Raw genomic sequence first — 55,930 nt, 5'->3', positions numbered from 1 at the left:
CACGATGACCTCGAGGTAGCACTTCACCTTGGGCTCGGTGCCGCTCGGCCGCACGACGACGCGGGTGCCGTCCTCGGCGAGCAGGCGGAGCCCGTCGGTCGGCGGCAGGGCGTCCGGACCGGGCTCGGGGCGGGCCAGGTCCTCCACGGACACCACGGGCGACCCGGCCAGCGTCGACGGCGGCGCCGAGCGGACCCGGTCCATCGTCGCGCCGATGGCCGCCAGGTCGGCGAACCGCGCGGACAGCTGGTCGGTCAGGTGCAGCCCGTGCCGCACGGCCAGGTCGTCCAGGACGTCGACGAGCGTGCGCCCCTCCGCCTTGACGCGCGCCGCCAGCTGCGCGAGCAGCAGCGCCGCCGAGAGGCCGTCCTTGTCGCGGACGACGTCGGGCGCCACGCAGTAGCCGAGCGCCTCCTCGTAGCCGAACGCGAGACCGTCCACGCGGGCGATCCACTTGAACCCGGTCAGGGTCGAGCGGTACGCGAGCCCGTGGTCGGCCGCGATGCGGGCGAGCAGCCGCGACGACACGATCGAGCTCGCGAGCACGCCCGACGTCGTGCCGGCCGCGGCGAGCCTGTGGGCGACGTCGTCGCCCAGGAGCGCGCCGACCTCGTCGCCGTGCAGCATGCGCCAGCCGGCCGCGCGGGCGCTGTCCGCGCCGTGCGCGGAGGCCGCCCGCGGGTCGCGCACCGCGGCGGCGCACCGGTCGGCGTCGGGGTCGTTGGCGATGACCAGGTCGGCCCCCGTGGCGTCCGCGAGGGCGAGCGCGAGGTCGATGGCGCCCGGCTCCTCCGGGTTGGGGAACGCCACCGTGGGGAACGCTGGGTCGGGCTGAGCCTGCTCGGGAACCACGGTGAGGTCCGTGAACCCGGCCCCGGCGAGGACGCGCGCGACGAGCTCGCCACCCACGCCGTGCAGCGGCGTCGTGACGATGCGCAGGTCCCGTGGCGTCCCGGGCGTCGCGAGCGATCCCACGGCGGCCAGGTACGCGTCCACGACGTCCTCGCCGAGCGTGGTCCAGCCGCTTTGGACGCGCGGCACCGACGTCACCGACGGCACCGCGGCGATGCGCGCGGCGATCTCGGCGTCGTGCGGGGGCACGATCTGCACGCCCTGGCCGGCGTCCGTGACGACGCGCCCGCCCAGGTAGACCTTGTAGCCGTTGTCCTGCGGCGGGTTGTGGCTGGCCGTGACCATGACACCCGCGTCCGCGTGCAGGTGCCGGACCGCGAAGGCGAGGACCGGCGTCGGCAGGAACCGGGGCATCAGCAGCGCCTCGCCGCCCGCCGCCGTGACGACGGCGGCCGTGTCGCGCGCGAACGTGTCGGACAGGTACCGCGCGTCGTACCCGATGACGACGCGCGGGCGCGCGTCGGCGCCCAGCACGTCGCCGAGGTAGCGGACGAGCCCGGCCGCCGTCCGGATGACGACGGCCCGGTTCATCCGGTTGGGGCCGCCGCCGAGGGCTCCGCGCAGGCCGGCCGTGCCGAACTCGAGGAAGCCGGCGAACCGGTCGGCGAGCTCCTGACGCGCGGCGATCCGCATCGTCTCGTCGTCGGTGGACTCGCCCGCGAGGTCGAGCAGGTCGGCGAGGTGACGCGCGGTCTGGGCGTCCGGGTCGTCGTCGATCCAGGCGCGCACGCGCGCGGCGAGGTCAGGGTCGAAGGGCACGGTCTCGGCGCCGGTCGCCATCAGATCCGCCCCACGATCTCGGCGAGCAGGCGGCTGATCCGGGGACCGGCCGCACGCCCGGCCTCGAGGACCTCCTCGTGCGCCAGGGCCTCGGTCCCGACGCCCGCGGCGAGGTTGGTCACGAGCGAGATGCCGAGGATCTCCATGCCGGCGTGCCGCGCGGCGATCGCCTCGAGCGCGGTGGACATCCCCACGAGGTGGGCGCCCATCCGGCCGGCCATCGCGACCTCGGCGGGGGTCTCGTAGTGCGGGCCGGGGAACTGGGCGTAGACGCCCTCGGGCAGGTCGGGGTCGACCTCGTGCGCGATCGCGCGCAGGCGGGAGGAGTACAGGTCGGTCAGGTCGACGAAGGTCGCACCCTCGAGCGGCGAGGTCGCCGTGAGGTTGAGGTGGTCGCTGATGAGCACGGGGGTGCCGGGGCCCCACGAGGGGTCGAGCCCGCCGCAGCCGTTGGTGAGCACGAGGGTCGTCGCGCCGGCCGCGGCGGCCGTGCGCACCCCGTGGACGACGGCGCGCACGCCGCGCCCCTCGTACAGGTGGGTGCGGGCCCCGAGCACGAGGGCGTGCCGCGCGCCGTCGCGCAGGCGGACCGCGCGGAGCATCCCGCCGTGGCCCGCCACGGCGGGGGCGTTGAAGCCGGGCACCTCGTGGGCGGGCACCTCGGCGACGGTCTCGCCGATGAGATCCGCCGCACCGCCCCAGCCGGAGCCGAGCACGAGGGCGACGTCGAAGTGGGAGACGCCGGTGAGCTCGGACAGGGTCGCGGCCGCCGATCGGGCGGTCTCGAACGGGTCCGTGGCGGCGCCTGGGGAAACGTGGGTCGTCATGGATCGAGGCTAGCGCCGAGGGGTTTAACACGGTGCAACGGGGCACAATGGCACGGGTGACCGCGACGACGCCCGGGCTCCCCGAGCCCGCACCCCTGTCCGACGTCCGCACCGGCGCTCGCGTCGTCGTGATCGGCGGCGGCCCCGGCGGGTACGAGGCGGCGCTCGTGGCCGCCCGCGCCGGGGCGCACGTGACGCTGGTCGAGGAGCACGGGCTCGGCGGCGCGGCCGTGCTGACCGACGTGGTGCCGTCCAAGACGCTCATCGCCACCGCCGAGTGGATGACGATCGCCGCCCGTGCGCCCGAGCTGGGCATCCGCAACGTCGGCGACCGCGACGAGGCCGGCCCGTTCGCCGTCGACCTCGGCCGCGTCAACGAGCGGGTGCGCGAGCTCGCCGCGGCGCAGTCGGCCGACATCCGGGCGCGCCTGGAGTCCATCGGGGTCCACGTCGAGGAGGGCCGCGCACGGCTGGACGGGCCGCACCGCGTCGTCGTCGCGCCGGCCGAGGGGTCGCCGCTCGCGCTCGACGCCGACGCCGTCCTCGTCGCCACGGGTGCCACGCCGCGCGTCCTGCCCGACGCCGTGCCGGACGGCGAGCGGATCCTCGACTGGACGCAGGTCTACGGCCTGGCCGACCTCCCCGAGCGGCTCGTCGTCGTCGGCTCCGGCGTGACCGGCGCGGAGTTCGCGGGCGCGTTCGGGGCGCTCGGCTGCGACGTCGTCCTCGTCTCCTCGCGGGACCGCGTGCTGCCCAGCGAGGACGCCGACGCCGCGGACGTGATCGAGGAGGTGTTCCGCGCGCGCGGGATGACGGTGCTGAGCCGCTCCCGCGCGTCCTCGGTGCGCCGCGACGGGAACGAGGTCGTGGTCACCCTGGACGACGGCCGCGTCGTCACCGGCAGCCACTGCCTGCTCGCGGTCGGCTCGGTGCCCTCGACCGGCGGCCTCGGGCTCGCCGAGGCGGGCGTGCGGCTCACGCCCTCCGGGCACGTGGACGTCGACCGGGTCTCGCGCACCACCGCGCCCGGCGTCTACGCCGCGGGGGACTGCACGGGCGTCTGGCCGCTCGCCTCCGTCGCCGCCATGCAGGGCCGGATCGCGATGGCGCACGCGCTCGGCGGCGCGGTCGCTCCGCTCGACCTGCGCACCGTCGCCGCCAACGTGTTCACCGCCCCGGAGATCGCGAGCGTCGGCGCCTCGCAGCGCTCGCTCGAGGAGGCCGGCACCCGGTACGTGACCAGCCGCCTCGAGCTCGCCCGCAACCCACGCGCCAAGATGCTGGGCATGCGCGACGGCTTCGTGAAGCTGTTCGCGCACGCCTCGACGGGCATCGTGCTCGGCGGGATCGTGGTGGCGCCCCGCGCGGGCGAGCTCATCTTCCCGGTCACGCTTGCGGTCGCCCAGCGGCTCACGGCCGACGACGTCGCGCACGCCTTCACGGTGTACCCGTCGCTGTCGGGGTCCATCGCCGAGGTCGCGCGCCTGCTGCCGGTCGTGCCGGCCTAGCCGCGAGGTCCCGGCCGGCGGGTCAGGCGCCCGCGCCCGCCCGCGCAGCCGGCTCGGCCAGCCCTGCGGTGCCCGACGGCGCTGCGGTGCCCGACGGCGCTGCGGTGCCCGACGACGCAGCGGTGGCTGCCGGGGCCGGTGCGCGGTGCCGGACCGCCCGGGCGTACGCCGTGGCGACCACGCCCAGGTAGACCCACCAGACCGCGACCATGGTCCAGCTCGGCGCCGCCGAGTAGCTGACGAGCCCGCGCAGCACCACCCCGAGCGTCCCGTCCGGCGGGACGGCGCCCGACACGTCGTACGCCGTCGCGGTGCCCCAGGGCACGAGGCCGACCTCCTGGAGCTCGTGGACGCCGTAGGCGAGGACGCCGGCGGCGATGACGACGAGCGAGAACCCGGTCCAGGTGAAGAATGCCCGCAGGTCGAGCCGGACGGCCCCGCGGTACACCGCCCAGCCGAGCACCACCGCGGCGGCGATGCCCAGGCCGGCGCCGAGCGCGGGGGAGGTGCCCGCCGTCGCGCCCGCGCCCGCCCACAGGAACAGGGCGGTCTCGACGCCCTCGCGGGCCACTGCGAGGAAGGAGAGGACGGGGACGGCCCAGCCGCCGTTCGCGACGGCGCCGTCCAGCCGCGCCTCGAGGCCGCGCTTGAGGTGCCGTGCCGTGCGCGCCATCCAGAACACCATCCAGGTGACGAGCGCGACGGCGAGCACGGACAGGACGCCCGCCAGGGTCTCCTCGGCGCGCTCTCCCAGGCGGGTGGGGCCGAAGGTGAGGACGGCGCCGACGGCCGCGGACAGCGCGACGGCGGCGCCGACGCCGGTCCACACGTGGCGCAGGTGCGCGGTGCGCCCCGTCCGCACGAGGTAGGCGACCAGGATGCTGACGACGAGCGCCGCCTCCATGCCCTCGCGGAGACCGATGAGGACGTTGGCGAGCATGAGACCCCCGAATAGGTAAGGCTTACCTAACCCGAGGACTGTAGCGCATCCTCCGCCTGCGCCAGGATCCGTCGGCGCAGCTCCGGCCACGCGGCACCGAACGCCACGAGCAGGGGACGGTTCGCGACGTCGTCGACGTCGACCCACACGATCTCGAGGCTCTCGTCGTCGGTCGGCCGCACGTCCTGCGGCCCGGTCACCCAGCCGATCGCCGTCGTGTAGGCCCAGGCGCCGTGGTCCAGCACGTACGTGTCGCGGACCGCGACGTGCGCGGGGTCGACGCCCGCCTCCTCGGCCGCCTCCCGCAAGGCGCCGTGCACCGGTGCCTCGCCCTCGGCCAGGGCCCCGCCCGGCAGCCCCCAGGTGCCGCCCTGGTCGCTCCAGAGCGCGCGGTGCTGCAGCAGCACCTGCACGCCCTGCGCCGTCCGGCGCGCCAGGAGCAGGCCCGCGGCGCCGAAGCGTCCCCAGTGGCGGCGCCCGCAGGCGCACTCCACCCAGGCGTCCCCGGTGCCCCGGGGCGCCGTCACGCCGCGGGCTCGGTGTCGACGATCTCGCAGATCGGGGTCCCGGCGCCGACGCTCGCGCCGACGTCGGCCACCAGGGCGGCGATCCGGCCCGGGCGGTGCGCCACGAGGGGCTGCTCCATCTTCATCGCCTCGAGCACGACGACGAGGTCGCCCTCGGCGACGACGTCGCCCTCCGCGACCGCGACCTTGACGATGGTGCCCTGCATGGGGGAGGTCAGCGCCGTCCCGCTCGCGGCGCCGACGGCGCGGCCCGGCGCCCGGCGGGTCCGCCGCGGCGCGCCCCCGCGGGCGCGCGGTGCGCCGAGCCCGAGCCCGGCCGGCAGCACGACCTCGATCCGCTTCCCGCCGACCTCGACGACGACCCGCTCGGTCGCCGCGGGCGCGTCGGCGTCGTTGCCGGCCGCCGACGGCGCGGCCTGCCCGGGCAGCCCGGGGAGCCGGTGCGCGAACGTCGTCTCGATCCAGCGCGTGTGCACTGCGAACGGGCGGTCCGCCTCGGCGGGGGCGAAGTCGGGGTCCTGCAGCACGGCACGGTGGAAGGGCAGCACCGTCGGGATGCCCGCGACGTCCATCTCCTCGAGGGCGCGCCGCGCCCGCTCGATGGCCTGCTGCCGGGTCGCGCCCGTGACGACGACCTTGGCGATCATCGAGTCGAAGGCGCCGGAGACGGTGTCGCCCTCGACGACGCCGCTGTCCACGCGCACGCCCGGGCCCGCGGGGAAGCGGAGCCGGGTGAGCCGTCCCGGCGCCGGCAGGAAGCCCGCGGCGGGGTCCTCGCCGTTGATCCGGAACTCCAGGCTGTGGCCGCGCGCGGCGACCTCGGTGTAGCCGAGCGGCTCGCCGACGGCGATGCGCAGCTGCTCGCGGACCAGGTCGATGCCCGTGACCTCCTCGGTCACAGGGTGCTCCACCTGGAGGCGCGTGTTCACCTCGAGGAACGACACGGTGCCGTCGGCGCCGACGAGGAACTCGCACGTGCCCGCCCCGACGTACCGGGCCTCGCGCAGGATGGCGATCGAGGCCTCGCGGAGCGTGCGCTCCTGCTCGGCGGTGAGGAACGGCGCAGGCGCCTCCTCGACGAGCTTCTGGTGCCGGCGCTGCAGCGAGCAGTCGCGCGTGGAGACCACGACGACGGTCCCGTGCGCGTCCGCCAGGCACTGGGTCTCCACGTGTCGCGGCGCGTCGAGGTAGCGCTCCACGAAGCACTCCCCGCGGCCGAACGCCGCGGTCGCCTCGCGGACCGCGGACTCGAACTGGGCGTCGACCTCCGCGGCGTCGCGAACCACCTTCAGGCCGCGCCCGCCGCCGCCGAACGCCGCCTTGATGGCGATCGGCAGGCCGTGCTCCGCCACGAAGGCGTGCACCTCGCTGACGTCGGCCACCGGGTCGGGCGTGCCGGGCACGAGCGGCGCCCCGACCGCCTGCGCGATGTGCCGCGCCCGCACCTTGTCGCCGAGCGCCTCGATCGCCTCCGGCGGCGGCCCGATCCACACCAGGCCGGCGTCGATCACGGCGCGGGCGAAGCCGGCGTTCTCGGAGAGGAAGCCGTAGCCGGGGTGGACGGCGTCGGCGCCGCAGCGCAGCGCCACGTCGATGAGCTTGGTCGCGTCGAGGTAGGTGTCGGCGGCGCGCTCGCCGTCCAGGGCGTAGGCCTCGTCGGCCAGCCGGACGTGCAGCGCCTCGCGGTCAGGGTTCGCGTACACGGCGACGGAGGCGATCTGGGCGTCGGCGCACGCGCGCGCCACGCGGACGGCGATCTCACCGCGGTTGGCGATGAGCACCTTGGTGATCGAGGGGGCTGCGGGCACGGCTCACCGTAACGTCAGCGGCTGCCCGGTCCCGCCATCCGGCCCCTGCGGCGACCAAGACTGTCCGGTCCCGCCAACCGTCGGCATCGGCGGTTGTGGCGCGCCGACCACGCCCGGCGGGCGGGCGCGAACGCCTGCCCGCCGTGGTCGGCGCGACTACCGCGCCCAGAGGTCGACGACGCCGAGCCCGAGGTCGCCCAGCAGGTCGCGCAGCAGGGGCAGGCTCACCCCGACGACGGCGTGGTAGTCGCCCTCGATCGCGGTGACGAACGGGCCCCCGAGCCCGTCGACGGTGAACGCCCCGGCCACCGCGAGCGGCTCGCCCGTGGCGACGTACGCCTCGATCTCGCGGTCGCTGAGCTCGGCGAAGTGCACGACGGTCGAGGCCGTCGCGCCGGCGGCCCGGTCGGGCTCGCGCGTGTCGACGAGCCAGTGGCCGGTGTGCAGCACGCCCGAGCGCCCGCGCATCGCGCGCCATCGCTCCACGGCCTCCGCGGCGTCGGCGGGCTTGCCCAGCTGCCGGCCGTCGAGCTCGAGCATGGAGTCGCACCCCAGCACGACGGCGCCGCTCTCGTCGCGCGCGACGGCCTCCGCCTTCGCGCGGGCGAGGACGAGGACGTCGTCGGCGGTCGAGCTGCCCATGACGTGCCGACCGTGGGGAGGTTCCCCACGGTCGGCACGCGCGGCCGCGAGCGCCGCGTCCTCGTCGACGCCCGACACGCGGACCTCCGGCGCGAAGCCGGCGGACGTGAGCGTGGCCAGGCGGGCGGGGGACGCGGACGCGAGGACGAACCTCACCGCAGGGCGTCCCGCAGGACGTCGAGGCCGACGGACCCGAGCGAGAGTGCGCGGGCGTGGAACGCCTTGAGGTCACCGGTCTCGCCGCGGGCGCGGGCGCCGGCGACGTACTCGTCGCGGGCCTGCTCCCACAGGCGCTGCCCGATCTTGTAGGCGGGTGCCTGCCCGGGCCAGCCCAGGTACCGGTTGAGCTCGAACCGCAGGAAGGACTCCGGCATGTTCACGTTCGCCTTGAAGAACTCCCAGGCCTTGTCCGCGTCCCAGGTGCCGCCGCCCCACTGCGCGGGCGCGGGCAGCCCGAGGTGCACGCCGAGGTCGATGACCACGCGCGCCGCGCGCATCCGCTGGCCGTCGAGCATCCCGAGGCGGTCGCCCGGGTCGTCGAGGAACCCGAGGTCGGCCATGAGGCGCTCGGCGTACAGCGCCCAGCCCTCGCCGTGGCCGCTCACCCAGCAGCCCAGCCGGCGCCAGGCGTTGAGGGTCTGGCGCAGGTAGACGGCCTGGCCGATCTGCAGGTGGTGGCCGGGGACGCCCTCGTGGTAGACGGTCGTCTTCTCGCGCCAGGTGTTGAAGGTCGTGACGTCGGCAGGGACGGACCACCACATCCGGCCGGGCCGCGAGAAGTCGTCGGACGGGCCGGTGTAGTAGATGCCGCCGCTCTGCGTGGGCGCGATGCGGCACTCGAGCCGCTGCACGGGCTCCGGGATGTCGAAGTGCACGCCGTTCAGCGCGGCGATCGCGGCGTCGGAGGTCTCCTGCATCCACGCGCGCAGCGCCGCCGTGCCCTCGAGCCGGCGGGCCGGGTCCGCGTCGAGCTTCGCCACGGCGTCGGCGACGCTCGCCCCGGGACCGGCGATCTCGGCGGCGATGGCCTCCTGCTCGGCGACGACGCGCGCGAGCTCGTCCAGACCCCACGCGTAGGTCTCCTCGAGGTCCACGCGCGCGCCGAGGAAGTACTGCGACCACAGCGGGTAGCGGTCACGGCCGGCGGCGTCGTCCTGCGGCGCCTGCGGCGCGAGCTCGTCCCGCAGGAAGTCCGCGAGCTGCCCGTACGCCCGACGCGCGGCCTCGGCACCCTCACCGAGAGCCTTGCGGATCGCCTGGCAGGCGGCGGAGTCGTCGAGTGCCGCGTCCACCTCGGCGCCGGTCACGAACGTGTCGAAGAACGAGCCTGCGGCGGCGATCTCGTCCGCCTGCGTGATGCACTCGGAGACCTGGCGGATCGGGGCCACCCGGCCCCGGGAGGCCGCCAGCCGCAGCGACTCGATGACGCCCGCCGCGGTGTCGGGCAGCGCGGCCATCCGCAGGGCGATGTTCTCCCAGTGCTCCGGCGTCGACGTCGGCATGATGTCGAAGATGTCGCGCATCTCCTGCACCGGGGAGGCGATGTTGTTCAGCTGGCCGGTCCACTCGTCCGCCTCGTGCAGCGCCACCTCCAGGCCGAGGCGCTCCTGCATCGCGGCGATCGTCACGCGGTCCACGTCGTCCGCGGGCTCGCCCGTGGCCAGCTCCGCGAGGGTGTCGCGCGCCGAGGCCGCCATCGCGTCCCAGCCGGCCGGCGAGAGGTCCGTGGCCAGGTGGTCGTAGCCCGGCACGCCCATCGCCGTGGCCGCGAACGGGTTGAGCCGGCAGTAGGCGGTCAGGTACTGGTCGGCGACGGCGTCGACGGCGGTGGCCGGGCGCGTGGGGGAATCCGGGGAGGTCGAGGTCATGCACCGACCTTACGACTCGCGGCGGCACGGACGGCGTCGGCCATCCGTGCGTCCCCGGCGGAGGCGAACCCGGCAGCCACGCCGGCCCGGTCGGCGTCCGATCGGTTCTGGCTGAGCTTCGCCTTCGCCTCCACGCGGGTCACCACGAGCTCGAGGCCGACGACGGCGCGCAGCTGGCCCGCGACGAAGGCCGGCGGGGCGTCGTCGACCGCCCACGGCTCCGGGCGGGCGGCCTCGAAGCGCTCCGTGAGGGCGCGCACGTGCGCGGCGAGCCAGTCCTCGTCGTCGTGCACGACGAGCCGGCCGTACACGTGGGCCGTGACGTAGTTCCACGTCGGCACCACCCGCCCGTGCTCGGCCTTCGTCGCGTACCAGGAGGGGGTCACGTACGCGTCGGGGCCGTGCACGATCGCCATCGCCTCGCCCACCGGCGGCCGGCGCCACTGGTCGTTGGTCCGCGCCACGTGAGCCTGGAGCGCGCCGTGCGCACCGACCTCGGGCGCCCAGACGTAGGGGAGCCGGGTGGCGACCAGGCCCTCGGCGGTGGCGGTCACGAGGTGTGCCGCGCCGGCGCCCGCGAGGAACTCGGCGGTCGTGGCGTCGTCGACGGCGAAGTGCCGGGGCACGTACATCCGGACCTCCTTGCGTGAGCGGTCGGGGGGTCAGCTGTAGGCGGCGGCCTGCAGACCGTACAGCTCGGCGTACAGCCCGTCCGCCGTGACGAGGTCCTCGTGCGTTCCCGCCTCGACGATCCGGCCGTCGGCGACCACGAGGATCAGGTCGGCCATCCGGACGGTGGAGAAGCGGTGCGAGACGAGCACCGTGATCGCGCCCGTCCGGGCGCCCACCTCGCGGGCGGTGTGCGCGTACCGCTCGAAGAGCTGGTGCTCGGCCTGTGCGTCGAGGGCGGAGGTCGGCTCGTCGAGCAGGAGCAGCAGCGGCGAGGTGCGCATCATCGCCCGCCCGAGGGCCAGCTTCTGCCACTGCCCGCCGGACAGCTCCGTGCCATCGGCGGACAGCCCGAGCTGGGTGTCCAGACCGTCCTCGAGGCGGTCGAGCAGGGCGCCGGCGTCCGCCCGGTCGAGCGCATCGAGCACCGCCGCCTCCGAGTCGATCCTCGGCAGGTCGCCGACGCCGACCGTCTCGCGCGCGAGGAACTCCAGGCGCGCGAAGTCCTGGAAGCCGGCCGCGATCCGCTCGCGCCAGCCGCGTACGGGGATGCGCCGCAGGTCGACGCCGTCCACGGTGATCGCGCCGGTCGTCGGCTCGTAGAACCGGGCCAGCAGCTTGACGAGCGTGCTCTTGCCGGCCCCGTTCTCCCCGACGACGGCCACCGTGGTGCCGGCCGGCAGGTCGAGGTCGACGCCGGCGAGCACCGGCCGGTCCGTGCCGGGGTAGGTGAACGCGACGCCCGTCAGGCGGATCCCTCCGGTGAGCCGGGCGGGGACGGGGGCGTCCTCGGGCAGGCCGTGGGCCGGTGGCGCCGTCACGAGGTCCTCGACCCAGCCCAGGCCGACCATCGCCGTGGCGGTCCGCTGCAGGGTCTGCAGCACGCTCACCGCCGCAACCACCTGCCCGTTGACCTGTGCGGCCAGCGTGAGCACGAGGATCACGTCGCCGGCGGTACCCCGCCCGGCCACGGCGTTGCGGACGACGAGGAGGGTCGCGCCGACGTACGCGGCGGCGAACACGACCTGCCCGAGCAGCCGGGGCCACAGCGCGCGGGCCTCGGCGCGGACCAGGGTCCGGCTCGCCCCGTCCCAGGCGGCGGCGAACCGGCTGCGGACGACGCCGGCCAGGCCGGCCACCCGCAGCTCCTTCGCCGGGCCGGCGCCGGTGCCGAGCTCGAGCAGGTGCCGCGCCCGGCGGCCGTCCTGCGCGGCGTCGTCCCGGGACCGGCCCAGGATCGACTCCGCGCGACGCCCCAGGAGCAGCGGCGGCACGGCCGCGAGCGGCAGCAGGAGCAGCCACGGGTCCAGCCGCCCGAGCAGCACACCGGTGATCGCGATCGCCAGGCCCAGCCCGACGGCGGCCAGCACGGCCTGGAGCGCCTGGAAGCCCGCGCGGTTGATCTCCGTGCGCAGCACCTGGATCCGGTCGGCGTACTCGGGCCGCTCCATGTGCTCGATGCTCGTCGAGCCGTTCGCCAGCTCGATCAGGCGGCGGTCGAGGTTGCCCGTCGCCGTCTCGGCGAGCTCGAAGTAGAAGATGTGCGCGAAGTGCCCGGCCGTCAGCGAGGCGATGACGGTGACCGCCACCGCGACGGCGGCCCACGTGGCCCCGTCGGCGTCGTGCGCGACGGCGGCGTCCGTGAGGGCGGCGAGCGCGGGTGCGGCGAGCGGGAGCGCGGCCGCCTGGGCGAGCATGAGGGCCAGGGAGATCCACGCCCGTCGCGGGTCGAGCCGCCAGCACGTGCGGGTGTAGGCCCAGGTGCCCCGGACGACGTCCTTCATCGTTCCTCCGACCCCGTCGCGGCGGGCTCGGCGGGCGCCGCGGCCAGGAGCTCACCCTCGGCGTCGAGCCCCGCGGCGAACCGCTCCGCCTGGAGGTGGAACAGGCGCGCGTAGTGGCCGTCGGCGGCCATCAGCTCGTCGTGGGACCCCAGCTCGACCACCCGGCCGCCGTCGACGACGACGATCCGGTCGGCCCGCCGCACGGACGAGAACCGGTGGGAGATGAGCAGGGAGGTCACCCCGGCCGTGAGCTCGACGAACCGGTCGAAGAAGGCGACCTCGGCGCGCACGTCGAGCGCCGACGTCGGCTCGTCGAGCACGAGCACCCGCGCACCCGCGTGCACGGCGTACAGCGCCCGGGCGATGGCGATCCGCTGCCACTGCCCGCCGGACAGGTCGGCGCCGCCCTCGTACGCGCGGGCCAGCGGACTGTCGAAGCCCCTCGGCAGGGCCTCGACGACGTCGAGCACGCCCGCCCGGTGCGCGGCGGCGCGGACACCGTCCGGGTCCGCCAGGTGCGGGGCGCCGACGGCGATGTTGTCGGCCGCGGACAGCTCGAACCGCACGAAGTCCTGGAAGATCACGCCGATGTGCCGGCGCCACTCGTCGGCGTCGACACCGGCGACGTCGACGCCGTCGACGGTGATCCGCCCGGCCGCCGGCTCGTAGAGCCGGGTCAGGAGCTTGACGAGCGTGGTCTTGCCCGCCCCGTTGACGCCGACGATCGCCGTCGAGCGACCGGCCGGCAGCTCCAGGTCGAGGCCGTCGAGGACCGGCGTGCGCGAGCCGGGGTAGGTGAAGTGCACGCCCTCGAACCGGATACCGGCCTCGGGCGCCGCGGGTGCGAGGCCCCCGCGGGCGCCCTCGTCGGTCGGCTGCGTGACGGCGGCGCGATCGGCGGGGCGGGCGGGGGGAGCGGCCGTCGGGCCGGCGGCCGCGGCCGCTGCGGCCACGCGCTCCTCCAGCCGCGCCTTGGCCGCGACCGCGAGCATGCCGTACTGCGTCGGCACGTCGCACTCGACGTAGTACTCGCCGAGCAGCAGCGCGGCCATCGCCGCCTGCAGCACCAGCGCGAGCCGGGTGAGGTCGAGCTCACCGCTGGCGCCGGCCCGCGCGGCGGCGACCAGCACGAGCGCCGCCAGCGCCAGGCCGAGGGCGGTGTAGCCGACGTAGGGCCGCAGGTACACCTCGCGCCGTCGCCGGGCGACCCGCGCGTACATCTCGGTGTGGTTCGCCAGGTACCGCTCGGCCAGCCAGTCGCTCAGGCCGAACACACGGCCCTCCTTCGCGGCGCCCGGGCCGACCGCGGTCTCGTGGAGGTACGTGGAGCGCCGGATGGTCGGCACCAGCTCGCGCCACACCTGGGAGTAGCGGCGCAGGCCGCCGCGCTGCCCGTACCGGAAGACCAGGGTCGCCACGACGACGGCCGCCCCCGCCCACCAGTGCAGCAGCGCGCCCACGATGACACCCAGGGCGACCAGCCGCACGTAGCGTGCGATGAGCGCGAGCGAGGCGCCGCACGCCTCGCCCGGGGGGGCGAAGTCCCGCTGGTACGGGCGTAGCACGTCCTGGAGCTCGTCGAGCACGCCCGCGTCCTCCATCGGCGCGATGCTGACGGACCCGAGCGTGGTGCCCAGCACCGAGTCGAGCACGTGCCCGTCGACCACCCGCTTCATCCGGACGTTCAGGGCGGCCTGGAGCGGGGCGAGCGCCTGCTGGGCGACGAAGGCGGCGGTGGCGAGCAGGAAGGTCACGACGAGCCGGTCCCACTCCACCGAGCCGACCCCGCCGGTGACGGCCGTGGGCACCTGGCCGACGACGGCCGACGTCGCGACGAGGAACGCGACGGGCAGCACCCCCAGCGCCACGTTCACGACCAGCACCGCGAGGACCAGCCCCCGACCCGCCAGCGGCAGCAGCCGGAACACGAGCAGCCGCGGCCGGACGGCCGTGTCACGCCAGGTGCGCCACCGCGCGGCGAGCCCGACCGCCAGGGCGGCCGAGGAGGCGGTGCTCGGTGCGCGGACCACGGCCGGACCGTACGGCGGGCGCTCGGGCGCTGTCACCGGGTTATTGGGCACGCTCCCAGCCAAGCGCCGACCACCGACACGGATCGATCATGGACGGTGCCCGCTCGGGCGGCCCGTCGTCAGGCGCGGCCGCTCCAGCGCCACGCGTCGCCGCCGCGGGCGAGCGTCCCGCGCAGCTGCTGGGCGCCGTCGACCCAGCGCCGGCGGTCCAGGGCGGCGCGCCGCGCCCGGCGGGCCACGGCGTCGTCGTCGGCTCCCGGCGCGCGGCCGGCGACGATGCCCGCGACCAGCGCCGCGAGCTCGAACTCGTCCGGGGACCCGCGCAGCACGCGCACCTGGGGGGTCACAGCGGGATGTTCCCGTGCTTGCGGCTGGGCAGCGTGGCGCGCTTGGTCCGCAGGGCGCGCAGCGCGCGCACCACCTGCAGGCGCGTCTGCGACGGCGCGATGACGGCGTCCACGTAGCCCCGCTCGGCGGCGTCGTAGGGGTTGATGAGCGCGTCCTCGTACTCGCCCACCAGGCGGTCCCGCTCGGCTTCGACGTCGCCACCGGCGTCCGCGACCGCCTTGAGCGTGCCGCGGTGCAGGATGTTCACCGCGCCGCCCGCGCCCATGACGGCGACCTGGGCCGTCGGCCAGGCGAGGTTCACGTCGGCGCCGAGCTGCTTGGAGCCCATGACGATGTAGGCGCCGCCGTACGCCTTCCGCGTGATGACCGTGACGAGCGGCACCGTGGCCTCGGCGTACGCGTAGATCAGCTTGGCGCCGCGGCGGATGATGCCGTTCCACTCCTGGTCCGTGCCCGGCAGGAAGCCGGGCACGTCGACGAACGTCAGCACGGGGAGGTTGAACGCGTCGCAGGTGCGCACGAACCGCGCGGCCTTCTCGGCGGCGTTGATGTCGAGCGTGCCCGCCATGTGCAGCGGCTGGTTGGCGACGACGCCGACCGGGTGTCCCTCGACGTGCCCGAAGCCGACCAGGACGTTCGGTGCGTAGAGCGCCTGCACCTCGAAGAGGTCGCCGTGGTCGAGCACGTGCTCGACCACCGTGCGCATGTCGTACGGCTGGGCGTCCGAGTCGGGCACGAGGGTGTCGAGCTCGAGGTCGGCGTCCGTGACGTCGGCCTCCTCGTCCTCGTCCCACACGGGCGGGTCCGCGAGGTTGTTGCTGGGCAGGTAGCCGAGCAGGGTGCGCACCCAGTCGATGGCGTCGTCCTCGTCGGAGCCGAGGTAGTGCGCGACGCCGGAGCGCGCGTTGTGGGTCGTGCCGCCGCCGAGCTCCTCGAAGCCGACGTCCTCGCCGGTCACGGCGCGGATCACGTCCGGGCCGGTGATGAACATGTGCGACGTGCCGTCCGCCATGACGACGAAGTCGGTGAGGGCGGGGGAGTACACGGCGCCGCCGGCGCTCGGCCCGAGGATGAGCGAGATCTGCGGGATGACGCCCGAGGCGGCGACGTTGCGCCGGAAGATCTCCGCGAACTGCGTGAGCGCCGCGACCCCCTCCTGGATGCGCGCGCCGCCGCCGTCGAGGATGCCGATGAGCGGCGCGCCCGTGCGCAGCGCGAGGTCCATGACCTTGGTGATCTTCTGGCCGTGCGCCTCGCCGAGCGAGCCGCCGAAGACCGTGAAGTCCTGGCTGTACACGCACACCTGCCGGCCCTCGACGGTCCCGTAGCCGACCACGACGCCGTCGCCCGGGATGCGCTTGGAGCCGAGGCCGAAGGCCGTCGAGCGGTGCCGCACGAAGGCGTCGAGCTCGACGAAGCTGCCCTCGTCGAGCAGGGCGGCGATGCGCTCGCGGGCGGTCTTCTTGCCGCGCGGGTGCTGGCGCGCCGCGGCGTTCTCCTCGGCCGCGTCGACCGCGGCCTCCTGGCGGTGCGCGAGGTCCGCGAGCTTGTCGGCGGTGCCGGCCGGACCCTCGGACCGGGGGGTCCCGGCAGGGCCTGCCGTCGTGGCTGCGGACGCGCGGACGTCGGTCACCTGCCCACCGTAGTTGTCGCCTCCCGACACCCGGGGTGGCGGGTTTCGACCGTGTCCGGGCCTGGGATGTGTGGACATCCACAAACGCCCGCGCCCGGTGGCCCGTCGTCGGCGCGGAGTAGCGTGGCGACGTGTCGCAGCTCACGGAGGGTGTCGTCAGCGCCGCGCTCGCCGCGGGTGGCCTGGGCGGACGGCTGTCGTCGGTCCGCGTCGTCCCGCAGGCGGGGTCGACGAGCACGGACCTGGTCGCCGCCGCGCGCGCGGGCGCGCCGGACCGCTCGGTGCTCGTCGCGGACCACCAGTCGGCGGGGCGTGGCCGGGCCGGCCGCACGTGGCAGACGCCGCCGGGGACGGCCTTGACGTTCTCGGTGCTGCTGCGCCCCCCGGTGCCGACCCACGCGTGGGGGTGGCTGCCCCTGATGGGCGGGCTCGCCGTCGTCCGCGCTCTGGCCGGGATCGGCGTCGAGGCGCTGCTCAAGTGGCCGAACGACGTGCTGCTCCCGGACGTCGGCGACGAGCTGGCCGGCTGGGGGCGCGACCGGAAGGTCGCCGGCGTGCTCGGCGACGTCACCGCGGACGAGTCGGGGGTGCCCACGGCGGCCGTGCTGGGCATCGGCATCAACGTCGGCCTCGGGCGCGAGGACCTGCCCGTGCCCAGTGCCACGTCGCTCGCCGTCGAAGGGGTCGACGTCGAGCGGGCCGACCTGCTGGCGCGCGTCCTGACGACGCTGCTCGACCTCGACGACGCGTGGCGCGCGGCCGGCGGCGACGCCGTCGAGGCGGACATCGCCGCGGAGTGCGCGGCCGTGTGCGCGACGCTCGGCGCGCCGGTCCGCGTCCTGCGGCCGGGCGGCGACGTGCTCGAGGGGCGGGCGGTCTCCCTCGGCGACGACGGCGCGCTGCGCGTCGCAGACGCGTCCGGGCACGTGCACGCGGTGCTCGCGGGGGACGTCGAGCGCCTGCGGTCCTGAGGACCCGCCGCCCGTCGACGACCGGGCAGGTATGACCCAGGTCACAGGTGCGCCGCGGGTGGCCTAGCCTGGCCGGGTGGAGGAAGGCGCGGTTCCGGAGTCCTCGACCTTTGCCCGGCTCGAGCAGCAGGTCCTCGGTGGTCCGCGCGTCCTGAGCCTCCCGGAGCTCGCCGAGCGTCTCGGGGTCGGCGAGGAGCGGCTGGAGTTCGTGTGGCGGCCGTTCGGGCTGCCGGAGGACCGGGACGACAAGGTCTTCACGGAGCGCGACGCCGAGATCGTCGGCCGCCTGCTCGCGGTGAGCGAGGAGAACATGCTCGGCCCGACGGCGGCGTCGTCGCTGGTGCGGTCGGCGGCCCACCTGACGGACCGCCTGGCCGTGTGGCAGCTGGAGGCGCTGGTCGACCACATCGCCGACCGCTTCGGGCTCGACGACATCTCGGCGCGCCTGGTCCTGCTGGACCGGCTGGTGGACGTGGTGCCGCTGCTCGAGGACCAGCTGGTGCACTCGTGGCGCCGGCAGCTCGTCGCCCACGCCGCGCTCATGGCCACTCAGCTGGACGAGGGGACGCCCCCCACCCGGCTGCCCCTGGCGCGGGCCGTCGGCTTCGCGGACATCGTCTCCTTCACGGCGCGGACGGCCGGCCTGACCGCCGAAGGCCTGGCCGACTTCGTGCAGGACTTCGAGACCCGCGCGCGCGACGTCGTCAGCCGCGCGGGCGGGCGCACGGTGAAGACGATCGGTGACGCCGTCTTCTTCGTCGCCGACGAGCCGCGGCGCGGCGCCACGGTGGCGCTCGACCTGGCGGCGGCCTTCCCGGTCGGTGGGGCGACGCCGGTGCGCGTCGGCCTCGTCTGGGGTCACGTGCTCGCGCGGTTCGGAGACGTGTACGGCACGCCGGTCAACCTCGCGGCCCGGCTCACCGGCGAGGCCGCGCCCGGCGAGGTGCTCGTGGACGACGCGACGGCCCAGGCGCTCGCTGCCGACCCGACGCTGCGGCTCACCGGCCTCGACGAGCGCGAGCTCGCGGGCATCGGGCCCGTCACGCCGTCCCGTCTCGAGCGCGCCTGACGATCACGCCCGGCGGTGCGGGGCCGGGCGTGATGGCCGCGCCGGCCATCCCGCTCAGCCGAGGTCGAGCGTCATCGGCACCGCCAGCTCGACCGGTTCCACCAGGTGCGGACCGTCGTTGCCCACGGAGTTGACCTCGGTCGACACGGGCGTCGCCACCAGCGGCGGCGCGGGGCGGCGCAGGAGGTCCATCACGCGGGCCGGGTCCCTCACGTGCGGGTCGAGCCACGCGTCCCACCGGGAGGGGTCGAGGATGACGGGCTGGCGGTCGTGGATCTCGGCCAGCGCGGGGTCGTCGGTGGGAGCGCCGCCCGTGACGATCGTCATCGTGACGAGCCAGCGCTCGGGGTCGTCGTCGGCGCGGGTCGGGTCCCGCCAGAACTCGTAGAGGCCCGCGAAGGCGAGGGGCCCGCCGTCGGCCGGGTGGATCCAGAACGGCTGCTTCGCGGGCTTGCGGCGGCGGCCGGTGGGACCGGTGGCGGGCGGGGCGTCTGCGGGCGGGGCCTGCCACTCGAAGTAGCCCTCGGCGGGCACGAGGCAGCGCCGCGCGGCGACCGCTTTGCGGAACGCGGGCTTCGAGTCGAGCGTCTCCACGCGCGCGTTGATCATGCGCGAGCCGATCGACGGGTCCGTGGCCCAGCCGGGCACCAGCCCCCAGCGCGCCAGGCGCAGGGACCGGCGCGGGGCGTCGTCGTGCTCGCCCGCGCCCTCGGGCGCCGCGGTGTCCGTGCCGGCGTGCTTCGGGGCGCGCTCCACGACCACCCGCACGGGATCGGTGGGCGCGACGTTCCAGGACGGCGGCAGCCCGGCCGCGTCGGGCGCCACGTCAGGCGGCGCGACGGCGAAGGCGTCGGCGAGGTCCTGGGCGTCGCGGAACGACGCATAGCGTCCGCACATGGCCCCAGTCTGCCGTCCAGCCCCGACAGCAGCCGTGGAAAGGGCTCGCGCGTCGAATCGATCTGTACGGATACTCGGGTCGTGAGCCAGCCGCCCCCACCGCACGCCCCGACCGGGCCCGCGGCCGACGTCGCCGACCCGGCCGACCCGTCGCCGGTCGGGTCGGGTCCCCGGGTCCCGCGGGGCGCCGCCCTGGTGCTCGTCGTGGGGTCGCTGAGCCTGCTGCCGGCCGTGAGCACGGACATGTACCTGCCGTCGCTGCCGGAGGTCGCCGCCGACCTCGGCACCAGCCGTGCGGGCGCGCAGTTCACGATCACGGGGATGCTCGTCGGGGGAGCCGTCGGGCAGCTCCTCGTGGGCCCGTTCGCCGACCGCGTCGGCCGGCGGCGGCCCGCGCTCATCGGCATCGGCCTGCACGTGGTGCTGTCGCTGCTGTGCGCCGTCGCCGGGAACATCACTCAGCTCGCGGCGCTGCGCGTGACGCAGGGGCTCGTCACCTCGGGCGCGACGGTGGTCGCGATCGCCGTCGTGCGCGACCTGTTCCACGGCGCCGAGGCGGCGCGGCTGCTGTCCCGCCTCATGCTGGTCATCGCGGCGGCGCCCCTGCTCGCGCCGTCGGTGGGCGGGTTCGTCGCCGTGCACTGGGGCTGGCGCGGGGTGTTCGTCACGCTCGCCGCGCTCGCGGCCGTGATCTGGGCGGTCACGATGGCGTTCCTGCCCGAGACGCTGCCGCCGGAGCGCCGCGCGACCCCCGGGGTGGGCTCGGTCCTGCGGGGGTACCGCGGGATCCTGCGGGACCGGCAGTTCCTCGCCCTCGCGCTGCTGCCCGGGCTGGGGATGGCGGTCATCATGAGCTGGGTCGCGGGGTCGTCGTTCGTGTTCCAGTCCGAGCACGGGCTCTCGAAGCCGGAGTTCGCGGTGCTGTTCGCCGTGGTCGGCCTGTCGCTGGTGCTCGGGGCGCAGGCCAACGCCGCCGTGGTGCGCCGCGTCGGGCCGCTGCGGCTGCTGCGCGCCGCGCTGCCGACGGCCGTCGTGCTCGCCACCGTGCTCGCGGTCGTGGCGGTGGGACGCCTCGGTGGGCTCGCCGGCACCGTGGTCATGCTCTGGCTGACCCTCGCGACGCTCGGCTTCATCCAGGCGAACGCCTCGGCGCTGGCGATCTCGCGGCACGGCGAGCGGGCCGGGACGGCGGCGGCGGTGCTCGGGTTCGTGCAGCTGGGCGTCAGCGGGGTGCTGAGCTCCGCCGTCGGGCCGCTGGGCGGTGACACCGCGGCCATGACGGGCACGATCCTCGGCGCGCTCGCGCTCGGCCTGGTGGTCCTCGCCGTCGGCACGCCGGCCTACCGCCGTGGCGGCTGGCTCGCGGCGGCCGCCCAGCCGGACGGCCGTACCCTGGCGCGGTGACATGGCGTGAGGTCGCGGCCGCCGCGGGGCTGCTCGCTGACGGGCCGGGCGACGGCGGGGCGGTGCGGCCGACGATCTTCGCGGAGATGTCGGCGCTCGCGGCGCGCACCGGCGCGGTGAACCTGGGCCAGGGCTTCCCGGACGTCGACGGCCCGGCGCACGTCGTCGAGGCGGCCCGGGCGGCGCTCGCGGCGGGGCGCAACCAGTACGCGCCCGGCGACGGCGTCCCGGAGCTGCGCCGCGCGGTGGCCGCCCACCAGGAGCGGCACTACGGCCTGACCTGGGACCCGGACACCGAGGTGCTCGTGACGACCGGCGCGACCGAGGCGATCGCCGCCGCGGTGCTCGCCCTCGCCGGGCCCGGCGACGACGTCGTCGCCCTCGAACCGGCCTACGACTCCTACGCGGCGGTCACCGCCATGGCCGGGGCGCGCTTCCGGCCGGCGCCGCTCGCGCTGCGGTCCGACGCGGGAGACCCTGCCGCGCCGCGGTTCGCCCTCGACGTGGCGGCCCTGCGCGCCGTCGTGAGCGAGCGGACGCGCGTCATCCTGCTCAACACGCCCCACAACCCGACCGGGACGGTGCTGACGGCCGACGACCTCGCCGCGGTCGCGCGGCTCGCGACCGAGGTGGGTGCCGTCGTCGTGACCGACGAGGTGTACGAGCACCTGACGTTCGACGGGGCCGTCCACGTGCCGCTGGCGACGCTGCCCGGGATGGCCGAGCGCACCCTGACGGTCTCGTCCGCGGGCAAGACGCTGTCGCTGACGGGGTGGAAGGTGGGCTGGGTCACGGGCCCCGCGCCGCTGGTCACCGCCGTGCGGACCGTCAAGCAGTTCCTCACCTACACGTCCGGGGCGCCGCTGCAGCCCGCCGTGGCGGCCGCGCTCGCCGACGAGGACGGGCGGGTGGCGGCGTACGTCGCCGGCCTGCGGGCGTCGCTCGCCCGCCGCCGGGACCTGCTGGCCGCAGGCCTGCGGGCGGCGGGCTTCGACGTCGCGATGCCGGCGGGCGGCTACTTCGTGGTCGCGGACGCGGCGCCGCTCGGCTTCGACGACGGCGCCCGGCTCTGCCGCGAGCTGCCGGACCGGGTGGGCGTCGTGGCGGTCCCCGTCGCCGCGTTCTGCCAGGCCGGGTCCCCGGCGGCCGCGCAGCTGCGCTCGTGGGTGCGCTTCACGCACGTCAAGCGCGACGACGTCGTCGCGGAGGGTGTGCGCCGGCTCGCGCGGCTGGCCGGCTGACCGCGGTCGGGCCGGCGCCCGGCACCGCGGACCGCGTTGTCCACACGGGTGCCCACAGCGTGTGGATATGCGCCACTTTGTCCGATTCGGGGAGGCTCGTTCGGCCGGGCGTGCGACGGGCCGTCCGCGGCGTCGGGGCTCAGTGGGACAGCGGGCACGAGGTGCAGCGGACCGGGCGGTCGTCCCGCGGCATCGCGGCGACGCCGCACGTGGGCCCGACCGAGCACGACGCCGTCCCCACGACGCCGGCGGCCACGAGCTCCGTGAGGACCGCGGTGACCAGGTCCGGCGGCAGGCCGGTCCGGGCGGCGATGGCCGTCGGCGTACCGCCGCGGCGCACCTCGTCGAGCACGCGCGTGACGACGCTGCTCGGCTTCTCCTGCGCCAGGCCGGCGGTCATCCGAGACCCCCGAGTCGCGAGCCGACCTGGAACACCGCGACCGCCACGAGCCAGGCGACGGCGAGCTGGATGCCCACCATGCGCACGGTCCAGGCGCCGCCGAACCGCCGCCACTGCTCCGACGCCGTCGCGAGGCAGGGCGTGTAGGCGAGGACGAACACCATGAAGGCCAGCGCCGCGGCCGCGGCGTGCCCGCCCGAGCTCGCCTCGAGCGTCGCGCGCAGGTGCTCGCCGAGGCCTGCCGCGCTGTCGTCGGCGACGGCGTAGGACTGCGCGAGCGCGCCGACGGCCACCTCCTTCGCGACGAAGCCCGTGACGAGCGCGGCGGAGAAGTGCCAGTCGTCGAAGCCGGCGGGCGCGAACACCGGGCTGATCGTCTGCGCGACCGCCCCGTAGAGCGAGTCCTCGACCGGCACGCCCGGGCCCGGCTGGGCGTCCGCGCCGCCCACCGGCACGGCCATGAGGACCCACACCGCGGTGAGCGTGACGACGATGATGCCGCCCGCCTTGAGGGCGAAGCCCTGCACCCGACCCCACACCGAGCGTGCGATGCCCCGCAGGTGGGGCCGCTGGTAGGTCGGCAGCACGATGAGCAGAGGGTCCTTGCGCACGTCCCGGAACAGCGTGCGGCGCAGCACCAGGCCGCCGACGACGACGAGGACGAGCGAGAGCACGTACATCGCGAAGATCGCCGTTCCCGCGTCCTGCGGGAAGAAGACGCCCGCGAGCAGCACGTACACCGGCAGGCGGGCGGCGCACGTCGTCCAGGGGACGAGGATGCCGGTGAGCAGGCGCTGGCGGGAGGTCGGCAGGGTCTGCGTCGCCGCGATCGCGGGGACGTTGCACCCGAAGCCGATGACGATGGGCAGCATCGCGCGGCCGTCGAGGCCGATGACGCGCATGAGCCGGTCGGCCAGGACGGCGGCGCGGGCCAGGTAGCCGCTGTCCTCCAGCAGGGCGAGGGCGACGTAGATGATCGCCAGCAGGGGCAGGAAGGTCAGCACGGTCCCGACGCCGACGAGCACGCCGTCGACCAGCAGGCCCGAGACCCAGGCCGGCGCGCCGCCGAGCGCGCCGCGCGTCACGTCGGCGAGCGCGCCCACCCAGCCGTCGACGAGGTCCATCACCGGCGTCGCGACCGTCGTGGTGAGCTCGAAGAGCGCCCACATCGCGGCGAGGAACACGGGGCCGCCGAACCAGGGGTTCAGCAGCGCCCGGTCGACCCGGTCGCTGCGCGTGCGCGGCGCGGGGGCGGGTGGGTCGAGGCGCGTGACGACGTCGTCGACCCAGCCGAAGAGCCGGTCCGCGGCCTCGAGGGGCGCCAGGCCGGCGGTGTCGGGGACGTCCGCGAGGGGCCGGGCCGCGCGGACGGCGTCGGCCAGGGCGTCGAGCCCGGTGCCGCTGCGGGGGTCGACGGCGACGACGGGGACGTCCAGGATCGCGGCGAGCCGGTCGAGGTCGGGGGCGTGGCCCTGCGTCCGGGCGACGTCGAGCATGGTCACGGCGACCGCGACCGGCCGCTGCGCGCCCGCCTGGGCGAGCAGGTACAGCGAGCGCGAGAGCGCCGTCGCGTCGACGACGACGAGCACCGCCGCGTCCCCGCGCGAGGCGAGCGTGTCCCGGACCACCATCTCGTCGGGCGTGCGCGGGACGAGGCTGTAGGTGCCCGGCAGGTCCACGAGGGCCAGGTCGGCGGCACGCCAGGTGCCCAGGTGCAGCTCCACCGTGGTGCCCGGGGCGTTCATCACCGACTGCCGGGCGCCGGTGAGGGTGTTGAAGAGGGTCGACTTCCCGACGTTCGGGTTGCCGACGAGCAGCACGGCCGCGACGTCGGCGGGCAGGGTCCCACCACCGGCGTCGTGGCACGTGGTGGTCATCGCGCGCCCGCGCCCGCGGGTGCGGCGACCGCGATCAGCGCGGCGGTCCGGGCGTCGACCGCCACGCGGGTCGCGCCGACGGCGACCACCCGGGCGCCGGCCGGGCCGCGGTGCGTGACGCGCACGCAGGTGCCCACGCGCAGGCCCAGCTCGTGCATCCGCAGGCACGCCTCGCAGTCGGGGTCGACGGCGAGGACGGTGACGTCGGTGTCGAGCGGGCAGCTGGCGAGGTCCACCCCGCCATTGTCGAGCTGAGGTTAGGCAATCCTCAGGGACGAAGGTCCAGAAGCTCGGCGAGCCGCTGCGCGTCGAACGGCGCATGCACCTTCACGTCGTTGTCGAAGTACACGTAGACGTCGGCCCGTTCGCGCCAGCCGCGGATGCGCTCGGCCCACCGGGCCAGGGCCGCGTCGTCGTACCCGCTCACGTACAGCTCGGTGTCGCCGTGCAGCCGCACGTGCACGACGTCGCTGGTCACCTCGCAGATCAGGGGCCACTTCCCGGCCGTGTCCGCCACGACGACGCCGATGCCGTGCGCGGCGGCCAGCGCCGTGAACGCGGGCGTCGCGAAGCTCGCGTGCCGGACCTCGAGGGTGTGCCGGACCGGGCGGTCGACGTCGGCGACCGTGAGCGCCCGACCCTCCAGCCGCGCGTCGTGCCCGGTCGCGAGGGCGGCAGCGGCCGTCGTCGTGCGGGGGAGAAGGTCGAAGAACGCCGCGAGGGGCTCGGGATGGAAGCCGAGCTGCGGCGGGAGCTGCCACAGGACCGGGCCGAGCTTGTGCCCCAGCGCGAGCACGCCCGAGGCGAAGAAGTTGGCGACCGCCTGCGCGGGCTCACGCAGCTTGAGCAGGTGCGTGACGTACCGGGGCCCCTTGACGGTGAACAGGAAGTCGTCGGGGGTCTGCGCGGCCCAGGCGGCGTAGTACTCCGGGCGCTGCAGCGAGTAGAAGCTCCCGTTGATCTCGACCGTGCGCAGGCGGGACGCGACGTACTCGAGCTCGCGGCGCTGCGGCAGGCCGGGCGGGTAGAACACCCCGCGCCAGGGCGCGTACCGCCACCCGCTGATGCCGACCCGGACCTCGCCCACGAGCCACGGTAGGGCTAGGTCGCGGCGCTGCGCCGCTCGAGGAGGACGGTGTCCCGCCAGACGCCGTCCATCCGGCCGATGCGCTCGCGGGTGCCCACGACGCGGAACCCGTGGCGCGCGTGCAGGGCCAGGCTCGCGGTGTTCTCGGGGAAGATGCCGGTCTGCAGCGTCCAGACGCCCGCGGCCTCCGTGGAGGCGACCAGCGCGGCCAGGAGCGCCGACCCGACGCCGCGCCCGCGCGCCGCGGAGGCGACGTACACGCTCAGCTCCAGCACGCCGGCGTACACGCACCGGTCGCTGACCGGTGAGCAAGCCACCCAGCCGAGGACGGCGGCGTCGCCGTCGACCGCGACGAAGCGGTGCTCGGGCGTGTGCCCGGCGTCCCAGGCGGCCCACTCCGGCGCGGTGGTCTCGAACGTCGCGTTCCCGGTCGCGATGCCCTCGGCGTAGATCGCGCGGACGGCGGGCCAGTCGGCGGGCGTCATCGGGCGGACGCGGACCTGCGCGGACGTGTCGACGGTCGTCATGGGGCCATCCTGGCCCAGGCGGCGCGAGCGGACCGAGCGGCCTACCCGCCCGCCGCGCCGCGTCAGTAGGTTGTCGGGGTGACCACTGCACCCATCGACGCCACCTCGACCTCTGCCTGGGCCGCGCTCGCGGCGCACTCCGGTGCCCTCGTGCCCGACCTGCGCGGTTGGTTCGCCGCCGACCCCGACCGGGCCGCGCGGCTCACGCGATCCGTCGGCGACCTGCACGTCGACCTGTCCAAGAACCTCGTCACCGACGAGACCCTCGCGCTGCTCGTGCAGCTCGCCCAGGAGGTCGGCCTGGCCGGGCGCATCGAGGCGATGCTCTCGGGCGAGCGGATCAACGTCACCGAGAACCGCTCGGTGCTGCACACCGCGCTGCGTCGACCCGCAGGCGCGCAGCCGCCCCTCGTCGTCGACGGGCAGGACGTCGACGCCGACGTGCAGGCCGAGCTCGCAAAGGTCCTCGCGTTCGCCGACGAGGTCCGCGCCGGCCGGTGGCGCGGCGTGACGGGCAAGCCGGTCGCGACCGTCGTGAACATCGGCATCGGCGGCTCGGACCTGGGCCCCGTCATGGCGTACGAGGCCCTGGCCCCGTACGTGCAGGTGGGCCTGCAGGTGCGCTTCGTGTCCAACATCGACCCGACCGACGTCGCGCGGACCGTCGCGGACCTCGACCCCGAGACCACGCTGTTCATCGTCGCGTCGAAGACGTTCGGCACCCTCGAGACCCTGGTCAACGCCCGCCTCGCGCGCGCCTGGCTCTGGTCGGCGCTCGCGGAGGCCGGTGCCATCGCCGACACCGACGACGCGCGGGCCGACGCCGTCGCGCACCACTTCGTGGCCGTCTCGACCGCGCTCGACAAGGTCGCCGCCTTCGGCATCGACCCCGCGAACGCGTTCGGGTTCTGGGACTGGGTGGGCGGGCGCTACTCGGTCGACTCGGCCATCGGGACCTCGCTCGCCATCGCCATCGGGCCGGACGCGTTCCGCGACTTCCTCGCCGGGTTCCACGCGGTCGACGCGCACCTGCGCACCGCGCCGTTCGAGCAGAACGTGCCCGTGCTCATGGGCCTGCTCAACGTCTGGTACGTCAACTTCCTCGGCGCGCACACGCACGCGGTGCTGCCGTACGCCCAGCTGCTGCACCGGTTCCCGGCGTACCTGCAGCAGCTGACGATGGAGTCCAACGGCAAGTCGGTCCGCTGGGACGGCTCGCCGGTCACGACGGAGACCGGCGAGGTGTTCTGGGGCGAGCCCGGCACCAACGGCCAGCACGCGTTCTACCAGCTCATCCACCAGGGCACCCGGCTCGTGCCGGCGGACTTCATCGCCGTGGCGACGCCGGCGTACCCGCTCAAGGACACGGGCGGCGACGGCACCGAGTCCACCGACGTCCACGAGCTGTTCCTCGCGAACTTCCTCGCCCAGACGGCCGCGCTCGCGTTCGGCAAGACGGCCGACGAGGTGCGCGCCGAGGGCACGCGCGAGGACCTGGTCCCGGCGCGCGTCTTCGCCGGCAACCGGCCGACGACGTCGATCATGGCGCCCGCGCTGACCCCGTCGGTGCTCGGCCAGCTCATCGCGCTGTACGAGCACATCACGTTCGTGCAGGGGATCGTCTGGGGCATCGACTCGTTCGACCAGTGGGGCGTCGAGCTCGGCAAGAAGCTCGCCCTCGAGGTCGCGCCGGCGCTCGCGGGCGACCCGGCGGCCCTGGCCGCGCAGGACGCCTCGACCCGCGCCCTCGTCGAGTACTACCGGGCGCACCGTCGCTGACGCGCGTGCGGACGCGGGGCAGGACAGCAGGCAGGACGGCCGGCAGGACGGCGGCCGACGGGTGAGCGAGCCCGCCGGCGCCGTCCGGGTCGACGCGTGGGTGTGGGGCGTCCGTCTCTTCACCACCCGCTCCGCCGCCGCGGCCGCGTGCCGCGCCGGGCACGTCCGCGTGAACGGGGACCGCGCCAAGCCGGCGACGCCCGTCCGGGTTGGCGACGAGGTCGCCGTCCACCTGGCGGCGCGCGACGTCGTCTACGAGGTCACCGGGTTGCTCCTCAAGCGCGCCTCGGCGACGGTCGCGGCGCAGCACTACCTCGACCGGTCGCCGCCGCCCCCACCGCGGGAGTTCGTGGCCCCGGTCGCCCAGCGCGAGCGGGGCGCGGGTCGGCCCACCAAGCGCGAGCGGCGTGAGATCGACCGCTGGCGCGGCCGCTGACCCCCATCACCCCCCGGAAGTGGAACGAAGTGCGAGCACAACGTTCCACTCAGGCTCGGATCCCGCCCGTTTCGTTCCACTCGGAGCGGGTAGGGCCCCTCAGCCGATCGCCGGCACCGAGCCGAGGAACTGCTCGAGCAGCGGGCCGGCCGTGGTCGAGCCGTACTCGCCGGTCTCGACGAACACCGCGACAGCCAGGTCGCCCTGCGCCGCGATCATCCACACGTGGTTGTGCAGGGTGTCGCCCGACCCGGTCTGCGCGGTCCCCGTCTTGGCCAGGACCGGCGCCCCCGGCACGTCGGCGAGGAAGCGGGCGCCGCCGTCGGTCACCACGCCCCGCGTGAGGTCTGCCAGGGCGGCGGCCTCCTCGGCGGTGAGCGGCACCTCGGGCGCCTCGGCGGCGGGCGGCTCGGCGCCCACCAGCCAGGGGACCACCGTCCGCCCGGCCGCGACCGACGCCGCGACGGTCGCCATCGCGAGCGGGGAGGCTTGCACCCTGCCCTGCCCGATGGCGGACGCCGCGTGGTCGGTGCCCGTCGCGTCGGCGGGCACCGAGCCGAGGAACGCGGGGAACCCGAGGTCCTGCTCGACGCCCAGCCCGAGGGCGGCGGCGGCCGACGCGCGGTCGGCGGCGGTCACCATCCCGGACGTCCCGATGAACGCCGTGTTGCACGACTGCGCCACGGCGTCCCGCAGCGTGATCGTGCCGAGGTGCGACGACGGGTAGTCGGGGAAGTTGGCGAAGGCGCGGCCGTCGACCGTGGCACGCTCCGGACACTCCACCTGGCTGTCGGGGCCCAGCCCGGCCCGCAGCAGGGCGAGCGAGCTGACGACCTTGAACGTGGAGCCAGGGGCGTACATCCCGGTGGTCGCGGTCGGGAACCCGTCGCTGCCGGGTCCGCTGGCCGCGGCCAGCACGGCGCCGGTGGACGCCCGCATGGCGACGATCGCGCTCGCAGGGCCGACGCCGGCCAGGACCGCCTCGGCCGCGTCCTGGTAGGCCGGGTCGAGGGTCGTGACGAGCGACTCGCCGGGGACCGGCTCCGCGGTGAAGACCGGCGTCTCGTCGCCGGTGTCGGGCCGCCGGAGCAGCACGGTCAGCCCGGGGCGGCCCCGCAGCAGCTCGTCGTACTGGTGCTGCAGGCCTGACAGGCCGGCGATGTCCCCCTCGGCGACGGCGCCGTCGGACTCCTCGATGATCTCGGCGGTCGCGGGTCCGGCCGTGCCGAGGATCGCGCGGGCGAACTGACGCGTCGGCGCGAGCGGGCGCTGCTCTTCGACGGCGAGGGCTCCGGGCACGGCCAGGACGGCCTCCAGGTCCACCCCCGGGTTGTCGCGGCGCACCACGAGCGCCTCGACGAAGGCCCGTTCGCCCGAGGCGGCGACCCGGTCCACGAACGCCGCCGGGTCCAGGCCGAGCAGCTCGGCGATCTGGCGGCCGGACTCCGCCTGGGCGGCAGCCTCCACCCGCGTCTTGTCCAGCCCGAGCCGGAGCACCGGCCTCGGCTCGACGAGGGTCACGGCGCCGCCGGCACCGAGCACGGTGCCCCGCGGCGCGGGCACGCGCTCGGTCGCGACGACGAGCCCCGGCAGGAGGTCGGGGTGCACGACGTGCAGCGACCAGTGGGTGGCCCACGCGTCGTCGACGAGCTCGAGCGTCGCCTCGGTCTCGTAGGTCCACGGCGTCGCCGCACCGAGGTCCCAGGAGTAGGCGAGCGTCGCGTGCGCGGTCGTGTCCTCGTCCTCGTCCACGGCGACGGCGGCGACCGTCACGGTCGGGGGCGTGTCGAGGATCGCCTCGAGCGCCGTCGTCAGCTCGGCGCCGGCCTGCTCGGGGCTCGCGTCGAGGAGCAGCACGTCCGACAGGTCTGCGCCCGCGAGCCCGTCGGCCAGGGCCTGCGCGGCGGCGTCGGGCTCCGGCCGGCCGGGGGAGCAGGCGCTCAGCCCGCTGCCGACGAGGGTGACCGCACCGAGGAGGGCGGCCAGCCGCCGCGCGCGCCCGACGCGCGGACCGGCGGTCGCGTGGGTCGTCGTCGCTCGCTCGTTCCGTGTGCGCACGCCGTCGTGCCCCCTCACCCGTGCCCCGGTCCGGCTCGTGCCGGTCGCAGGACCCTTCGTACCAGACGACGAACGGCCCGTCCCCACAGTTGTGGGGACGGGCCGTTCGCGAGTCAGATCAGAGCGGGCGGATGTTCGACGCCTGCGGGCCCTTGGCGCCCTGCGTCACGTCGAACTCGACCTTCTGGTTCTCCTCGAGCGAGCGGTAGCCGCTCGCGTCGATCGCCGAGTAGTGGGCGAAGACGTCGGGCCCACCGTTGTCGGGGGCGATGAAGCCAAAACCCTTCTCGGCGTTGAACCACTTCACGGTGCCAGTAGCCATGGCGTCGCTCCTTCCAGAGCAGTCAACCCGGCCCGACTGTCGGGCCAGGTCGTCACGGGCACTTCTCGTCTGCTCCTGGGGCAAAGCCACGGCACATCGATCAATCCGCCTGCAACGTGAGCCCAGGCTACCGGAAAGCGGCCGCCGCGCCACCTTCGAACGGGACTTTCGTCTCACAGCAGAGCGCCGGCGCGTAACCTACGCCTCCGGAGGTTACGCTGCCGTATCCCGCGATGTGCTGTGCGCGTCGGCCCACGAGATGGAAGCGAGCTCGCGTGACCGCTCTCACCACACCACCCCCGTCGTCGACCCAGGCCGCGCGTGAGCGGCAGGTCTCGGACTTCACCGAGCTGTCCCGCAGGGTGCAGGACGAGGGCCTGATGGTCCGCCGGTACGGCTACTACTGGACGCAGTTCGCGGTGCTCACCGCGCTGCTCGTGGCGATCGGTGCGGGTGTGGTGCTGCTCGGTCACACGTGGTGGCAGCTGCTGCTCGCCGCCGCGCTGGCCGTCGTCCTGGGCCAGGTCATGTTCCTCGGGCACGACGCCGCGCACCGCCAGATCTTCGCCTCGGGGCGGTGGAACGACTGGTCCAGCCTCGTCATCGCCAACCTCTACGCCGGGATGAGCTACGGCTGGTGGCAGCACAAGCACAGCCGGCACCACGCCAAGCCCAACCAGGCTGGTGGCGACCCGGACATCGCACCCGGGGTGCTCATCTTCCACACCGAGGACGAGGTCACCTCGCCGGCCACGCGGCTCGGCCGGTGGGCCCGGGCGCGCCAGGGCTGGCTGTTCTTCCCGCTGCTGCTCCTCGAGGGCCTCAACCTGCACGTCTCCGGCGTGAAGTCGATCTTCGGCCGCGGGCCCGTGAAGCGCCGCCCCGTCGAGATCGCGTTCGTGACGCTGCGCCTGGGCGGCTACCTCGCGCTGGTCTTCTGGGCGCTCCCGGTCGGCATGGCGTTCGCGTTCCTCGGCGTGCAGCTGGGCCTCTTCGGGCTCTACATGGGCGCGGTGTTCGCGCCCAACCACAAGGGCATGCCGGTCGTGCCGCGGGACGCCAAGGTCGACTTCCTGCGCCGTCAGGTCCTCATGAGCCGCAACGTCACCGGCAGCCGCCTCGTCGACTGGTTCAGCGGCGGCCTCAACCACCAGGTGGAGCACCACCTGTTCCCGAGCATGCCGCGGCCGCACCTGCGCCGGGCGCGCCCGATCGTGCGCGAGTTCTGCGCCGCCAAGGGCATCACCTACACCGAGACGACGCTCTTCGGCTCCTGGGCGCGCGTCGTCCGCTACCTCAACGAGGTGGGCCTGCGCGCTGCCGACCCGTTCCAGTGCCCCGTGACGCTGGAGCTGCGCTCGGCCCGCTGACCGGCGTCGGGGCGGTCGTCAGGCGCGCCGGAGGCGGCGCACGAGCAGGTAGAGCTCGCAGCCGAGGCAGAAGCCGAAGGCGGCGTTGAGGAACGCCGCGACGAGCGCGATGCCCGCGGCGACGGTGATCGCGACCGGCGTCACGAGGCCCAGCGCCAACCCCGCGGTCGACACGCCGAGGCCGACCGCCTGCGCGAACCGCGGGGGCGCGGGGTCCTCCAGCACGAGCGGCGCGGCGAGGCGCGGGCGGACCCAGCGCCGGAAGACCCAGCCCTGCACCGAGCCCTGGGTACCGCGTGCCGTGCCGACGAGGAACAGCAGGGCGGCGAGCGCGAGGAGCCCCGTGCCCAGCGGCCCGGGCCCGGCCACGACGGTCGTCGCGAGCAGGACGGCGCTGACCGTCGCCCCGAACCTCGGGCCGCGCGGGTCGATCCCGCGACCGGGCCTGGCGGCGTCGGGCATGGGCGTGGTCACGGGGCGGCCGACGGGCTCAGGCACGGGAGACCTCCAGGTCGGTGATCGGGTCGGTGGCGAGCTGCTCGTCGAGGGCGCGGGCCGCCGTCGTGGCGTCCAGGCGGCCCGACGCGCGGGCCCACGGCGTGCCGTCCGGGCCGAGCACCAGCACCGTCGGCGTGCGGAGCACTGCCAGGCGCCGGGCGAGGTCCAGCCGCTGCGACGCGTCGATCTCCACGTGCACGACGCCGGGCCGCTGCGCCGCGAGCCCGCTCAGCACGCGACGCACCTGCGGGCACGTGGCGCAGCCGGGCGAGGAGAGCTGCAGGAGCGTCGCGCGCGCCCCGAGGGGGTGGCCGAGGTCCTCGGCCGTCAGGACCTCCGGCGCTGCCGGGGCCACGTGGGCCCGGGCGTCGTCCGCATCGGCGAGCGCGGGTGCGGCGGGTGCGGCGGTTGCGCCGGTCGCAGCGGAGGCGGCTGCGGTGCGGCTGCGGTGCGGGACGGGCCGGAAGGCGCCGTCGCGGCTGCGGGCCAGGGCCAGGCCCGCGGAGGCGAGCGCGAGGAGGATCAGGACGAGGAGGACACGGCCGAGGGGCTGGTCGAGCAGAGGCATGGAGAGGTCCCGGAGACTCGAGGGGCGTGCAAGGGCAGGCTGGGGCGCGTCAGGCGCAACAACACCAGCGAGCACGCACGGCAGATCTCCCTCTCTCAGCGGGTCCTGTCACGGTAGGTCCGGCCCCGGGCCGTGTCAAAGCTCGTCCGCCCGGTGGGCGGGCAGGGCCCGGTCGACTGCCGTCAGTCGTCTCGACTGCCGTCAGTCGTCCGTCCGCAGGCGCGAGAAGAGCACCGCGTCGCGGCGGACCCCCGCGCGCCAGCGGGCCCCGCGCAGCACGCCCTCCTCGCGGAACCCGGCGGCGGCCAGGGCGCGGCGCTCGGCGACGTTCGGCACGTCGGTGTCCGCCTCGACGCGGAACGCGGCGGTCGTGGCGAACAGCTCGTCGGCCAGCAGCCGCTGTGCACGGGCGCCCACGCCGCGCCCGCGGTGCTCGGGGAGCACCGTCACCCCGATGCGCCAGGCGAGGCTCCCGCGGTTGGGGCCGTACGCGACCTCGTGGAACGTGACCCGGCCGAGGACCTGCCCGGTCGCGTCGGAGACCACCCGGGACCCGGCCCGGAAGGAACCGTGGTGCAGGTCGGCGAGGTCCGCGTCGTCGTAGAAGTCGTGCTCGCCGCGCACCTCCCGGCTGCCGAAGGTGTCCAGGACCGGGGTGTCGGCCGCCGTCGGCGCGCGGAGCAGGACGTCCGCCGCGGCGGACAGGGGAGGCGCGGGGCTGCTCGGGTCGCCGGTCACGGGTCCGAGCATGGCGCGCGCGGTGGGGCGCTGGCGAGGGCGATGCTCGGCCGTCGATACGCCGCCAGCGAAAAGGTGTGCGCGCCCGATCAGTTCCCCGTGCAAAATCGGTCGACCACGCCAGGACGCCTGTCGACACTGGCGTCCGCGCGACGCCGCGCTCCCACCCAGCACAAGCACCCGGGGACACCGATGACCGAACACGCCCGCACGGCCGAGGCGCCGCGCGCGACGGCGCCGACCGGCGCGCCCTCCGCGACGCCGCCCGTCTCGTCGGCGCAGCCCGCCCCCGCGTCGCCCCCGTCGGCCGAGCGGATGGCGCCGCGCGACCGCCTGGCCGTCTCGCTGCTGCTCTTCTCCGCCTTCGTCGTCATCCTCAACGAGACGACGATGGGTGTCGCCGTGCCGCACCTCATGCGCGACCTGGACATCACGGCGTCGTCGGCGCAGTGGGTCAGCGCGGCCTTCATGCTCACGATGGCCGTCGTCATCCCCGTCACCGGGTTCGTGATCCGCCGGGTGACCACCCGGGCCACGTTCCTCGCGGCCATGAGCCTGTTCAGCCTCGGCACGCTCATCAGTGCGCTCGCGCCCGGCTTCGTCGTGCTGCTGCTCGGCCGCGTGGTCCAGGCGAGCGGGACCGCGATCATGATGCCGCTGCTGATGACCACCGTGATGACCGTGACCCCGCCCGCCTCCCGCGGCCGGGTGATGGGGAACATCTCCGTGGTCATCTCCGTCGCGCCCGCGCTCGGCCCGACGATCTCGGGGGCCGTGCTGGGGGTGGCGTCCTGGCGCTGGCTGTTCGTGCTCATGCTGCCGATCGCGCTCACGGCCCTGACGATCGGTGCGCTCCGGCTGCCGACGCTGAACGAGCCGCGATACGCGCGCGTGGACCTGCTCTCGGTCGCCCTGTCGGCGGTCGCCTTCGGCGGCATCGTGTTCGGCCTCAGCCGGTTCGGGGAGGCCTCGCGCGAGGGTGCGCTCGTGGCGTGGGCGCCCGTGGTGGCGGGCCTCGCGGCGCTGTCGCTGTTCATCGCGCGCCAGCTCTGGCTGCAGCGCACCGACAGCGCGCTGCTGGACCTGCGCACGTTCACGTTCCGCACGTTCAGCATCGGGATCGCGGTGATGGCGCTGAGCATGATCGCGCTTTTCGGGACGATCATCCTGCTGCCGATCTACGCGCAGGACGTCCTGGGCCTCGAGGCGCTGACGACCGGGCTCCTGCTGCTCCCCGGCGGTCTGCTGATGGGCCTCGTGGCGCCGTCGGTGGGCCGGGCCTACGACCGGTTCGGCCCCCGCGTCCTGCTGGTGCCGGGCACGACCGCGGTGAGCATCGCGGCGTGGACGATGACGCGGCTGGGTGCGGCGAGCGAGCCGTGGCACCTGCTCGCGGCACACCTCGTGCTCTCCGTGGGGCTGGCCCTCATCTTCACGCCCCTGTTCACCGCGTCCCTCGGTGCGCTCCCGATGCGTCTCTACTCGTTCGGCAGCGCCGTCGTCGGCACGGTGCAGCAGGTGGCGGGTGCGGCCGGCACGGCGCTGTTCGTCACGCTCATGACGGCGACGGCGCTCGCGCGCACCGAGGACGGCGCGGACGCGGTGGCGGCGACGGCATCGGGCGTGCACACCGCGTTCACCGTCGGCGCCTTCATCAGCCTGCTCGCGATCCCCGCGGCGTTCCTGCTGCGCCGACCGGACGCGCCGGCGCGAAACAAGTGATGCTGGGCCGCGGAGGTGCGCCATGACGATGCCCGTCCTGCGCTCGGTCGTCCTCGACTGCCCCGACGCGCGCCGGCTGGCCGAGTTCTACCGGGCCCTGCTGGGCCTGGAGTACCGCCCCGGCGACGAGCCGCCGCCCCGCGGAGAACCGGATCGCGACTGGCTGGTGCTGCGCGGCGCGGGGGTCCGACTCGCCTTCCAGCAGGTCCCCGCGCTGCCCGAGGCGACCTGGCCCGAGGGCCCGGTGCCCCAGCAGCTGCACCTGGACCTGTCGGTGCCCGACGTCGCCGCGCTCACCGCCGCGCGCGACCACGCCGTCGCGCTGGGCGCCCGGGCGCTGCTCGACCGGACCGACGACCCCGAGGAGCCGCTGTGGGTCCTCGCCGATCCCGCGGGCCACCCGTTCTGCATCTTCGTCGCCTGATCGGGCCTCGACGCGGCCGACGGCGGACGGTCACCTGACCGTCACGCCGGCGCCACCGCGGGCTCACCCTGGGGCCAGCGCGGGTGCCTACCGTCGCCGGCATGAGCGGCACCCTGTACCTCGTCCGGCACGGCCAGACCGTCTACAACGTCGAGGGGCGCCTCCAGGGCTGGTGCGACTCGCCGCTGACCACGCCCGGTGTGGCGGGCGTCCGGGACACCGCCGAGCGCCTCGCCGACCGCGCGTTCGTCGCTGCGTACGTGAGCCCGTCCCCGCGCACCCGGGCCACCGCGGAGCTGCTGCTCGCGCACCACCGGCACGTGCCGGTGCGGGAGATGCCCGACCTGCGGGAGTTCGGCTTCGGCCGGGCGGAGGGCGAGCGCGAGGTCGACCTGCTGCCCGAGCTCGACCCCTACGACATGTGGCTCGGCATCGTCGACGGCACGTTCGCCGGCTTCCCCGGCGGGGAGACGGGCGAGCGGTTCCGGGCGCGCGTCCTGCGCGGCTTCCGCGCGATCGAGGCGCGCCACCCGCAGGGCGAGGTGCTCGTCGTGAGCCACTGCCTCACGCTCATGTCCTACCTCGCGACGATCGACCCGGCGCGCACGGCCCCGCCGCGCAATGCGGGCGTCGCGGTCGTCGAGCTCGCGCCGCGACGCCTGGTGTCCATCGAGTCGCGGGAGCCGGGACCGGGCGAGGCCGGCCCGCGCACGGCGGGCACGGTGGGCACGGTGGGCACGGTGGGCGAGGGGGAGCTCACCCGGTCCACGGCCTAGGGTGGAGGTGTGCACGAGCGCCGGCCGCCACCCCTCGTCCGGCTTCCCGACGGAACCGTCAAGCAGGTCTCGCCGCTGACGGGGACCGTCGTCTGGACCGTTCCCGGCCGCGCACACCGGCTGCTGGGCACCCCGCCCGCCGAGCGCCACGCCGTCGACCACGCGCGCGACGGCGCCCACTGCGCCTTCTGCCCCGACCGCTACCGGGAGACGCCGCCGGAGAAGTCCCGCGTCGTGCGGACGCCCGCCGGCGGCTGGGAGGTCCGGACCGGCGTCCCCGAACGGGAGATCGACGCCACGGTCGCGGAGTTCCGGCGCATCCCGAACCTGTTCGAGATCCTCTCCGTCGACTACTGGCGCGCCAACCACGGCACGGTCCCGAGCGAGGAGGCCCGGGCGCGGGCCGAGGCCTACGTCGCCGAGCCCGGCGGCCGGGCCCACGTGCTGGCGATCCTGCGGCGCCGGCTGGCCTCGCAGGGCGTGTCGGACGCGGACTGGTCCGCCCGGCCCGAGGAGGCGTGGCTCGAACGGGCCGTGGACCTCTTCTCGGGCACCCACGACGTCGTGGTCGCCCGGCGGCACTTCGTGGACGGCGCGGTGCACGACGACGAGCTCGCGGGGTCGGGCACGCTCACGCCCGACGAGCACGAGCGCTACGTCGCGCTCACCGTCGACGCGATGGCCGACCTGTACGCCGCGCAGCCCGCGGCCCGGTACGTCGCGGCGTTCCAGAACTGGCTGCGGCCCGCGGGGGCCTCGTTCGACCACCTGCACAAGCAGCTGGTGGCGATCGACGAGCACGGCCCGCGCGCCGAGCGCGTGCTGGCCCGGGTCCGTGAGGACCCCGACGTCTTCGCCGACGTCGTCGAGCACGCGGTGCGCAACCGCCTGGTCATCGCGCGCAACGCGCACGCGGTGGCGGTCGCCGCCGTCGGGCACCGCTACCCCTCGGTCGAGGTGTACGCCACGGGCGAGGCCCACCTGCCGTGGGAGCACGACGTCGCCCAGGTGCGCGGCGTGTCGGACCTGCTGCACGCCCTCCATGCGGCGACGGGCGTCACGGTGGCGTGCAACGAGGAGTGGCACCACCGGCCGCTGCGGTCCCCGGAGCCGATGCCGTGGCACGTCGTCGTGAAGTGGCGGGTGTCCACGCTGGCGGGCTTCGAGGGCAGCACGAAGATCAACGTGAACACGCTCGACCCCGCGACGGTCCGCGACCTGGTCGTCACGCGGCTGACGGACCTGCGCGCCGCCGGCGCCGTCGCCGACATGTGCATCGGCGACGAGTGCGGGGACACGGTCACGCTGCGGTACGCGCGCTGACGCGGCCCGGCGACGCCCCGCCCGGCGTGCCGCGCTGACCTGGCACGTTGCGCGCGAGTGCGCCTGAGGTGCCACCCTGGCCCCGCCATGGACCACTCCGACGCCGACCTCGCCGACCTCGTCGAGCGTGCCCGCGCGGGCTCGCCCGACGCGTTCGCGGGCGTGTACGAGCGCCTCGCGGGGCCGGTCGCCGGCTACCTGCGCTCGCGTGGCGTCCGTGAGGTCGAGGACGCCACGAGCGAGGTGTTCCTCGCCGTCTTCACCGGCCTCGCGCGGTTCGAGGGCGACGGGGAACGGTTCCGGGCGTGGGTGTTCACGATCGCGCACCGCCGGTCGGTGGACAGCTGGCGGCGGGCGGGGCGCGCGCCGGTGACGGAGCCCCTCGACGACGCCCCGCCGGTCCTGGTCCCCAGCGCCGAGGACGCCGCCCTCGACGTGCTCGGGGACGACCGCGTCCGCGCGCTGCTGGACCTCCTCAGTCCCGACCAGCGCGACGTCCTCCTGCTGCGCGTCGTCGCGGACCTGTCCCTGGAGCAGGTGGCCGCGGTCCTCGGCAAGCGCGAGGGCGCGGTCAAGGCCCTTCAGCACCGCGCGCTCGAGCGGCTGCGCAGACATCTCGGCGGAAAGGGCGTATCCCCATGAGCCCCTCGCGCGATGACAAGGACGTGCAGGCGACCCAGCGGCTCCTGGCCGGCGAGACCGTGGACGAGGCAGGCGTGCCCGTCCCCGGTGAGCTCGCCGCGCTGGTGCGCACGCTGCGGGCGGCCGGGCAGGCGCCCGCGCCCGCGCCGAGCGCAGAGCTCGCCCGGGTGCTCGCCGAGGGCCAGTTGCCGGACGTGGTGCCGCTCGAGCGGCGTCGCGCGGCCCGCCCGATGACCCGGCGCGCCGTCGTGGCGGCGGCCCTGGGCACCAAGATCGCGCTCGTGAGTGCCGCGGCGGCCGCGGCACTCACGGGCGTGGCCACGCTCGAGCCGGTCCCGGACGTGATCCGGGACCCCGCTCGTGACCTGGTCGACGACGTCGTGGACGTGCTGCCGTGGACGTCGCAGGAGCCGGCCGTCCCGGCCGACGAGGCCCCGGGTGTCTCGCCCCGGGGTGCCGGTTCGTCGCCCGACGAGGGCCGCGGTGACAGCGACGGGCAGGGCGAGGAGGGGGCCGGCGACGGCACGCCGGGCAGGGGCGTCCCGGCGACGCCCGCGACGCCGGCGGTGCCCGGCGACGACGCCGGTCGCTCCGACGAGGCGCCCGGTCGGCCGGACGAGCCCGCGGACCCCGAGGATGACGCGCCCGGCCGCTCGGAGGAGGCCCCCGGGCGTCCGGAGTCGCCAGGTCAGGAGGGGCAGCGTCGCGCGACGCCGCCCGCCGACCGCACCCCGGCCCCGCCCGTCGGCACCGGTGCCTCAGGTTCGGCGGGCGTGGCCGGGGTGTCGGGCACGGCGGCCGGAGAAGTGATCTCGGTGCAGCCGTATCCCTCGGACCGGGTCGGGCGATGACAGGAGTGTCATGTCCCGGCCGGGTGCGCGTGCCCCCGGCCCCGAGCAGGAGGCAACGTGGACCTGATCTCGACGGCGGTCGCCAAGCTGGCCGCCCTCTCTCTCCCTGCCAAGGCGACCGGCCTCGGTCTGGCCGTCGCCCTCGGTGCCACGGGCGGCGTGGCGGCCGTGGCGGCGGACCAGCCCGAGACTGACCCGGGCGTCGTCGACGTCAGCGAGCCGACGGCCGAGCCGACGGACCCCGCGGACGACGCCGCGGACGACGCCGCCGACGACGAGTCGGCCGACGAGGCGACCGAGGCGACCGACGACGAGGCCGAGGACGGCGAGGACGGCGAGGGGCACGAGCTCCCCGAGGCCGCGGCCTTCGGGCAGTCCGTCGCGGCCGACGCGCGTGACGGCGGCGTCGACGGGCAGGAGATCCGGGCCCGGGCCCAGGAGCGCAACGCCGAGCGCGCGCAGGAGCGTGCCGGGGACCCGGCCGAGGAGCCGGTGCAGGACGAGGAGCAGCTGCAGGACCAGGACCAGTCGCAGGACGGCGAGACCGCCCAGGACCAGGTCCGGCTGCAGGACGGTGGCGGCGCGGGTGGCGGGAACGGCGCGCCGGGCCAGGGGCGGCGTCCCTGACGGGGGAGTCGGGGACGCCTTGACGCCCCGGGATCCGCGGCGCCCCCTGCGGATCCCGGGGCTTTCCCCTTCCCGGACGACGGCGCCGGCCGCCAGGACGTCCCCGTGTCCGTGGGTGCACCCGGGATGGGGCACCATCGGGGGGTGCACGCCGTCTTCGTCCCCGGGTCCGGTCGCTCCGGCGCGCCGGCGTGGCCGGTGCAGGCGGCGGCCGTCGACCTGCGGCGCTGGCACTGCCGGTTCGTCGACCTGACCGGGCTGGTCACCCCGGACGAGCAGCGCGACGCCGTCGTGGCGGCGCTCGTCGGAGAGGGGCACGGCGCCGGTGGGCACCTCGTCGCGCACGCGGCGGGCGCGGTGGCCGCCCTGCGGGCCGCGGCGCACGGACCGGGGACGGTCCGCTCGCTCGCCCTGCTGGAGCCCGCCGTCTTCTCCGCGGCACGCGGAGGACCGCATGTGGAGGCCTACGTGGCGGCGATGTCGGCCGTCTTCGCCGCCGCCAAGGACCCGCGGGTGCGCGACGGCGGGCTCGCGGTCCGCTACCTCAGTGCGCTCGGCGCGCCGGGTGCCGCGATCGCCGACCCCGGTGACCCGTCGCTGCGGTCGCTCGGCCGCCGCGTCCGCCGCAGCACGCCGCCCTGGGAGGTGCCGGTCGACATCGGCGTCCTGGCCCGCGTGCCGACGCTCGTCGTGACCGGCGGCTGGAGCCCGCTGTACGAGGAGGTCGCGGCGGCGATGGCCGGCGCCGGGGCGAGCACGCGGGTCCTGCCCGGCTACGGTCACCGCGTCCAGGACCACCCCGGGCTCAACGCGGCCCTGCAGGAGCACTGGTCGGCCGCCGAGCGGTGACGACGCGGTCCGCGCGGCGGCCACGGACCGCGGCGGGCTCCCGCGGCAGCGCGGGGTGCCTCAGGCGTCGCGCTCGGCCGCGCCGGCCCACCGTGGTGCGGCGTCGTCCACGCCCGGGGGCGGACCGGTCACCACGTCGCACACCACCAGCGTGACGTTGTCGTGGGCGTCCGCGGCCCGGGCGGCCGCCAGGAGCGCGTCCGCGGCCTCCTCGGGCGTGGCGGGCCCGCTCGCGAGGGCGACGACGGCGTCCTCGTCGAGCGCGTCCGAGAGCCCGTCGCTGCAGACGACCCAGCGGTCACCCACGGTGGCGGGGACCTCGAGCACGGCGAGGCCCTCGCCGTCGTCCGGGTCGCCGGCGAGGGAGCGCAGGATGATGTGGCGCTGCGGGTGGAACGGCGCGTCCTGCTCGGCGATGGCGCCGGTGTCCACCAGCCGCTGGACGAACGAGTCGTCGTGCGTGACGAGCTCGCCGCCGTCGGCGTGGAGGCGGTACGCGCGTGAGTCGCCGATGTGCAGCACCCGCACGACGCCGTCGCCGCAGACCAGTCCGGTCAGCGTGGTCGCCATCCCGGCGAGCTGCGGGTCCTCGGCGGTGCGTCCGCGCAGCGCGGCGTTGGCGTCGGTGACGAGGCGGCGCAGCCCCGCGGCGTCCAGGGCCGTGACGTCGGTGGCGGCGAGCGCCTGCACGAGCTGGCGCGTCACGGTGCGCGAGGCGACGTCGCCGCCCGCGTGGCCGCCGACGCCGTCGGCCACCAGGACCAGGCGTGGGGTGGCGACCGCCGAGTCCTGGTTGCTCGACCGGTAGGGGCCCGCCTCCGAACGCATCGCTGTCGCGAACCAGACCCCGGGCACGCCTGCACCCTACGCGGCCCGGGCAGGTGTGACCTGAGACCCCTGGGGCCTCCGGCCCGGACCTCAGTCGCGCCGGCCGACGACGGCGGTCCCGGCCACGTCGTCGTCGGTCACCACCCGCGTCGCCAGGCCCGCGGCGTCGAGGGCCGCCCGCGTGCGATCGGCCTGGCGCCGGCTCGTCTCGAGCACGAGCACGCCACCGGGGGCGAGCCACGCCGGCGCGCCCTCGGCGATGCGTCGGTGCAGGTCGAGGCCGTCGGCGCCGCCGTCGAGGGCCACGCGGGCCTCGTGCAGCCGGGCCTCCGGGGGCATCGTCGCGATCTCGTCGGTGGGCACGTAGGGCGCGTTCGCCACGACCACGTCGAGCCGTCCGGCCAGCCCCGCCGGGAACGCGTCCCACAGGTCGCCCTCGTGCACCTGGGCATGGGGCAGGTTCGCGCGGGCGCAGGCGACGGCGGCCGGGTCGACGTCGGCCGCGTGCAGCTCGCCGACGGCGTCGCCGGCCGTCGCCAGCAGCGCCGCGCCGACCGCGCCGGTGCCGCAGCACAGGTCCGCCACGACGGCGCCGCGCCCCCGTGCACTGACGGCGCGCGCCGCGGTCGCGCCCTCGCGCACGAGGAGGGCCGAGCGGCGGCGGGGGACGAACACGCCGGGCGTCACGTGGACGCGGACCCCGGCGAGCTCCGCCCAGCCGAGGACCTGCTCGAGCGGCTCGCCGGAGACGCGACGCGCGACGAGCCGGTCCAGCGCGGCGCCACCCGGGGCCGCGGCCAGGAGCAGCGCCGCCTCCTCCTCGGCGAAGACGCACCCCGCGGCGCGCAGGGTCGCCGCGACGGCCTCCGGTGTCGGGTCCGTCACGGGGCGTGCCGCTCCAGGAACGCGTACACCTCGGCCTCGTCGACGCCCGGGAAGACCCCGGTCGGCAGCGGCGCGAGGATCTGCGCGTGCACCGCCGCGCTCGGCCAGGAGTGCTCCGACCACCGGTCCGTCAGCCGCGAGTCGGGCAGGCGGCAGCAGGCCGGGTCCGGGCAGCGGGACCGGGTGCGGGTGGTCGTCTCCCGGCCGCGGAACCACTTGGCCTGGGCGAACGGGACGCCCACGGTGATCGAGAACCCCCCGGTGCCGGTCCAGCCGGTCTGCGTGGAGGACCAGTACGTGCCCGCCGGGGTGTCCGTGTACTGGTGGTACTCGGTGGTCTTGTCGCGCTGGGTGAACGCCATCCGGGCCGGCCACTGGCGGCAGACGAGCTGGCCCTCCACCGCACCGGCGGCGTCGGTCGGCAGCGGCATCCCGTCGTTCTCGTAGGCCTTGTACACCGCGCCGTCGTCGCCCACGCGCATGAAGTGCAGCCGCAGGCCCAGGTGCGCGGTGAGCAGGTTCGTCATCCGCCAGCCCGCGGTCTCGTGCGTGACGCCGAACGCGTCCCGGACGTCCTCGACGGCGAGGTCCCGGGCGCGCTTGGCCTCGGTGAGGAAGGCCACGGCCGCGGAGCGGGGGAGCAGGCAGGCCGCGGCGAAGTAGTTGATCTCCACGCGCTGCCGCAGGAAGTCCGCGTAGCTGCGGGGCTGCTCGTGGCCCAGCACGCGGTGCGCGATCGCCTGCAGCGCGAGCGACCGCAGGCCGTGGCCGCCCGGGATGGACGACGGCGGCAGGTAGATCCGGCCGTTCGCGAGGTCGGTGACCGTCCGGGTGGAGTGCGGGAGGTCGTCGACGTGGATGAGGGTGAAGCCGAGGTGCTCCGCCATGAGCGCGACGCTGCGGTGGGTGAGGGCGCCGGAGGTGTACCCGCCCCAGGTGAGCGCCTCCTCGGCGGCGTCCTCGATCTCGGGCAGGTAGTTGTCCCGCTCGCGCATCCACGCGCGCAGGGCGGTGGTGACGCGGCGGGCCTCCTCGGGGGTCGCGATCGCGGCGTCGGCGCGGCGGGCGAGCTCGGCGTGCAGACCGACGAGCGCTTCGAGCGCCTCGAGCGGCAGGGTGCGCGAGGACTTGACGGTGGGCAGGCCCAGGCCCGTGTAGAGGCCGCTGCGCTGCGCCCGCTCGAGGGCGATCTCGAGCGCCGCCCGGCGGGTCGGGGGCTGGCTCGACAGCAGGTCAGCGACGCGGACGTCGAGCGCGGCGGCGATCGCCTGCAGGAGCGTGAGCCGGGGTTCGCGGTGGCCGTTCTCGACGAGCGAGAGCTGGCTCGCGGTCCGGCCGACGGCGGCGCCCAGCTGGTCCAGCGTCAGGCCGCGCTCGGTGCGGAAGTGCCGGATGCGGCGGCCGAGCGTGAGGAGCTGACCCCCGGGCGGCGTCGCGTCGTCGGGGTCGGGAAGCGGGATCACCGGGCCGCGTGGCCCAGCGATCTCTGATTGTTCCACCATATGACTGTAACGAAAGGTTCCCGATTCTTCACACGCGCTCCGGTTGAAGGGCATACCGTGCCCCCTGCAGGCTGGAAAGGCACCGACGGACCGCGACTCCGAAGGAAGAGCCATGACGTTGCTCGACAGGACCGAGACCACCACCCGCACCGCGTCCGACGCCGCGGAGGGCGCCGGCCGATCGAGCGGGGCCCCGACCCGGCACGAGCGGCTCGTCGCGTGGGTGAGCCAGGTGGCGGACCTCGTCGAGCCCGACGAGGTCGTGTGGTGCGACGGCTCCGCCGACGAGTACGCGCGGCTGTGCGACCTGCTCGTGGCGCAGGGGACGTTCGTGCGGCTGAACCCGGCGAAGCGGCCGAACAGCTTCCTGGCCCGCTCGGACCCGAGCGACGTCGCCCGCGTGGAGAGCCGCACGTTCATCTGCTCCGAGCGTGAGTCCGACGCCGGGCCCACCAACAACTGGCGTGAGCCCGCCGAGATGCGCGCCGAGCTGGCGGGCGCCTTCCGCGGGTCGATGCGCGGCCGGACGATGTACGTCATCCCGTTCTCGATGGGCCCGGTCGGCTCGCCGCTCGCCCAGTACGGCGTGCAGCTCACCGACTCCGCGTACGTCGTCGTGAACATGCACATCATGACCAGGGTGGGGACCGCGGTCCTCGACCAGCTCGGCACCGACGGCGACTTCGTCCCGGCCGTGCACAGCGTCGGCTACCCGCTGGTCGACGACGAGGGCGCGGGCCGGCCCGACGTGCCGTGGCCGTGCAACGAGACGAAGTACATCGTCCAGTTCCCCGAGACGCGGGAGATCTGGTCCTACGGCTCCGGGTACGGCGGCAACGCGCTGCTCGGCAAGAAGTGCTTCGCGCTGCGCATCGCGACGGCCATCGGGCGCGACGAGGGCTGGCTCGCCGAGCACATGCTGATCCTGCGGCTGACCTCGCCCACCGGCCGGGTTTTCCACCTGGCCGCGGCGTTCCCGTCGGCCTGCGGCAAGACGAACCTCGCGATGATCCAGCCGACGCTGCCGGGCTGGACCGCGGAGACCATCGGCGACGACATCGCGTGGATGCGCCCCGGCGGGCCCGGCACCGACGGGCGGCTGCGGGCCATCAACCCCGAGGCCGGCTTCTTCGGCGTCGCGCCGGGCACGGGCGAGGCGACCAACCCGACCGCCGTGGCGATGGTCCGGAGCGACACGATCTTCACGAACGTCGCGCTCACCGACGACGGCGACGTGTGGTGGGAGGGCCTGACCGATGCTCCGCCGGAGCACCTGACCGACTGGCTCGGCCAGGACTGGACGCCGGGGTGCGGCCGGCCCGCCGCGCACCCGAACTCGCGGTTCACGGTGCGCGCGAGCCAGTGCCCCTCCATCGCGGACACGTGGGAGGACCCCGACGGCGTCCCCATCGACGCGATCTTCTTCGGTGGCCGCCGCGCCACGAACGTGCCGCTCGTGACCCAGGCGCGGTCGTGGGCGCACGGCGTCTTCATGGGCGCGACGATCTCGTCCGAGCAGACCGCCGCGGCCGAGGGCACCGTCGGCGCGCTGCGCCGCGACCCGTTCGCCATGCTCCCGTTCTGCGGCTACCACATGGCCGACCACTGGGCGCACTGGCTGGCGATCGGCGAGCGCCTCGGCGACGCCGCGCCCGCGCTGTTCTGCGTGAACTGGTTCCGCAAGGGCGCCGGCGGCCGGTTCCTGTGGCCCGGCTTCCGGGAGAACTCCCGCGTCATCGACTGGGCGCTGCGCCGGGTCGCGGGCGAGGCGGAGGCGCGCGAGACGCCCGTCGGGCTGGTGCCGGCGGACGGCGAGCTCGCCCTGACCGGGCTCGACCTCCCCGCCGAGGACCTGTCCGCGCTCTTCGCCGTGGACCCGGCGGCCTGGCGCCAGGAGTGCGACCTCACGCAGGAGTGGTTCGACGTCTTCGGCGACCGCGTGCCCGCAGAGCTGACGGCCGAGCTCGAGCAGACGCGCGCGCGCCTGGGCTGACGGCGTCGCGCGCGGCCGCTCGTGCGCGCGGGCTTGCCGTGGGCTCGGACTCCCCAGACTGGGCGGCCGGCGGCCGACGACGTCCGCCGGCCGCCCGGCCAGGCGGGTGGACGGATGCATGCCCGGCGTCACCGGACGAGGCGCACCTCGGCGAGGTTCAGCCGCTCGTCGACGAACCGCGCGCCGTCGGGCCGGAACCCGTTGCGCTCGTAGAAGCGCCGGGCTCTCGGGTTCTGCTCGGCGACCCACAGCTGGGCGGGCGCACCAGGGGCGACGACGGCGTCGAGCAGCGCCTGGCCGACACCCGTCCCGTGGTGGGCGGCCAGCACGTAGAGGACGTGCAGCTCTCGGCCGCGCACCGGCGGGTGGTCCCCGACGTGCCGCCCGTCACCCCCGATGGCGATCCCCACGACGCGACCGCCGACCTCGGCAACCGTGACGGCGGCGCCTGCGTCGAGCCGGCGCTGCCAGGCCGCGGTACGCCGCTCGAGCGTGTCCGACTCCCAGTGAGCGGGCGGGAGGAGGCCCGAGTACGTCTCGACCCACGACGTGTGGTGGACGTTCGCGCAGCCCGCGGCGTCGGCCGGGACGGCGGGACGGATCAGGGCGGCCGCACCGGGGACGACGGGCATCGCGCCATCCTGCCGGACGACGGCCGGGGCAACCAGGCCAGGCGGGGACAGCGGCGGGCGTGCCGGGCCGCCCGGCGTAGAACACATGTGCGAGCCGGTGTCCGAATTGTCTTGTTCGGCGTGGCGCGCCACGGTAGCATCGATGCAGGTCAGGGCGCGTATGTGGTGCCCTCCGTGAGCGTCGTGGGGGAGGCGTCGTGGAGCGTGTCGAGCAGTCGCTCGCGGTGGCGCTGCGCGACGTCGTCGACCGGCTCGTCGTCGTGATCGAGGAGGCCCCGGCGCGCCCAGCCGGCCCGCCGGAGGAGGCGACCGAGCTCGTCCTCGCGCTGTGCCGGGAGGCCGGGCGGCTGCAGGTCGCGGCCGCCCGGCTGTCCACGACCGCCGCCGACGACGGTCTGTGGGCCGCGACCGGGGCCCGCTCGTTCCCGCACTGGCTGGCAGGGGCGGCCGGGATGTCCGTGACCCGCGCCCGCGAGCTCGTGGCGACCGGGCGCGCCCTGCGCGACCACCTGCCCGCCACCGCGGCGGCCGCGCTCGCCGGTGAGGTCAGCGCGGAGCAGGCCCGCACGATGGCGACACTCGCCCCCACGACGCCCGCCCGGCAGGCGGCACTCGCGGCCCCTGCCGACGCGTGCGGCGAGGAGTTCCTCGTCGAGCACGCGCGGGAGAGCAGCGTCGAGGGGTTCCGCCGGCTCGTTCGGCGCTGGGCCGCCGCGGCCGACCCCGACGCGGACGAGCGCGGCTACCGCGACGCCTGCGACCGCGAGTTCCTCGCCCTGTCCTCGACTCTTGGCGGCTACCACCTGGCCGGCTTCCTCACGACGGAGCACGGCGCGACGTTCGCCGCCGCGCTCGAGTCGGCGATGACGCCGCCGGCGCCCGACGACGCGCGCACCACCCAGCAGCGCCGCGCCCAGGCGGTTGCCGACGTCTCGCGCCTGGTGCTCGACAACGGGCTCGTCGGCCGCGGGGCGGCCGTGCGTCCCCACCTGAACGTCGTGGTGGACTTCGACACGCTCCGCCGTGCGGTCGGCGACGGCCCCGGCCGCGACCGCGGGTCGGGGGAGCCGTGCCGTGCGTCGGGGGAGCAGGGCTCCGTCTCGGCGCAGCCCGGCCACGCGCCAGCGGAGCAAGGCGACCGCCCCTTGCGGCTCGCGCCCGTCGCCGACGTCGAGCGCTTCGCCGTGGCCGAGGTCCTCGGCGCGGGCCCGATCCCCGCCGTGGTCCTCGCGCGGCTCGCCTGCGACACGCGGCTGAGCCGGGTCGTCTTCGGGCCCGAGAGCCAGGTCATCAACGCGGGCCGCGCCGAGCGGACGTTCAGCGGCCCGCGGCGCGCGGCCGTGCTGGCCCGCGACGGGACCTGTCGCTACCCCGGCTGCACGGCGCCACCCGCGCTGGGCGAGATCCACCATGTCGACGAGTGGGTGGCCGATCGCGGCGACACCGACGCCAACACGGGGATCCTGCTGTGCTGGCACCACCACGACGTGGTCCATCGCCTGCACGTCGACATCCAACGGTCGCCCACCGGCGGCTGGACCTTCCGCACGCGCCACGGCGCGCCGGTCGCTGCGGCCGCCTGACCGTGGCCGTCGTCTGCCCTCGGCAGAACGCCGGCACGGACGTGGGCCCCGCATCCGTTGCACCTCCTGTGAGCGAGGGCCCCGACCGCAGCCAGGAGCCCGACCGCGAGGCTCTCGACGCCTACTCCGCGGTCGTGACGCGCGTCGCCGCCCAGGTGCTGCCCAGCGTCGCGAGCCTCGCCGTGCGCACCGCGCGCGGCCTCGCCGGCGGCAGCGCGAGCGTCATCTCGGCCGACGGGGTGCTCCTCACCTCGGCGCACGTCGTCGCCGGGGCCTCCGCGGCGCAGGCCGCGTTCGCCGACGGGACCCAGGTGAGCGCCGCCGTCGTCGGGCGGGACCCGCTCTCGGACCTGGCCGTGCTCCGCGCGGACGGGCCGGTGCCTGCACCCGTGGCCCTCGGCGACGCCGCGGCGCTCCGGGTGGGGCAGCTCGTCGTCGCCGTCGGCAACCCGCTCGGGCTGGCCGGGAGCGTGACGGCCGGCATCGTGTCCGGGCTGGGGCGCTCGCTTCCCACCAGCGCCGGTCGCGTCGTCGACGAGGTGATCCAGACCGACGCCGCCCTCAACCCCGGCAACAGCGGCGGCGTGCTCGCCGACGCCGCCGGCCGGATGGTCGGGGTGAACACCGCGGTCGCCGGCATCGGCGTCGGGCTGGCCGTGCCTGTCAATGCGACGACGCGCGGCATCATCGCCACCCTGCTGGCCCACGGTCGGGTGCGCCGGGCCTGGATCGGCATCGTCGGCCGCCAGGCGCCGCTGCCGCCCACCCTGGCGGCCAAGCTCGGCCGGCAGACCGGCCTGCACGTCGCCGACGTCGTCGCGGGGAGCCCGGCCGCGATCGCCGGGCTGCACCCCGGCGACGTCGTGGTCGCCGTCGACGGCGCCTCTGTCACCCGCACCACCCAGATCCAACGGCTCATGGTGGAGGGCGCGATCGGGTCCCGGATCGAGATCACCGTCTGGCGGGGCGGGGCCCTCGTGGACGTCGTCGCCGAGCCCCGCGAGCTGACCGGCGTCTGACCGCTCAGTCGGTCAGACGAACGGTGCGTCAGGCGAACGGCCGGTCAGTCGAACGGCGCGTCCAGCCACACGCTGCGCGGGGGCAGCAGGGTCTCGAGCTCGTCGAACAGCGCGTCCGGCAGCGGCGTCGCCGCCCGCCGGAGCGTGTCCTCGACCAGCTCCGGCCGCCCGAGCCCGACGATCGTCGCGGCGAACCGCGGGTCCCGCAGGGAGAACTGCAGGGCGGCGGTCGTCAGGTCGGCGTCGTGCCGGGCGCAGACGTCGCGCATCGCGGCGACGGCGCCGACGATCTCCGGCGGCGCCTCGCGGTAGCCGTACGTGCTGATCGCCGGACGCGGCACCAGCAGGCCGCCGCCGTACACGGCGGCGTTGAGGACGCCCATGCCCCGCCCCGTCGCCTCGGCGATGAGGTCGCCTGCGCTCCGGTCCAGCAGCGTCCAGCGGTTGTGCACCAGCAGCACGTCGAACACCCCGAGGGCGAGGTACCGCGCGATCTCCTGCACGCGGCCACCCGCCAGGCCGATCGAGCCGACCTGCCCGGACTCCTTGAGTGCGACGAGTGCGTCCACGGCGCCGCCGGGCCGGGCGATCTCCTCGAAGTCGAAGAACTCCGGGTCGTGCAGGTGCACGAGGGGGAGCACGTCCAGCCCCAGGCGCTCGCGGCTCTCGGCGACCGACGCGCGGACGCGCTCCCCGGAGTAGTCGCGCCCGAGCGGGTCGACCTTCGTCCCGACGACGAAGTCGGGCGGCAGCCCGCCGGCCTCGCGGATGGCGGCGCCGATCCGGCGCTCGCTCTCGCCCTCGCTGTACCCGTTCGAGGTGTCCTGGAACCGGATCGGACTCTCGAGGACGGCGCGCGCCACGGCCACGCCCTGGTCCGTCGGCACGTCGCGGCCGTACAGGCGCGGCATGCTTCCGAGCGGGGAGCCACCCGCGCAGATCGCCGAGACGGTGAGCGGGGTGCCGGGCAGGGGCCGCAGCCAGTCGGCCGAGCCGGGATGGGGCGTCGTCGTCATGCCGCCATCACAGCACGTCCGATCAGGGCAGGGGAGGCGACACTCGGATCGATTCGACAGTCGCTGTCGCCGCGGCCCCTCCGCCTCGGCATGCAGACCCGTCCGGCGACGTGCAGGCTGGGACGACTGCCGAGGGGGAAGGGGCGTCCCGTCGTGAGGTTCGTCGCCGACGTCACCGAGATCCGCCATGCGCGGACCTGGGTGGTCTCCGAGGCCGCGCACGTCGGCGCACCCGAGGACATCCAGCGCGTCGTGGCGCTGCTCGCCTCCGAGGTGGTGACGAACGCGATCAAGCACGGGCCTGCGGGCGGTCGCATCGACGTCGGCGTGAGCCGGACCGGCGACCGGTTGCGGGTCAGCGTGCACGACGAGAGCGCGCAGCGCCCGGTGCGGCTCGAGCCCGGGCCCACCGCGTTGTCCGGTCGCGGCGTGCTGCTCGTCGACCGCCTCGCCGCCGCCTGGGACGTGCAGCCGGACGCCGGCGGGAAGACCGTCTGGTTCGAGGTCTCCCTGCGACGACGCCCGACGCCGGGTCGCGGCCGGTAGCCGGGCATCGTCCGGCGTCGGAGCGGAAGGGTCAGCCGACCCGGTCGCCGGGCCGCCCGCTGAAGTGGTCCATGCCCTGGTTGATCCCGAACACGTCGAGCACGGTGTCGAACGCGCGGACCGGGAGCAGGCGCAGCGCCGGCATCATCCGCACGAGCGGCGGCAGCGCGATCTGCTGGCGTCCCCGCTCGATGCCGTCCAGCACGGTCCGGGCGACGTCACCCTCGCGCAGGATCGGCAGGAGCAGCGGGAACCGCGTCCGCACGCCCTCGAACATCCCGGTGTCGATGTAGTACGGGCAGACCACGAGCGTGCGCACGGGCGAGCCGAGCGCGCGCAGCTCGCCGCGCAGCGACTCGGTGAAGCCGACCGCCGCCCACTTGCTCGCCGAGTAGTCGGTCTGCCGCGCCACGCCCACCAGCCCGGCAGCGCTCGCCACGGTCACGACGGTCCCGGTGCGGCGCTCGAGCATCCCCGGCAGGAACGCCTTCGTGACCCAGTACAGCGAGAGCACGTTCACGGCCATCGTGCGCTCGATGGTCTCGTCGGGCGTCTCGAGCAGCGGCCGCCCGCTCACCACGCCCGCGTTGTTCACGACGACGTCGATCGGCCCGGTCTCGTCCGCCGCGGCCCGGACGGCCTCGCGGTCGGTGACGTCGACGACGTGCGCCTGGGCGGGCAGGCCGTGCGCACGGATGTCGTCCGCGACGGCGTGCGCCCGCTCCGCGGAGCGGTCCCAGATCACGGCGGTCGCGCCGCGCCGGGCGGCCCCGATCGCCATCCGGCGGCCCAGACCGTTGCCGCCACCGGTGACGAGCACGCGCGCACCCGCCAGCGAGGTCCCTCGACCCATCTCGATCCTCCTTGCGTCAGGGCAGGCGGCGCAGCACGCGGACGGCGGGGCGCATGAGCTGCGGGTACCGCGCCCCGGCGAAGGGCCCGGACGCCGCGACCTGCATCCCCCGCTGCTCGGCGATGGTCTGCGCCTCGGTGTACTTGGTGATGCCCTCGCGGCCGTGACGCCGCCCCAGCCCGGAGATGCCCATGCCGCCCATCGGCGCGTCGTGCGAGGCCCAGGCCGCGGCGTAGCCCTCGTTGACGTTCACCGTGCCGGCTCGCAGGCGGGCGGCGACCTCGCCGCCGCGGCGCCGCGACCACACGCTGGCGTTGAGGCCGTACTCGGTGTCGTTCGCCCTGGCCACGGCCTCGTCGGCGTCGGCCACGCGGTAGATCGCCACGACCGGGCCGAACGTCTCGGTGCGGGCGAGGACCGCGTCGTCGGGCACGTCCGTCAGGACGGTGGGCGCGTAGAAGAGCTCGCCCAGCTCGGGGAGCGGGCGACCGCCCGCGAGCACGCGCGCGCCCTTGGCGACGGCGTCGTCCACGTGCGCGGTGACCGTGGCGAGCTGGGCCTCGCTCACCAGCGAGCCGACCTCGACGTCCCAGTCCGGCCCCGGGCCGACGCGCAGCGCGGCGACCCGCTCGGCGAACGCCGCGACGAACGCGTCGGCGATCCCGGGGGTCACGTAGATCCGCTCGATGCTCACGCAGAGCTGGCCCGTGTTGGCGAAGCAGGCCTCGGCCAGCCCCTCGACGGTGCGTTCCAGGTCGGCGTCGTCGAGCACGATCGCGGGGTTCTTCCCGCCGAGCTCCGCCGAGCAGCCGATCAGCCGCTCCGCGCACTGCCGCGCGACGGTCCGGCCCGTCGCGGTCGAGCCCGTGAACATGAGGTAGTCGACGCGGTCGATCATCGCGGGGCCCAGCTCGCGACCCGGGCCCGTCACCACGCCCAGGACGTCGTCGGGCAGGCCGGCCTCGCGGAAGAGGCGGACCAGGGCGAGCGCCGACAGAGGCGTCGCCGAGTCGGGCTTCAGCACGACGGTGTTGCCCGCGAGCAGCGCCGGGACCGCGTCGGAGACCGCGAGGGTCAGCGGGTAGTTCCAGGGCGCGATGATGCCGACGACGCCCTTGGGGCGGTGGTGCTCGACCGTCCGGGTCAGCACGGGCACGGCGCCGCGGCGGCGGCGCGGGCGCAGGTGCGACGCGGCGGTCCGCGCGTAGTAGGCCGCCGTGAGCACGACGTCGGACAGCTCCGCGAACGCGCTCACCCGCGACTTGCCGGACTCGGCCTGGCAGACGTCGAGCAGCTCGGCCTCGTGGGCCAGCACGAGGTCGGCGAACCGGCGCACGACGGCGATGCGTCGCCCGAGCGGCAGCGCCGCCCACGCGGGCTGCGCGGCCCGGGCGCGCGCGACCGCGAGGTCGACGTCGTCGGGCGTGCCGAGCGGGACCCGGCCCACCAGGGAGCCGTCCGTGGGGGAGCGCACGTCGGCGGTGGCGCGCTCGGCAGCCGTGGTGACCAGGGCCGGCAGGTGCGCCCAGCGGGCTGGGGCGTCGACGGTCGTCATCGGGGCTGCTCCTGGCGTCGGGGGACGGCCCTCGTCGGCCGCGCCCTCAGTCAAACACCCCTCGCCCCGCCCGTCTTCCCAAGATCAGCCGGGCTGGCCCGTCCCGATGCTCACCATCCAGCGGGTGCCGAACCGGTCGGTGCACATGCCGAACGTGTCGCCCCACGGCGCGGTCACGAGCGGCTCCTCGACGGTGCCGCCGTCGCTGAGCCGGTCCCAGTAGCCGCGCAGCTCGGCGTCGTCCTCCGGTCCGCTGTTCAGGCAGAGCGAGATCGAGCTGCCGGTGGGACCGGCCATGCCCGCCGGCGCGTCGGAACACATGAGGACGAACCCCGACGGCGTCTCGAGCTCACTGTGCATGATCTTGGCGCCCTCGGCCGGGTCGCCCATGCCGAACTCGGCGAACGTGCGGAACGTCGGCTCGCCGCCGAAGACGGAGGCGTAGAACTCCATCGCCTCCCGGGCGGTGTCGATGAAGCCGAGGTAGGCGTTGAGGCGAGCGGTCATGAGGTCCTCCCGTGCGTCGGGCGCCGCGCGTCGGCGGCGGTCACCTCTTGGGACCGCGGCCGGGGCGAGAACTCATCGGGGCTCCCGCGGTGCGCGGGCTGAGGGGCGGCCCGGCCGGTCGGCACCCACCGCGGCCCGGGACGGGGGAGGATGCGCACGTGACCGAGATCGCCGAGCCCGTCCGCGAGTCCGTCCGGCGCCTGCGCTGCGCCCTGTTCGTCGACTTCGACAACGTGTACCTGGGGTTGCGGCGCCTGGACCCCGCGGCGGCCGCCGCGTTCGCGCAGGAGCCGGGGCACTGGCTCGCCTCGCTCGAGACGGGCACCGACGCCGACGGCGACTTCGCGCGGCGCTTCCTCATCCGGGCCTGCTACCTCAACCCGTCGGCGTTCTCGGAGTTCCGGCCGAACTTCACGCGCGCGGGCTTCACGGTGGTCGACTGCCCGTCGCTCACCCAGCAGGGCAAGAGCTCGGCGGACATCAACCTCGTGCTCGACGCCGTCGACGCCCTCGCCGCGCCCACGCGCTACGACGAGTTCGTCATCGTCTCCGCCGACGCCGACTTCACCCCGCTGGCCCTGCGCTGCCGCGCCGCCGACCGCAGGGTCACGATCGTGACGGCGAGCCCCGCGGCGAGCGCCTACCGGTCCGTCGCGGACGCCGTGGTCACCGCCGATCAGCTCGTGGAGCTGGTCGGGACGCCGGAGGCCGAGGCGCCCGCGGCGACGAACGGTGGTGCGGGCACGGCGGGCGGCACCGCGAAGCGTCAGACGGCGCACGCCGCCTCACCCGCGCGTCGCGCCGTGCTCCGCTTCGTCCGCGCGGCCGACCGGCCGGCCGGCGGCAGCACCGTGGCTCAGGCTGCGATGACGGCGGATCCGTCGCTCCGGTCGGACTGGGCGGGGGCCGGGAGCTTCTCGGCCTGGCTCGCCCGCGACGTCCCCGAGGTGGCGACGGCCTCGAACTTCGTCTGGGACCCGAAGCGGTTCAGCGAGGCGGACCTGCCCGTCTCCGGCAGCGTCGACCTGCCGCCCCTGCAGCGCCAGGTGGTGGCCGTGACCGACGTCCCGAACCTGCCGACCGAGCGCTACCGGGTGCTCCTCGAGACGCTCGCGGCGGAGATCAAGGCGCACGCGTTCGATCGTGCGGAGACGACCAGGCGGGTCCGCGATGCGTGCCAGGCCGCTGGGGAGCCCATCGGTCGCGGCTCGGTGAACACCGTGGTCACTGGTCTCCTCCTGGCCGGGCTCGAGCCGGACAAGCACCCGCCCGCCAAGGCCATCGCGACGACGTGGGCGGACAACGTCGTGGGCCTGTGCCGCGGCGCGCGGATGGACCTGTCGCCCGCCGACGTCGCCGCGATCCGCGCCTGGGTGGGTGGCGGCCTGGCCAAGGGCTGAGCGCGCCCCGTCCACAGCGTCCGCTCAGGCGGCGCCCAGGACGGTCGCAGCACCGGGCGTGACCATGGAGCCCCTCGCCCTTCCAGGAGGCCGCCATGAGCACCACGCCCACCCCCGACGCCCCGACGCCGGCGTCGGGCCCCGAGCCGTCGGCCCCGGCCGCTGACGCGCCCGGTCCCGCCCACCTCCCGCCCGTCCCCGTGCCGCCGCCCGCCCCCGCGCCGCCCGTCGGCGTGGCGGCAGCCCGTCGCCCGTGGCCCGCCGCCCACCCCGTGCTCACCGGGACCGCCGCGGCGCTCGTCGTCGCCGGCCTCGCCTTCACCGGCGGCTTCGCCACCGCCCGCGCGACGGACTCCGCTCCCGGCTGGCCCGCCGCCGCGCGTGCGCTGCCCGGCTGGGAGCACGGCGACGGCCCGCGCGTCCCCGGTGCCGACGGCCCCGACGGCCCGGCGCGCGGCCTGCAGGACCGCGGCCAGATGCAGGAACGCGGCCAGATGCAGGAGCGTGGCCAGATGCAGGACGGCGACCGGATGAAGGACCGCGACCGGCTGCGGGACGGGACGGGACCCCGCCACGAGACGGGCCCCTCGGACGAGACCGGACGGCTGCAGTGGAACCAGGACCGGCAGGGCGCCGGGGCGCAGGACGGCATGCCCCAGGGTCCCGGTGCCGCCGGCGACTGACCGGGCCGGTTTCGCCCGGGACGACGCCGCTCCGGCCACGCACGGTCCGCTAGGTTCGGACCGCAGGGGATGCGAGGTCGCTCGATAGGACGGGTGTGAGCGGGTACGACGACGGGCCGGTGCCGGGCGCGGACGCTGGACAGGCGGGCCCGGCAGGCACCCCGGCGCCCAACCCGCCCCTCCCGCCCAACCCGCC

At 75.7% G+C, this 55,930-nt stretch carries 53 protein-coding genes (1 of these 53 cut by a window edge); 22 read left to right on the top strand and 31 right to left on the bottom strand.

Translation table 11 applies throughout. The features are described 5' to 3' along the window. On the bottom strand, positions 1-1,692 hold the 5' portion of the coding sequence (locus tag AFE02nite_RS06680) for a phospho-sugar mutase (RefSeq protein WP_034248237.1). Its footprint begins 111 nt before the window's first position; only the first 1,692 of its 1,803 coding nucleotides appear in the window; its start codon is at positions 1,690-1,692; its stop codon lies beyond the left edge, outside the window. Then, a complete protein-coding gene (locus tag AFE02nite_RS06675) occupies positions 1,692-2,519 on the bottom strand; it encodes a purine-nucleoside phosphorylase (RefSeq protein WP_034248234.1) in 828 nt (275 codons plus the stop codon). Before AFE02nite_RS06675 ends, AFE02nite_RS06680 begins: the two co-directional genes overlap by 1 nt. Positions 2,520-2,566: 47 nt before the next feature. On the opposite strand from AFE02nite_RS06675, the gene AFE02nite_RS06670 reads away from it, so the two are divergent. Continuing rightward, a complete protein-coding gene (locus AFE02nite_RS06670) occupies positions 2,567-4,027 on the top strand; it encodes an NAD(P)H-quinone dehydrogenase (protein ID WP_034248231.1) in 1,461 nt (486 codons plus the stop codon). Positions 4,028-4,049: 22 nt separating this feature from the next. On the opposite strand, the gene efeU is transcribed toward AFE02nite_RS06670, so the two are convergent. The 10 genes from efeU to AFE02nite_RS06620 form a co-directional block, all read right to left on the bottom strand. Then, on the bottom strand, positions 4,050-4,967 hold the full coding sequence (gene efeU / locus AFE02nite_RS06665; protein ID WP_146819308.1) for an iron uptake transporter permease EfeU: 918 nt from the start codon (positions 4,965-4,967) through the stop codon (positions 4,050-4,052). Positions 4,968-4,993: 26 nt separating this feature from the next. Beyond that, on the bottom strand, positions 4,994-5,494 hold the full coding sequence (locus AFE02nite_RS06660; protein ID WP_052114136.1) for an NUDIX domain-containing protein: 501 nt from the start codon (positions 5,492-5,494) through the stop codon (positions 4,994-4,996). Continuing rightward, a complete protein-coding gene (locus tag AFE02nite_RS06655; RefSeq protein WP_261765518.1) occupies positions 5,491-7,302 on the bottom strand; it encodes an acetyl/propionyl/methylcrotonyl-CoA carboxylase subunit alpha in 1,812 nt (603 codons plus the stop codon). Before AFE02nite_RS06655 ends, AFE02nite_RS06660 begins: the two co-directional genes overlap by 4 nt. 156 nt (positions 7,303-7,458) lie before the next feature. Beyond that, positions 7,459-8,100: a Maf family protein gene (locus AFE02nite_RS06650; protein ID WP_034248379.1), complete on the bottom strand. Its 642-nt coding sequence runs from the start codon at positions 8,098-8,100 to the stop codon at positions 7,459-7,461. Continuing rightward, positions 8,097-9,812, bottom strand: coding sequence for a DUF885 domain-containing protein (locus tag AFE02nite_RS06645; RefSeq protein ID WP_034248380.1), 1,716 nt, complete (start codon positions 9,810-9,812; stop codon positions 8,097-8,099). The genes AFE02nite_RS06650 and AFE02nite_RS06645 overlap by 4 nt, the downstream gene beginning before the upstream one ends. After that, entirely contained in the window at positions 9,809-10,444 is a 636-nt protein-coding gene (locus AFE02nite_RS06640) for an FMN-binding negative transcriptional regulator (RefSeq protein ID WP_034248382.1), read from the bottom strand. The genes AFE02nite_RS06645 and AFE02nite_RS06640 overlap by 4 nt, the downstream gene beginning before the upstream one ends. A 30-nt stretch (positions 10,445-10,474) precedes the next feature. Beyond that, positions 10,475-12,265: an ABC transporter ATP-binding protein gene (locus AFE02nite_RS06635; RefSeq protein ID WP_146819307.1), complete on the bottom strand. Its 1,791-nt coding sequence runs from the start codon at positions 12,263-12,265 to the stop codon at positions 10,475-10,477. Next, positions 12,262-14,295 (bottom strand): ABC transporter ATP-binding protein, encoded by a 2,034-nt coding sequence (locus AFE02nite_RS06630; RefSeq protein WP_222594355.1) that lies wholly within the window; start codon positions 14,293-14,295, stop codon positions 12,262-12,264. Before AFE02nite_RS06630 ends, AFE02nite_RS06635 begins: the two co-directional genes overlap by 4 nt. A gap of 119 nt (positions 14,296-14,414) precedes the next feature. Next, the gene (locus AFE02nite_RS06625) at positions 14,415-14,642 is read right to left on the bottom strand and encodes an acyl-CoA carboxylase subunit epsilon (protein WP_146819306.1); all 228 of its coding nucleotides are present in this window, start codon (positions 14,640-14,642) and stop codon (positions 14,415-14,417) included. Further along, on the bottom strand, positions 14,639-16,276 hold the full coding sequence (locus tag AFE02nite_RS06620) for an acyl-CoA carboxylase subunit beta (protein WP_034248320.1): 1,638 nt from the start codon (positions 16,274-16,276) through the stop codon (positions 14,639-14,641). The genes AFE02nite_RS06625 and AFE02nite_RS06620 overlap by 4 nt, the downstream gene beginning before the upstream one ends. Before the next feature lie 131 nt (positions 16,277-16,407). On the opposite strand from AFE02nite_RS06620, the gene AFE02nite_RS06615 reads away from it, so the two are divergent. After that, positions 16,408-17,247 (top strand): biotin--[acetyl-CoA-carboxylase] ligase, encoded by an 840-nt coding sequence (locus AFE02nite_RS06615; RefSeq protein ID WP_034248316.1) that lies wholly within the window; start codon positions 16,408-16,410, stop codon positions 17,245-17,247. Between the two features lie 76 nt (positions 17,248-17,323). Continuing rightward, positions 17,324-18,316, top strand: coding sequence for an adenylate/guanylate cyclase domain-containing protein (locus AFE02nite_RS06610; RefSeq protein ID WP_034248314.1), 993 nt, complete (start codon positions 17,324-17,326; stop codon positions 18,314-18,316). 54 nt (positions 18,317-18,370) lie between these two features. Here the strand turns inward: AFE02nite_RS06610 and AFE02nite_RS06605 are convergent, their stop codons facing one another. Further along, on the bottom strand, positions 18,371-19,213 hold the full coding sequence (locus AFE02nite_RS06605) for an SOS response-associated peptidase (protein WP_034248312.1): 843 nt from the start codon (positions 19,211-19,213) through the stop codon (positions 18,371-18,373). Positions 19,214-19,294: 81 nt separating this feature from the next. Here AFE02nite_RS06605 and AFE02nite_RS06600 point away from each other — a divergent pair, with 81 nt between their 5' ends. Continuing rightward, positions 19,295-20,617 (top strand): multidrug effflux MFS transporter, encoded by a 1,323-nt coding sequence (locus AFE02nite_RS06600; RefSeq protein WP_261765516.1) that lies wholly within the window; start codon positions 19,295-19,297, stop codon positions 20,615-20,617. After that, a complete protein-coding gene (locus tag AFE02nite_RS06595; RefSeq protein WP_261765515.1) occupies positions 20,614-21,858 on the top strand; it encodes an aminotransferase class I/II-fold pyridoxal phosphate-dependent enzyme in 1,245 nt (414 codons plus the stop codon). Before AFE02nite_RS06600 ends, AFE02nite_RS06595 begins: the two co-directional genes overlap by 4 nt. A gap of 139 nt (positions 21,859-21,997) precedes the next feature. On the opposite strand, the gene AFE02nite_RS06590 is transcribed toward AFE02nite_RS06595, so the two are convergent. Genes AFE02nite_RS06590 through AFE02nite_RS06570 form a run of 5 tightly spaced genes read right to left on the bottom strand, consistent with a single transcriptional unit; the run spans position 21,998 to position 25,749 of the window. Further along, positions 21,998-22,258, bottom strand: coding sequence for a helix-turn-helix domain-containing protein (locus tag AFE02nite_RS06590; RefSeq protein ID WP_034247083.1), 261 nt, complete (start codon positions 22,256-22,258; stop codon positions 21,998-22,000). Further along, positions 22,255-24,135 carry a ferrous iron transport protein B gene (gene feoB / locus AFE02nite_RS06585; RefSeq protein WP_034247081.1) on the bottom strand — a complete coding sequence of 627 codons (1,881 nt, stop codon included), beginning with the start codon at positions 24,133-24,135 and terminating at the stop codon, positions 22,255-22,257. Before feoB ends, AFE02nite_RS06590 begins: the two co-directional genes overlap by 4 nt. Further along, the gene (locus AFE02nite_RS06580) at positions 24,132-24,371 is read right to left on the bottom strand and encodes a FeoA family protein (protein WP_034247079.1); all 240 of its coding nucleotides are present in this window, start codon (positions 24,369-24,371) and stop codon (positions 24,132-24,134) included. Before AFE02nite_RS06580 ends, feoB begins: the two co-directional genes overlap by 4 nt. 32 nt (positions 24,372-24,403) lie before the next feature. Next, the gene (locus AFE02nite_RS06575) at positions 24,404-25,222 is read right to left on the bottom strand and encodes a DUF72 domain-containing protein (RefSeq protein ID WP_034247077.1); all 819 of its coding nucleotides are present in this window, start codon (positions 25,220-25,222) and stop codon (positions 24,404-24,406) included. Between the two features lie 14 nt (positions 25,223-25,236). Next, positions 25,237-25,749, bottom strand: a complete 513-nt coding sequence (locus tag AFE02nite_RS06570) for a GNAT family N-acetyltransferase (RefSeq protein WP_034247075.1) — start codon at positions 25,747-25,749, stop codon at positions 25,237-25,239. A 78-nt stretch (positions 25,750-25,827) separates the two neighbouring features. On the opposite strand from AFE02nite_RS06570, the gene pgi reads away from it, so the two are divergent. Both pgi and AFE02nite_RS06560 read left to right on the top strand, forming a co-directional pair. Further along, entirely contained in the window at positions 25,828-27,528 is a 1,701-nt protein-coding gene (gene pgi / locus AFE02nite_RS06565) for a glucose-6-phosphate isomerase (protein ID WP_034247073.1), read from the top strand. 61 nt (positions 27,529-27,589) lie between these two features. Further along, positions 27,590-27,964, top strand: coding sequence for an RNA-binding S4 domain-containing protein (locus AFE02nite_RS06560; RefSeq protein ID WP_034247070.1), 375 nt, complete (start codon positions 27,590-27,592; stop codon positions 27,962-27,964). Between the two features lie 99 nt (positions 27,965-28,063). On the opposite strand, the gene AFE02nite_RS06555 is transcribed toward AFE02nite_RS06560, so the two are convergent. Together AFE02nite_RS06555 and AFE02nite_RS06550 are read right to left on the bottom strand one after the other, a co-directional pair. Next, the gene (locus AFE02nite_RS06555) at positions 28,064-30,022 is read right to left on the bottom strand and encodes a penicillin-binding transpeptidase domain-containing protein (protein WP_261765514.1); all 1,959 of its coding nucleotides are present in this window, start codon (positions 30,020-30,022) and stop codon (positions 28,064-28,066) included. 118 nt (positions 30,023-30,140) lie between these two features. Next, positions 30,141-30,344 carry a cold-shock protein gene (locus AFE02nite_RS06550; protein ID WP_034247068.1) on the bottom strand — a complete coding sequence of 68 codons (204 nt, stop codon included), beginning with the start codon at positions 30,342-30,344 and terminating at the stop codon, positions 30,141-30,143. 275 nt (positions 30,345-30,619) lie between these two features. Here AFE02nite_RS06550 and AFE02nite_RS06545 point away from each other — a divergent pair, with 275 nt between their 5' ends. Then, positions 30,620-31,714, top strand: coding sequence for a fatty acid desaturase family protein (locus tag AFE02nite_RS06545; RefSeq protein WP_034247066.1), 1,095 nt, complete (start codon positions 30,620-30,622; stop codon positions 31,712-31,714). 18 nt (positions 31,715-31,732) lie between these two features. On the opposite strand, the gene AFE02nite_RS06540 is transcribed toward AFE02nite_RS06545, so the two are convergent. The 3 genes from AFE02nite_RS06540 to AFE02nite_RS06530 form a co-directional block, all read right to left on the bottom strand. Then, positions 31,733-32,212, bottom strand: a complete 480-nt coding sequence (locus tag AFE02nite_RS06540; RefSeq protein ID WP_307726038.1) for a DUF4395 domain-containing protein — start codon at positions 32,210-32,212, stop codon at positions 31,733-31,735. After that, positions 32,205-32,780: a thioredoxin family protein gene (locus AFE02nite_RS06535; RefSeq protein ID WP_146819303.1), complete on the bottom strand. Its 576-nt coding sequence runs from the start codon at positions 32,778-32,780 to the stop codon at positions 32,205-32,207. The genes AFE02nite_RS06540 and AFE02nite_RS06535 overlap by 8 nt, the downstream gene beginning before the upstream one ends. Before the next feature lie 201 nt (positions 32,781-32,981). Continuing rightward, complete coding sequence (locus AFE02nite_RS06530; RefSeq protein ID WP_222594354.1) at positions 32,982-33,518, bottom strand: GNAT family N-acetyltransferase; 537 nt, start codon at positions 33,516-33,518, stop codon at positions 32,982-32,984. Positions 33,519-33,710: 192 nt separating this feature from the next. Between AFE02nite_RS06530 and AFE02nite_RS06525 the strand changes: the two genes are divergently transcribed. The 8 genes from AFE02nite_RS06525 (at position 33,711) to AFE02nite_RS06490 (ending at position 40,732) form a co-directional block, all read left to right on the top strand. Next, positions 33,711-35,240, top strand: a complete 1,530-nt coding sequence (locus AFE02nite_RS06525; protein ID WP_146819302.1) for a DHA2 family efflux MFS transporter permease subunit — start codon at positions 33,711-33,713, stop codon at positions 35,238-35,240. 22 nt (positions 35,241-35,262) lie between these two features. Continuing rightward, positions 35,263-35,664 (top strand): VOC family protein, encoded by a 402-nt coding sequence (locus tag AFE02nite_RS06520; protein ID WP_034247482.1) that lies wholly within the window; start codon positions 35,263-35,265, stop codon positions 35,662-35,664. 101 nt (positions 35,665-35,765) lie between these two features. Beyond that, positions 35,766-36,440 carry a histidine phosphatase family protein gene (locus AFE02nite_RS06515; RefSeq protein ID WP_052113847.1) on the top strand — a complete coding sequence of 225 codons (675 nt, stop codon included), beginning with the start codon at positions 35,766-35,768 and terminating at the stop codon, positions 36,438-36,440. Between the two features lie 9 nt (positions 36,441-36,449). Next, positions 36,450-37,763 (top strand): DUF4921 family protein, encoded by a 1,314-nt coding sequence (locus tag AFE02nite_RS06510; RefSeq protein WP_034247480.1) that lies wholly within the window; start codon positions 36,450-36,452, stop codon positions 37,761-37,763. An 87-nt stretch (positions 37,764-37,850) separates the two neighbouring features. After that, complete coding sequence (locus tag AFE02nite_RS06505; RefSeq protein WP_034247478.1) at positions 37,851-38,405, top strand: RNA polymerase sigma factor; 555 nt, start codon at positions 37,851-37,853, stop codon at positions 38,403-38,405. Further along, positions 38,402-39,256, top strand: coding sequence for a hypothetical protein (locus AFE02nite_RS06500; protein ID WP_146819301.1), 855 nt, complete (start codon positions 38,402-38,404; stop codon positions 39,254-39,256). Before AFE02nite_RS06505 ends, AFE02nite_RS06500 begins: the two co-directional genes overlap by 4 nt. A gap of 57 nt (positions 39,257-39,313) precedes the next feature. Continuing rightward, positions 39,314-39,883: a hypothetical protein gene (locus tag AFE02nite_RS06495; RefSeq protein WP_034247471.1), complete on the top strand. Its 570-nt coding sequence runs from the start codon at positions 39,314-39,316 to the stop codon at positions 39,881-39,883. 144 nt (positions 39,884-40,027) lie between these two features. Further along, positions 40,028-40,732, top strand: coding sequence for an alpha/beta hydrolase (locus AFE02nite_RS06490; protein WP_146819300.1), 705 nt, complete (start codon positions 40,028-40,030; stop codon positions 40,730-40,732). A 60-nt stretch (positions 40,733-40,792) separates the two neighbouring features. Here AFE02nite_RS06490 and AFE02nite_RS06485 read toward each other — a convergent pair whose 3' ends face one another. The 3 genes from AFE02nite_RS06485 to AFE02nite_RS06475 form a co-directional block, all read right to left on the bottom strand. After that, on the bottom strand, positions 40,793-41,587 hold the full coding sequence (locus tag AFE02nite_RS06485; RefSeq protein ID WP_146819299.1) for a PP2C family protein-serine/threonine phosphatase: 795 nt from the start codon (positions 41,585-41,587) through the stop codon (positions 40,793-40,795). Between the two features lie 63 nt (positions 41,588-41,650). Then, the gene (locus tag AFE02nite_RS06480) at positions 41,651-42,445 is read right to left on the bottom strand and encodes a putative protein N(5)-glutamine methyltransferase (protein WP_146819298.1); all 795 of its coding nucleotides are present in this window, start codon (positions 42,443-42,445) and stop codon (positions 41,651-41,653) included. Next, positions 42,442-43,947: a helix-turn-helix domain-containing protein gene (locus AFE02nite_RS06475; protein WP_146819297.1), complete on the bottom strand. Its 1,506-nt coding sequence runs from the start codon at positions 43,945-43,947 to the stop codon at positions 42,442-42,444. The genes AFE02nite_RS06480 and AFE02nite_RS06475 overlap by 4 nt, the downstream gene beginning before the upstream one ends. Positions 43,948-44,059: 112 nt before the next feature. On the opposite strand from AFE02nite_RS06475, the gene AFE02nite_RS06470 reads away from it, so the two are divergent. Further along, a complete protein-coding gene (locus AFE02nite_RS06470; RefSeq protein ID WP_146819296.1) occupies positions 44,060-45,940 on the top strand; it encodes a phosphoenolpyruvate carboxykinase (GTP) in 1,881 nt (626 codons plus the stop codon). A gap of 128 nt (positions 45,941-46,068) precedes the next feature. Here the strand turns inward: AFE02nite_RS06470 and AFE02nite_RS06465 are convergent, their stop codons facing one another. Then, positions 46,069-46,572 carry a GNAT family N-acetyltransferase gene (locus AFE02nite_RS06465; protein WP_052114015.1) on the bottom strand — a complete coding sequence of 168 codons (504 nt, stop codon included), beginning with the start codon at positions 46,570-46,572 and terminating at the stop codon, positions 46,069-46,071. A gap of 197 nt (positions 46,573-46,769) precedes the next feature. Here AFE02nite_RS06465 and AFE02nite_RS06460 point away from each other — a divergent pair, with 197 nt between their 5' ends. Both AFE02nite_RS06460 and AFE02nite_RS06455 read left to right on the top strand, forming a co-directional pair. Beyond that, on the top strand, positions 46,770-48,155 hold the full coding sequence (locus AFE02nite_RS06460) for an HNH endonuclease signature motif containing protein (RefSeq protein ID WP_146819295.1): 1,386 nt from the start codon (positions 46,770-46,772) through the stop codon (positions 48,153-48,155). Positions 48,156-48,223: 68 nt separating this feature from the next. Further along, on the top strand, positions 48,224-49,174 hold the full coding sequence (locus AFE02nite_RS06455; protein ID WP_034247716.1) for a S1C family serine protease: 951 nt from the start codon (positions 48,224-48,226) through the stop codon (positions 49,172-49,174). A 44-nt stretch (positions 49,175-49,218) separates the two neighbouring features. Here AFE02nite_RS06455 and AFE02nite_RS06450 read toward each other — a convergent pair whose 3' ends face one another. Continuing rightward, positions 49,219-50,190: an aldo/keto reductase gene (locus AFE02nite_RS06450; RefSeq protein ID WP_034247718.1), complete on the bottom strand. Its 972-nt coding sequence runs from the start codon at positions 50,188-50,190 to the stop codon at positions 49,219-49,221. Between the two features lie 153 nt (positions 50,191-50,343). Between AFE02nite_RS06450 and AFE02nite_RS06445 the strand changes: the two genes are divergently transcribed. Then, positions 50,344-50,736 (top strand): ATP-binding protein, encoded by a 393-nt coding sequence (locus AFE02nite_RS06445; RefSeq protein ID WP_052113885.1) that lies wholly within the window; start codon positions 50,344-50,346, stop codon positions 50,734-50,736. Positions 50,737-50,767: 31 nt separating this feature from the next. Here the strand turns inward: AFE02nite_RS06445 and AFE02nite_RS06440 are convergent, their stop codons facing one another. From AFE02nite_RS06440 to AFE02nite_RS06430, 3 genes are all read right to left on the bottom strand, one after another. Next, complete coding sequence (locus AFE02nite_RS06440) at positions 50,768-51,589, bottom strand: SDR family oxidoreductase (protein WP_034247722.1); 822 nt, start codon at positions 51,587-51,589, stop codon at positions 50,768-50,770. 16 nt (positions 51,590-51,605) lie between these two features. Next, positions 51,606-53,144 carry a succinic semialdehyde dehydrogenase gene (locus AFE02nite_RS06435; RefSeq protein ID WP_034247724.1) on the bottom strand — a complete coding sequence of 513 codons (1,539 nt, stop codon included), beginning with the start codon at positions 53,142-53,144 and terminating at the stop codon, positions 51,606-51,608. An 84-nt stretch (positions 53,145-53,228) separates the two neighbouring features. Continuing rightward, positions 53,229-53,651, bottom strand: coding sequence for a VOC family protein (locus AFE02nite_RS06430; RefSeq protein WP_034247725.1), 423 nt, complete (start codon positions 53,649-53,651; stop codon positions 53,229-53,231). Between the two features lie 158 nt (positions 53,652-53,809). Between AFE02nite_RS06430 and AFE02nite_RS06425 the strand changes: the two genes are divergently transcribed. Further along, positions 53,810-55,051 carry an NYN domain-containing protein gene (locus tag AFE02nite_RS06425; RefSeq protein ID WP_052113887.1) on the top strand — a complete coding sequence of 414 codons (1,242 nt, stop codon included), beginning with the start codon at positions 53,810-53,812 and terminating at the stop codon, positions 55,049-55,051. Positions 55,052-55,146: 95 nt separating this feature from the next. Further along, positions 55,147-55,734, top strand: a complete 588-nt coding sequence (locus tag AFE02nite_RS06420) for a hypothetical protein (protein ID WP_146819292.1) — start codon at positions 55,147-55,149, stop codon at positions 55,732-55,734. Positions 55,735-55,930: the final 196 nt, after the last annotated feature.

It is taken from the genome of Actinotalea fermentans (assembly GCF_007991475.1).
Taxonomy (GTDB): Bacteria; Actinomycetota; Actinomycetes; order Actinomycetales; family Cellulomonadaceae; genus Actinotalea; species Actinotalea fermentans.
Note: the sequence above shows the minus strand (reverse complement) of the source record. Positions and strands in the feature narration are given on the sequence as shown.

What these genes read in the sequence shown, in the direction of transcription:
- AFE02nite_RS06635 (WP_146819307.1), bottom strand. Translation starts at nt 12,265, where the DNA reads ATGAAGGACGTCGTCCGGGGCACCTGGGCCTACACCCGCACGTGCTGG.
- AFE02nite_RS06515 (WP_052113847.1), top strand. Translation starts at nt 35,766, where the DNA reads ATGAGCGGCACCCTGTACCTCGTCCGGCACGGCCAGACCGTCTACAAC.
- AFE02nite_RS06470 (WP_146819296.1), top strand. Translation starts at nt 44,060, where the DNA reads ATGACGTTGCTCGACAGGACCGAGACCACCACCCGCACCGCGTCCGAC.
- AFE02nite_RS06570 (WP_034247075.1), bottom strand. Translation starts at nt 25,749, where the DNA reads ATGACGACCGTCGACACGTCCGCGCAGGTCCGCGTCCGCCCGATGACG.
- AFE02nite_RS06420 (WP_146819292.1), top strand. Translation starts at nt 55,147, where the DNA reads ATGAGCACCACGCCCACCCCCGACGCCCCGACGCCGGCGTCGGGCCCC.
- AFE02nite_RS06535 (WP_146819303.1), bottom strand. Translation starts at nt 32,780, where the DNA reads ATGCCTCTGCTCGACCAGCCCCTCGGCCGTGTCCTCCTCGTCCTGATC.
- AFE02nite_RS06590 (WP_034247083.1), bottom strand. Translation starts at nt 22,258, where the DNA reads ATGACCGCCGGCCTGGCGCAGGAGAAGCCGAGCAGCGTCGTCACGCGC.
- AFE02nite_RS06550 (WP_034247068.1), bottom strand. Translation starts at nt 30,344, where the DNA reads ATGGCTACTGGCACCGTGAAGTGGTTCAACGCCGAGAAGGGTTTTGGC.
- AFE02nite_RS06505 (WP_034247478.1), top strand. Translation starts at nt 37,851, where the DNA reads ATGGACCACTCCGACGCCGACCTCGCCGACCTCGTCGAGCGTGCCCGC.
- AFE02nite_RS06605 (WP_034248312.1), bottom strand. Translation starts at nt 19,213, where the DNA reads ATGTGCGGACGCTATGCGTCGTTCCGCGACGCCCAGGACCTCGCCGAC.
- AFE02nite_RS06500 (WP_146819301.1), top strand. Translation starts at nt 38,402, where the DNA reads ATGAGCCCCTCGCGCGATGACAAGGACGTGCAGGCGACCCAGCGGCTC.
- AFE02nite_RS06525 (WP_146819302.1), top strand. Translation starts at nt 33,711, where the DNA reads ATGACCGAACACGCCCGCACGGCCGAGGCGCCGCGCGCGACGGCGCCG.
- AFE02nite_RS06440 (WP_034247722.1), bottom strand. Translation starts at nt 51,589, where the DNA reads ATGGGTCGAGGGACCTCGCTGGCGGGTGCGCGCGTGCTCGTCACCGGT.
- AFE02nite_RS06430 (WP_034247725.1), bottom strand. Translation starts at nt 53,651, where the DNA reads ATGACCGCTCGCCTCAACGCCTACCTCGGCTTCATCGACACCGCCCGG.
- AFE02nite_RS06475 (WP_146819297.1), bottom strand. Translation starts at nt 43,947, where the DNA reads ATGGTGGAACAATCAGAGATCGCTGGGCCACGCGGCCCGGTGATCCCG.
- AFE02nite_RS06520 (WP_034247482.1), top strand. Translation starts at nt 35,263, where the DNA reads ATGACGATGCCCGTCCTGCGCTCGGTCGTCCTCGACTGCCCCGACGCG.
- AFE02nite_RS06670 (WP_034248231.1), top strand. Translation starts at nt 2,567, where the DNA reads ATGGCACGGGTGACCGCGACGACGCCCGGGCTCCCCGAGCCCGCACCC.
- efeU (WP_146819308.1), bottom strand. Translation starts at nt 4,967, where the DNA reads ATGCTCGCCAACGTCCTCATCGGTCTCCGCGAGGGCATGGAGGCGGCG.
- AFE02nite_RS06435 (WP_034247724.1), bottom strand. Translation starts at nt 53,144, where the DNA reads ATGACGACCGTCGACGCCCCAGCCCGCTGGGCGCACCTGCCGGCCCTG.
- AFE02nite_RS06450 (WP_034247718.1), bottom strand. Translation starts at nt 50,190, where the DNA reads ATGACGACGACGCCCCATCCCGGCTCGGCCGACTGGCTGCGGCCCCTG.
- AFE02nite_RS06640 (WP_034248382.1), bottom strand. Translation starts at nt 10,444, where the DNA reads ATGTACGTGCCCCGGCACTTCGCCGTCGACGACGCCACGACCGCCGAG.
- AFE02nite_RS06465 (WP_052114015.1), bottom strand. Translation starts at nt 46,572, where the DNA reads ATGCCCGTCGTCCCCGGTGCGGCCGCCCTGATCCGTCCCGCCGTCCCG.
- feoB (WP_034247081.1), bottom strand. Translation starts at nt 24,135, where the DNA reads ATGACCACCACGTGCCACGACGCCGGTGGTGGGACCCTGCCCGCCGAC.
- AFE02nite_RS06645 (WP_034248380.1), bottom strand. Translation starts at nt 9,812, where the DNA reads ATGACCTCGACCTCCCCGGATTCCCCCACGCGCCCGGCCACCGCCGTC.
- AFE02nite_RS06675 (WP_034248234.1), bottom strand. Translation starts at nt 2,519, where the DNA reads ATGACGACCCACGTTTCCCCAGGCGCCGCCACGGACCCGTTCGAGACC.